55 protein-coding genes and 2 pseudogenes (1 of these 57 cut by a window edge) are annotated in these 54,751 nt (G+C 73.3%); 25 read left to right on the top strand and 32 right to left on the bottom strand.

The window, feature by feature from the left end:
- Positions 1-69 precede the first annotated feature (69 nt).
- On the top strand, positions 70-831 hold the full coding sequence (locus AB0J76_RS42220; protein ID WP_352328212.1) for a hypothetical protein: 762 nt from the start codon (positions 70-72) through the stop codon (positions 829-831).
- Here AB0J76_RS42220 and AB0J76_RS42225 read toward each other — a convergent pair.
- Positions 818-2,263 carry a multicopper oxidase family protein gene (locus AB0J76_RS42225; protein WP_352328213.1) on the bottom strand — a complete coding sequence of 482 codons (1,446 nt, stop codon included), beginning with the start codon at positions 2,261-2,263 and terminating at the stop codon, positions 818-820. The genes AB0J76_RS42220 and AB0J76_RS42225 overlap by 14 nt on opposite strands.
- 215 nt (positions 2,264-2,478) lie before the next feature.
- Between AB0J76_RS42225 and AB0J76_RS42230 the strand changes: the two genes are divergently transcribed.
- Positions 2,479-3,582 carry an ABC transporter substrate-binding protein gene (locus AB0J76_RS42230; RefSeq protein ID WP_364393063.1) on the top strand — a complete coding sequence of 368 codons (1,104 nt, stop codon included), beginning with the start codon at positions 2,479-2,481 and terminating at the stop codon, positions 3,580-3,582.
- A 17-nt stretch (positions 3,583-3,599) separates the two neighbouring features.
- Here AB0J76_RS42230 and AB0J76_RS42235 read toward each other — a convergent pair whose 3' ends face one another.
- A complete protein-coding gene (locus tag AB0J76_RS42235) occupies positions 3,600-4,469 on the bottom strand; it encodes a GNAT family N-acetyltransferase (RefSeq protein WP_352328795.1) in 870 nt (289 codons plus the stop codon).
- Positions 4,470-4,543: 74 nt separating this feature from the next.
- On the bottom strand, positions 4,544-6,811 hold the full coding sequence (locus tag AB0J76_RS42240; RefSeq protein WP_352328797.1) for a catalase: 2,268 nt from the start codon (positions 6,809-6,811) through the stop codon (positions 4,544-4,546).
- Positions 6,812-7,065: 254 nt separating this feature from the next.
- On the opposite strand from AB0J76_RS42240, the gene AB0J76_RS42245 reads away from it, so the two are divergent.
- Genes AB0J76_RS42245 through AB0J76_RS42255 form a run of 3 tightly spaced genes read left to right on the top strand, consistent with a single transcriptional unit; the run spans position 7,066 to position 8,779 of the window.
- Entirely contained in the window at positions 7,066-7,740 is a 675-nt protein-coding gene (locus AB0J76_RS42245) for a hypothetical protein (RefSeq protein WP_352328799.1), read from the top strand.
- Positions 7,737-8,129, top strand: a complete 393-nt coding sequence (locus AB0J76_RS42250; RefSeq protein WP_352328800.1) for a phage holin family protein — start codon at positions 7,737-7,739, stop codon at positions 8,127-8,129. Before AB0J76_RS42245 ends, AB0J76_RS42250 begins: the two co-directional genes overlap by 4 nt.
- Positions 8,105-8,779, top strand: coding sequence for a DUF3618 domain-containing protein (locus AB0J76_RS42255; protein WP_352328802.1), 675 nt, complete (start codon positions 8,105-8,107; stop codon positions 8,777-8,779). The genes AB0J76_RS42250 and AB0J76_RS42255 overlap by 25 nt, the downstream gene beginning before the upstream one ends.
- A 71-nt stretch (positions 8,780-8,850) precedes the next feature.
- Here AB0J76_RS42255 and AB0J76_RS42260 read toward each other — a convergent pair whose 3' ends face one another.
- From AB0J76_RS42260 to AB0J76_RS42285, 6 genes are all read right to left on the bottom strand, one after another.
- Positions 8,851-9,312 carry a nuclear transport factor 2 family protein gene (locus AB0J76_RS42260; RefSeq protein ID WP_352328803.1) on the bottom strand — a complete coding sequence of 154 codons (462 nt, stop codon included), beginning with the start codon at positions 9,310-9,312 and terminating at the stop codon, positions 8,851-8,853.
- A gap of 57 nt (positions 9,313-9,369) precedes the next feature.
- Positions 9,370-10,254 (bottom strand): LysR family transcriptional regulator, encoded by an 885-nt coding sequence (locus AB0J76_RS42265; protein WP_352328804.1) that lies wholly within the window; start codon positions 10,252-10,254, stop codon positions 9,370-9,372.
- A 60-nt stretch (positions 10,255-10,314) separates the two neighbouring features.
- Positions 10,315-10,671: a hypothetical protein gene (locus AB0J76_RS42270; RefSeq protein WP_352328806.1), complete on the bottom strand. Its 357-nt coding sequence runs from the start codon at positions 10,669-10,671 to the stop codon at positions 10,315-10,317.
- An 86-nt stretch (positions 10,672-10,757) separates the two neighbouring features.
- On the bottom strand, positions 10,758-12,017 hold the full coding sequence (locus AB0J76_RS42275; protein ID WP_364393070.1) for an alpha/beta hydrolase: 1,260 nt from the start codon (positions 12,015-12,017) through the stop codon (positions 10,758-10,760).
- Between the two features lie 78 nt (positions 12,018-12,095).
- On the bottom strand, positions 12,096-12,749 hold the full coding sequence (locus AB0J76_RS42280; RefSeq protein ID WP_352330750.1) for a response regulator transcription factor: 654 nt from the start codon (positions 12,747-12,749) through the stop codon (positions 12,096-12,098).
- Positions 12,746-14,647, bottom strand: coding sequence for a histidine kinase (locus AB0J76_RS42285; protein WP_364393073.1), 1,902 nt, complete (start codon positions 14,645-14,647; stop codon positions 12,746-12,748). The genes AB0J76_RS42280 and AB0J76_RS42285 overlap by 4 nt, the downstream gene beginning before the upstream one ends.
- 65 nt (positions 14,648-14,712) lie before the next feature.
- On the opposite strand from AB0J76_RS42285, the gene AB0J76_RS42290 reads away from it, so the two are divergent.
- Positions 14,713-14,898 (top strand): hypothetical protein, encoded by a 186-nt coding sequence (locus AB0J76_RS42290; protein WP_352331543.1) that lies wholly within the window; start codon positions 14,713-14,715, stop codon positions 14,896-14,898.
- On the opposite strand, the gene AB0J76_RS42295 is transcribed toward AB0J76_RS42290, so the two are convergent.
- Both AB0J76_RS42295 and AB0J76_RS42300 read right to left on the bottom strand, forming a co-directional pair.
- The gene (locus AB0J76_RS42295) at positions 14,895-15,518 is read right to left on the bottom strand and encodes a dihydrofolate reductase family protein (RefSeq protein WP_352331541.1); all 624 of its coding nucleotides are present in this window, start codon (positions 15,516-15,518) and stop codon (positions 14,895-14,897) included. The two genes, AB0J76_RS42290 and AB0J76_RS42295, sit on opposite strands and share 4 nt — an antisense overlap.
- Before the next feature lie 74 nt (positions 15,519-15,592).
- Entirely contained in the window at positions 15,593-16,435 is an 843-nt protein-coding gene (locus tag AB0J76_RS42300; RefSeq protein WP_364393077.1) for a helix-turn-helix domain-containing protein, read from the bottom strand.
- Positions 16,436-16,526: 91 nt separating this feature from the next.
- On the opposite strand from AB0J76_RS42300, the gene AB0J76_RS42305 reads away from it, so the two are divergent.
- The 7 genes from AB0J76_RS42305 to AB0J76_RS42335 all read left to right on the top strand — a co-directional run bounded on the left by AB0J76_RS42305 (position 16,527) and on the right by AB0J76_RS42335 (position 24,536).
- Positions 16,527-16,808 (top strand): hypothetical protein, encoded by a 282-nt coding sequence (locus AB0J76_RS42305; RefSeq protein ID WP_352331311.1) that lies wholly within the window; start codon positions 16,527-16,529, stop codon positions 16,806-16,808.
- A gap of 53 nt (positions 16,809-16,861) precedes the next feature.
- Positions 16,862-19,654, top strand: a complete 2,793-nt coding sequence (locus tag AB0J76_RS42310; RefSeq protein ID WP_364393081.1) for a LuxR C-terminal-related transcriptional regulator — start codon at positions 16,862-16,864, stop codon at positions 19,652-19,654.
- A gap of 3 nt (positions 19,655-19,657) precedes the next feature.
- Positions 19,658-20,545 carry an alpha/beta fold hydrolase gene (locus tag AB0J76_RS42315; RefSeq protein WP_352329236.1) on the top strand — a complete coding sequence of 296 codons (888 nt, stop codon included), beginning with the start codon at positions 19,658-19,660 and terminating at the stop codon, positions 20,543-20,545.
- A 152-nt stretch (positions 20,546-20,697) separates the two neighbouring features.
- The gene (locus AB0J76_RS42320) at positions 20,698-21,102 is read left to right on the top strand and encodes a YbaB/EbfC family nucleoid-associated protein (protein WP_352329238.1); all 405 of its coding nucleotides are present in this window, start codon (positions 20,698-20,700) and stop codon (positions 21,100-21,102) included.
- Complete coding sequence (locus AB0J76_RS42325) at positions 21,095-21,544, top strand: hypothetical protein (protein ID WP_352329240.1); 450 nt, start codon at positions 21,095-21,097, stop codon at positions 21,542-21,544. Before AB0J76_RS42320 ends, AB0J76_RS42325 begins: the two co-directional genes overlap by 8 nt.
- Before the next feature lie 6 nt (positions 21,545-21,550).
- Positions 21,551-24,148, top strand: a complete 2,598-nt coding sequence (locus AB0J76_RS42330) for an ADP-ribosyltransferase (RefSeq protein ID WP_352329242.1) — start codon at positions 21,551-21,553, stop codon at positions 24,146-24,148.
- Positions 24,149-24,164: 16 nt separating this feature from the next.
- Positions 24,165-24,536 carry a hypothetical protein gene (locus AB0J76_RS42335; protein WP_352329244.1) on the top strand — a complete coding sequence of 124 codons (372 nt, stop codon included), beginning with the start codon at positions 24,165-24,167 and terminating at the stop codon, positions 24,534-24,536.
- Positions 24,537-24,570: 34 nt separating this feature from the next.
- Here AB0J76_RS42335 and AB0J76_RS42340 read toward each other — a convergent pair whose 3' ends face one another.
- The 5 genes from AB0J76_RS42340 to AB0J76_RS42360 form a co-directional block, all read right to left on the bottom strand.
- Positions 24,571-25,752 (bottom strand): amidohydrolase, encoded by a 1,182-nt coding sequence (locus tag AB0J76_RS42340; protein WP_364393087.1) that lies wholly within the window; start codon positions 25,750-25,752, stop codon positions 24,571-24,573.
- A gap of 55 nt (positions 25,753-25,807) precedes the next feature.
- On the bottom strand, positions 25,808-27,619 hold the full coding sequence (locus AB0J76_RS42345) for a S9 family peptidase (RefSeq protein ID WP_364393090.1): 1,812 nt from the start codon (positions 27,617-27,619) through the stop codon (positions 25,808-25,810).
- Positions 27,619-29,406 (bottom strand): N-acetylglutaminylglutamine amidotransferase, encoded by a 1,788-nt coding sequence (locus tag AB0J76_RS42350; protein ID WP_364393093.1) that lies wholly within the window; start codon positions 29,404-29,406, stop codon positions 27,619-27,621. The genes AB0J76_RS42345 and AB0J76_RS42350 overlap by 1 nt, the downstream gene beginning before the upstream one ends.
- A 31-nt stretch (positions 29,407-29,437) precedes the next feature.
- Complete coding sequence (locus tag AB0J76_RS42355) at positions 29,438-30,604, bottom strand: glutamate--cysteine ligase (RefSeq protein WP_352330557.1); 1,167 nt, start codon at positions 30,602-30,604, stop codon at positions 29,438-29,440.
- A gap of 103 nt (positions 30,605-30,707) precedes the next feature.
- Positions 30,708-31,298, bottom strand: coding sequence for an XRE family transcriptional regulator (locus tag AB0J76_RS42360; protein ID WP_352330555.1), 591 nt, complete (start codon positions 31,296-31,298; stop codon positions 30,708-30,710).
- Between the two features lie 126 nt (positions 31,299-31,424).
- On the opposite strand from AB0J76_RS42360, the gene AB0J76_RS42365 reads away from it, so the two are divergent.
- A complete protein-coding gene (locus AB0J76_RS42365; RefSeq protein WP_364393098.1) occupies positions 31,425-32,456 on the top strand; it encodes an alpha/beta hydrolase in 1,032 nt (343 codons plus the stop codon).
- Here AB0J76_RS42365 and AB0J76_RS42370 read toward each other — a convergent pair.
- Entirely contained in the window at positions 32,340-33,239 is a 900-nt protein-coding gene (locus tag AB0J76_RS42370; RefSeq protein ID WP_352330814.1) for a MerR family transcriptional regulator, read from the bottom strand. The genes AB0J76_RS42365 and AB0J76_RS42370 overlap by 117 nt on opposite strands.
- Before the next feature lie 22 nt (positions 33,240-33,261).
- Positions 33,262-34,071: an alpha/beta hydrolase gene (locus tag AB0J76_RS42375; protein ID WP_352330816.1), complete on the bottom strand. Its 810-nt coding sequence runs from the start codon at positions 34,069-34,071 to the stop codon at positions 33,262-33,264.
- Positions 34,072-34,270: 199 nt separating this feature from the next.
- On the opposite strand from AB0J76_RS42375, the gene AB0J76_RS42380 reads away from it, so the two are divergent.
- A complete protein-coding gene (locus tag AB0J76_RS42380) occupies positions 34,271-34,588 on the top strand; it encodes a hypothetical protein (protein WP_352330818.1) in 318 nt (105 codons plus the stop codon).
- Between the two features lie 772 nt (positions 34,589-35,360).
- Positions 35,361-35,786 (top strand): nuclear transport factor 2 family protein, encoded by a 426-nt coding sequence (locus AB0J76_RS42385; protein ID WP_364393103.1) that lies wholly within the window; start codon positions 35,361-35,363, stop codon positions 35,784-35,786.
- Between the two features lie 48 nt (positions 35,787-35,834).
- Here AB0J76_RS42385 and AB0J76_RS42390 read toward each other — a convergent pair whose 3' ends face one another.
- Positions 35,835-36,890, bottom strand: coding sequence for a DUF2867 domain-containing protein (locus AB0J76_RS42390; RefSeq protein WP_352329397.1), 1,056 nt, complete (start codon positions 36,888-36,890; stop codon positions 35,835-35,837).
- Positions 36,891-36,972: 82 nt separating this feature from the next.
- Here AB0J76_RS42390 and AB0J76_RS42395 point away from each other — a divergent pair, with 82 nt between their 5' ends.
- From AB0J76_RS42395 to AB0J76_RS42405, 3 genes are all read left to right on the top strand, one after another.
- Positions 36,973-37,551 (top strand): TetR/AcrR family transcriptional regulator, encoded by a 579-nt coding sequence (locus AB0J76_RS42395; RefSeq protein ID WP_352329399.1) that lies wholly within the window; start codon positions 36,973-36,975, stop codon positions 37,549-37,551.
- A 57-nt stretch (positions 37,552-37,608) separates the two neighbouring features.
- The gene (locus AB0J76_RS42400; RefSeq protein ID WP_352329401.1) at positions 37,609-38,334 is read left to right on the top strand and encodes a class I SAM-dependent methyltransferase; all 726 of its coding nucleotides are present in this window, start codon (positions 37,609-37,611) and stop codon (positions 38,332-38,334) included.
- Between the two features lie 229 nt (positions 38,335-38,563).
- Entirely contained in the window at positions 38,564-39,790 is a 1,227-nt protein-coding gene (locus tag AB0J76_RS42405) for a cytochrome P450 (RefSeq protein ID WP_352329402.1), read from the top strand.
- Between the two features lie 75 nt (positions 39,791-39,865).
- Here AB0J76_RS42405 and AB0J76_RS42410 read toward each other — a convergent pair whose 3' ends face one another.
- Positions 39,866-40,333, bottom strand: a complete 468-nt coding sequence (locus AB0J76_RS42410; RefSeq protein WP_352329403.1) for a hypothetical protein — start codon at positions 40,331-40,333, stop codon at positions 39,866-39,868.
- A 184-nt stretch (positions 40,334-40,517) separates the two neighbouring features.
- Between AB0J76_RS42410 and AB0J76_RS42415 the strand changes: the two genes are divergently transcribed.
- A complete protein-coding gene (locus tag AB0J76_RS42415; protein ID WP_352329404.1) occupies positions 40,518-41,147 on the top strand; it encodes a hypothetical protein in 630 nt (209 codons plus the stop codon).
- 190 nt (positions 41,148-41,337) lie between these two features.
- Here the strand turns inward: AB0J76_RS42415 and AB0J76_RS42420 are convergent, their stop codons facing one another.
- Positions 41,338-41,916 (bottom strand): transposase, encoded by a 579-nt coding sequence (locus AB0J76_RS42420; protein ID WP_352329406.1) that lies wholly within the window; start codon positions 41,914-41,916, stop codon positions 41,338-41,340.
- Positions 41,917-42,140: 224 nt separating this feature from the next.
- Positions 42,141-42,305 (bottom strand): annotated as a pseudogene (locus AB0J76_RS42425) (IS256 family transposase); the annotation flags it as partial.
- Here AB0J76_RS42425 and AB0J76_RS42430 point away from each other — a divergent pair.
- The 3 genes from AB0J76_RS42430 (at position 42,300) to AB0J76_RS42440 (ending at position 43,509) form a co-directional block, all read left to right on the top strand.
- Positions 42,300-42,704 (top strand): zinc-binding dehydrogenase, encoded by a 405-nt coding sequence (locus AB0J76_RS42430; protein WP_364393110.1) that lies wholly within the window; start codon positions 42,300-42,302, stop codon positions 42,702-42,704. The pseudogene AB0J76_RS42425 and the gene AB0J76_RS42430 sit on opposite strands and share 6 nt — an antisense overlap.
- 10 nt (positions 42,705-42,714) lie before the next feature.
- The gene (locus tag AB0J76_RS42435; protein WP_352329506.1) at positions 42,715-43,179 is read left to right on the top strand and encodes a luciferase family protein; all 465 of its coding nucleotides are present in this window, start codon (positions 42,715-42,717) and stop codon (positions 43,177-43,179) included.
- A 105-nt stretch (positions 43,180-43,284) separates the two neighbouring features.
- A complete protein-coding gene (locus tag AB0J76_RS42440; RefSeq protein WP_352329508.1) occupies positions 43,285-43,509 on the top strand; it encodes a hypothetical protein in 225 nt (74 codons plus the stop codon).
- A gap of 935 nt (positions 43,510-44,444) precedes the next feature.
- Here AB0J76_RS42440 and AB0J76_RS42445 read toward each other — a convergent pair.
- The 7 genes from AB0J76_RS42445 to AB0J76_RS42475 all read right to left on the bottom strand — a co-directional run bounded on the left by AB0J76_RS42445 (position 44,445) and on the right by AB0J76_RS42475 (position 49,970).
- On the bottom strand, positions 44,445-44,795 hold the full coding sequence (locus AB0J76_RS42445; protein ID WP_352329510.1) for a hypothetical protein: 351 nt from the start codon (positions 44,793-44,795) through the stop codon (positions 44,445-44,447).
- 68 nt (positions 44,796-44,863) lie between these two features.
- Positions 44,864-45,064, bottom strand: coding sequence for a hypothetical protein (locus tag AB0J76_RS42450; RefSeq protein ID WP_352329512.1), 201 nt, complete (start codon positions 45,062-45,064; stop codon positions 44,864-44,866).
- Positions 45,065-46,609: 1,545 nt separating this feature from the next.
- Entirely contained in the window at positions 46,610-47,071 is a 462-nt protein-coding gene (locus AB0J76_RS42455; protein ID WP_352329518.1) for a DinB family protein, read from the bottom strand.
- Between the two features lie 112 nt (positions 47,072-47,183).
- Positions 47,184-47,435, bottom strand: coding sequence for a DUF2000 family protein (locus AB0J76_RS42460; RefSeq protein WP_352329520.1), 252 nt, complete (start codon positions 47,433-47,435; stop codon positions 47,184-47,186).
- A gap of 165 nt (positions 47,436-47,600) precedes the next feature.
- Complete coding sequence (locus tag AB0J76_RS42465; protein WP_352329514.1) at positions 47,601-48,017, bottom strand: hypothetical protein; 417 nt, start codon at positions 48,015-48,017, stop codon at positions 47,601-47,603.
- Positions 48,014-48,775: a class I SAM-dependent methyltransferase gene (locus tag AB0J76_RS42470; RefSeq protein WP_352329516.1), complete on the bottom strand. Its 762-nt coding sequence runs from the start codon at positions 48,773-48,775 to the stop codon at positions 48,014-48,016. The genes AB0J76_RS42465 and AB0J76_RS42470 overlap by 4 nt, the downstream gene beginning before the upstream one ends.
- Positions 48,759-49,970, bottom strand: a complete 1,212-nt coding sequence (locus AB0J76_RS42475) for an MFS transporter (protein ID WP_364393117.1) — start codon at positions 49,968-49,970, stop codon at positions 48,759-48,761. Before AB0J76_RS42475 ends, AB0J76_RS42470 begins: the two co-directional genes overlap by 17 nt.
- Positions 49,971-50,019: 49 nt before the next feature.
- Between AB0J76_RS42475 and AB0J76_RS42480 the strand changes: the two genes are divergently transcribed.
- Positions 50,020-50,403 (top strand): MerR family transcriptional regulator, encoded by a 384-nt coding sequence (locus tag AB0J76_RS42480; protein ID WP_352330929.1) that lies wholly within the window; start codon positions 50,020-50,022, stop codon positions 50,401-50,403.
- Positions 50,315-50,800: pseudogene (locus tag AB0J76_RS42485) on the top strand (50S ribosomal protein L11 methyltransferase); the annotation flags it as partial. The gene AB0J76_RS42480 and the pseudogene AB0J76_RS42485, both read left to right, overlap by 89 nt.
- 16 nt (positions 50,801-50,816) lie before the next feature.
- Here AB0J76_RS42485 and AB0J76_RS42490 read toward each other — a convergent pair.
- The 3 genes from AB0J76_RS42490 to AB0J76_RS42500 form a co-directional block, all read right to left on the bottom strand.
- Complete coding sequence (locus AB0J76_RS42490; RefSeq protein WP_352330930.1) at positions 50,817-51,074, bottom strand: recombinase family protein; 258 nt, start codon at positions 51,072-51,074, stop codon at positions 50,817-50,819.
- Positions 51,075-51,535: 461 nt separating this feature from the next.
- Positions 51,536-52,483: a prolyl aminopeptidase gene (gene pip, locus AB0J76_RS42495; RefSeq protein ID WP_364393122.1), complete on the bottom strand. Its 948-nt coding sequence runs from the start codon at positions 52,481-52,483 to the stop codon at positions 51,536-51,538.
- Positions 52,484-52,745: 262 nt separating this feature from the next.
- Positions 52,746-54,751, bottom strand: partial view of an MMPL family transporter gene (locus tag AB0J76_RS42500; RefSeq protein ID WP_352326118.1) — the 3' portion only. It continues 217 nt past the right edge of the window; the window shows 2,006 of its 2,223 coding nt (coding positions 218-2,223); its start codon lies beyond the right edge, outside the window; it ends in the stop codon at positions 52,746-52,748.

Consider the following 54,751-nt stretch of genomic DNA (forward strand, 5'->3'; position numbering starts at 1 on the left):
GCGCAGGGGAGGCGGTTCCCTCGCGGGAGGGAGATCCCGGGCGGGCCGCGCGGCCTACCGTGGGCGGCCATGAGATCACTCACACGGCCCGCGCTGCTGGCCGCAGGCTGGGCGGCGGCGGCCGTCCTCGTGCTGGTGGCGCCCGGGAACCTGGTCATGCGGCTGGCGTTCGGCAGGCTCGACGACCCCGCGCTGGCCCGGCAGGCGCTGCTCGCCGCGGCGGGGGTGCTGCTGGCGCTGGCGGCCGTCCGCTTCGGGACGCGTACCGCCGCGCGGCCGCGCCGGCGGCGGGCCGACGGGACGGTCCGGCCCGCCCGCTGGGCCAGGGCGGCGACCTGGACGGCGGCCGTCGTGCCGGTGCTCGGCTTCTCGGTCCCGCACCTGCTGTGGGGGCTGGGCCTGCCGCTGGGCGTGGCGGCGGGCTCCCGCGCGGGCCTGGCCGAGCTGGGCGGCTCTGCGGTGTTCTGGGTGCTGCTCGTCGCCGGGCCGGTGGCCGGGGGCCTGCTCACGCTGGGGCTGATCGCCCGATGGGGACAGCTCGTCCCGCGCTGGGTGCCCCTGGCGGGGGGACGGCGGGTGCCGCGCGCGCTCGCGGCGGTCCCGGCGGCAGCCGTGGGCATGCTGGTCGGCCAGTACGGCGCGATGATGACGGGCTGCCTCGCCTTCGGCGTCACCCGCAGGTGCGCGCCCGGCGGCGGGGTCGAGGTCCTGGACGGGAGCTGGGGCTTCGCCGGGACCTACCCGGTCTTCCTGCTCTGGGGGACCTCGCTGCTGGCCGCCGCGGCCGGTTACCTGCACACGACCGCGCGGAGGCCGGTCAGTGTCTCATGACGTGCCGGCGCTTCGGGGCCTTGCCGTAGCCGAGCAGTCCCATCATGCCCTGCTCCTGGTGGTAGAGGTTGTGGCAGTGGAACATCCACTCGCCGGGGTTGTCGGCGTGCACGTCGATGCTGATCCGCTTGTACGGCATGACGTTCACGGTGTCCTTCCGCGGCCCGCCGCGCTCGGTCGTCCGGACCTGGAAGGTGTGGCCGTGCAGGTGCATCGGGTGCCACATGTGCGTGTCGTTGTGCATGACGATCCGGATCGTCTCGCCCCGGTCGACCCGCAGGCGCAGCGGGTCGTCGCCGAGGTGCCCGTTCATGGGCCACTCGCTGCCGGAGGCGCCCTGACGCCAGCCGAGCGTGACGGTGACGGTCCTGGACGGCGGGCGCAGCTGGTCGCGGCGGCGCGCCTGGAGGTCCTGGTAGACGAGCTGCCGCCGCTGGAGCTCCGGCACGGCGCCGTCCGGTGACGGCGTGCGCGCGCCGGGCGTGGTGCGCACCACCGCGAACGCCCGCCCGGCCTTACCCTCCGCCATCGCCATCAGCGGGAACGCCCCCGCGTCGAGCGTGGCGACGAAGTCGTAGCGCTCCCCCATGCCGACCACGACCGTGTCCACGGTGACCGGCTTGCACGGGAAACCGTCGGTGTGGGTGATGGTCAGGCGGTGGCCGCCGAGCGCCACCCGGAAGGCGGTGTCGGCGGCCGCGTTGATCACCCGGAACCTGGCGCGCACGCGGGGACGGCTCATGAAGGTGGTGGGATCGTCGGCGGTGCGGCCGTTGACCAGGTAGTACGGGTAACGCGCGTGTCCGGACGTGCCGCCGAGGACGTGGCTGCTCAGCGTGTCGTCGTGCGGGGTGGTGTTCAGGGCGCGCAGCGTGTCGTCGGGCGTGCCGTTGACGCCGTCCTGCCAGTCGTCGAGGACGACCGTGAACTCCTGGTCGTACCCGAGCGGCTCGTACGGGTCCTCCACGATCAGCGGGCCGTACAGGCCGCGGTCGCTCTGCATGCCCACGTGGGAGTGGTAGAAGTAGGTGCCCGGGTCGGGGACGGTGAACACGTAGTCGAACGTCCCGCCGGGCCGGGTCGGGCGCTGCGAGAGGCCGGGCGCGCCGTCCATGTCGGCGGCGATCCTGATGCCGTGCCAGTGCACGGTGGTCGGCGCGGGCAGGTCGTTGACGAGCCTGACCCGTACCGTGCCGCCGGCCGTGGCCCGGATGGTAGGGCCGGGCAGCAGGCCGTCGTAGGCCCAGGTGGACACCGTCCGTCCGCCGAGGGACACGGTGGCGGGCGCGGCCCGCAGCACTCTCCCGCCGGCCGTCCCGGCGGCCGTCCCGGCGGCCCTTCCCGCCGACGGCCTGGCGGACGCGCCGGCGGCGGCCGCCGGAACGGCGCCCAGGGCGGCGAACATGCCGCTGACGAACAACCTGCGGGACACGGTCCCACGCGAATCAGTCACTACGGATCCCCCTCATCCATCTCGCAAAATAACGGAGAGTGACCGTGGAAGGACGACGCCACGCGCGGCGGGGCGGTTCAAGATCGCCGCACTCCGGCCGGGGACGGCCCGCACCCCGGCCCCGGCGCCGTCGCGACACCGCGATCCCGGCATACTGGGCCACCGGATCGTCACCTTCCAGGGAGATCATGCGCATGAGCACGCCATCGTCGCAGCCGGGGACGAGCGGGCCGTCCGTCCGGATCGGCGCGCTGGTCCCGCTCACCCCGCCCGGCTGGGTCGAGGCGGGCCGCCACCTGCTGGCCGGGCTGGAGCTGGCCGTCCGGGACGTCAACGACGCCGGCGGCATCGGCGGACGGCCGCTGGAGCTGGTGGTCCGCGACACCGCGGCCGACCCGCGGAAGGCGGCGGCGGCCGTGGACGAGCTGGCCCGGCTCGGGGTGGCCGCGCTGGCCGGCGAGTACCACAGCGTGGTCGCCCGCGCCGCCGCCGCCCGCGCCGAAGCCGTCGGCCTGCCGTTCCTCTGCTCCTCGGCGGTCCTCGACGCGCTCACCGAAGAGCCTGCGACGTGGGTCGCGCGCCTGGCCCCCGCGCAGTCGCGCGGCTGGCGGATCTTCGCGGACTTCCTCCTCGGCGCGGGCCACGAGCGCGTCGCGGCGGCGACGCAGCCGAGCCTCTACTGGGCGGCGGGGCTCGGCGTCCTGCGCGACCACCTCGCCGCCCGCGGCGGCACGGTCACCGAGCTCGACCTGACCGCGCTCACCCCCGCGGCCGTGTGCGACGAACTCGCCCGTGACGGCGCGACGGCGCTGCTTCTCCTGGCCGGCCATCCGGAGCCGGCGGTGCCGGTCGTCCGGGCCGTGCGCCGCGACCGGCGGCTGGCCGGGACGCTGATCGGCGCGCCGGCCGGGCAGCCGGAGTTCCCGGGATGGGCCGAGTCGCTGGGCGACGACGGTGCCGGGATCCCGTTCCTGCGCTACCTGCCCGAGAGCCTGAGCCCCCTCGGCGTCCGGGTGGCGGCGGCCCTGCGCGAGCGGCTGGCCGCGACACCGTCGTTCGTCGCCTTCGAGGGCTACGACACGGTCACCGTGGTGGCCGAGGCGCTGCGGTCGCACGGCGTGGACCGGGCGGCCGTCGCCGGGTCGTGGCCGCACGTCGCGGTCGAGGGCACCCGGGGGACGATCCGGTTCTCCCGCGCGCCGGGCGTCGGCGTCTGGCAGTGGGCCTGGCCCCCGATCCAGGTGGCCGACCGCGACCCGGCGACCCCGGCGCGCTTCCGCACCCTGCACACCGCCTGACCGCCGCGCGGGACGCCTCAGGAGGGGTGGCGGGACACGTCGTGCCGCTCCGTCAGCCGTTCGAGACCGGCCGCACGGTAGGTGGCGACGCCGCCGGTGTTGGAGCTCGGGCAGCACACGAGCACGCTGGACGAGCCGGCCTCCCGCAGCGCGCGCGCCGCGGCGACCGTGATCGCCCGGCCGTGCCCGCGGCCCCGGTGGTCCCGGTGCACCCCCATCGGCTCGATCAGCCCCGGCCTGCCCGCACCGGCCGACCACACCGCCACGGCCGCCACCGCCGCGCCCCGGTCGTCGCGGGCGAGCAGGCACCGCGCGCCGGCGTACGGGACGCCCGCCGCCATGGCGTGCCAGCGCTCCTCGGTGAAGGTCGAGCCGTCGAACGACGCCCGGACGACGGCGGCCCACTCGTGCGCCTGCTCCGGCCCGACCGCCTCGACGTGCACGCCGGGATCCGGGACAGGCGCGCCGAGGTCGCGCCCGAGCACCGTCCACGGGTCGTCGGCCACCCAGCCGTCCTTGAGCAACAGGTCCCGGACCAGCGCGCCCGGCGGCGACTCGACGTGCACGCGCCCCTCGGGCAGCACCCCGCGTCCGGGCTCCGACACCTCGCCGGCCACCCGGCGGGCCAGCTCCTCGTCCTGCGCCGCCCCCGGCGCGAACGCCAGCCGCAGCAGGTCGTCGCCGTCCAGCAGCCCGGCGGCGACGACCTGCCCGGCGCGGCTCCAGGTCAGGATGGCCGCCGCCGTGCGCCGAGCGCCGAACCGCCAGAACCATCCCACGTCACCCGGATGCAGTTGCACGGGCTCTCCGTCGCGCTGCCACTCCCCCAGCAGCCGCACCACGTCGCCCAGCCCGTCGATCCCCGGCCTGCCCGTCTCGATCGCCATCCCCCGATCACACACCACCCCGCCCGCCGCCCGCACCCGGATTTCCCGCGGGCCGGCCGGGCGGTTCTGCTGGCTCAGGCCACGTCGGGGTGCACGCGGAAGCGGTCCCAGACCCGGTGCAGGGGCAGCAGGGCCAGCACGTCGCGCAGCACGCCCTCGCCGTCCTGGCCGGTGACGACGCCCGGCGCCTGCGCGGGGATCCCCGCGGCCTGCAGCGCCTGCGCGGCCGTGCCCCAGCCGCCCACCGCCTTGGCGTGCCGGTACGCCTCGCCGACCAGGAGCAGCACGCGCGGGTCGACGGGGGTGCCGCCGTCGCCGGCCTTGGCGTCGCGGGCGCCGTACGCGTCGTCGCCCGGGGCCGGCGCCCCGGCCAGCAGCACCGCGTCGAACTCGACGGAGCGGGCCGTGGCGAAGGTGCGCTGGACGGCCAGCGTGCCGCCCAGCATGCCGCCCTTGGGCGCGATGACGAGCGGTGTCATCCCGCCGTCGAGCACGGCCTGGCGGACGGCGCCGACGACGCCGAGGTCGCTGGTCTCGTCCGCGACGATGCCGATGATCCGGCCGTCCAGCGGCCACTCCCGGCCGACCTGCGACAGCGCCGGGCTCGGCGCCGGGTCGGCGAGCGGCACGGTGGGCTCGGGCGCGGGCAGCCCGAGGCCGTCGGCGACCTCCCGGCACAGGACCGGGTCGATGTTGGCCAGCACCCGCAGCTGGCGTTCCTTGACCGCCTGCTCGTAACACTTGCCCAGCTCGAAGGTGTAGGCGCTGATGAGGTGCTCGCGCTCGACCGGGGACAGGCTCAGCCAGAACAGCCGCGGCTGGCTGTAGTGGTCGGAGAAGGTCGCCGGCGCCTCGCGCACCTTGCGTCCGGCGACCTCGCGCGGCACCTCGACGTAGGCGCCCTGCTCGGCCCCGGCCTGGAAGGGGCAGCCGCCGTCCAGGGAGTTCGGCCGGTACGGGGCCACCCCGCGGTGGACGGCCGTCTGGTGGAAGCCGTCGCGCAGCATGTCGTTGACCGGCGCGTGCGGCCGGTTGATGGGGATCTGCGCGAAGTTCGGGCCGCCCAGCCGGGTGATCTGCGTGTCGAGGTAGGAGAACAGCCGCGCCGCCAGCAGCGGGTCGTCGGTGATGTCGATGCCCGGCACGAGGTGCCCGACGTGGAAGGCGACCTGCTCGGTCTCGGCGAAGAAGTTCGACGGGTTGGCGTTGAGCGTCATCAGGCCGACCGGGTGCACGGGGGCCAGCTCCTCGGGCACGATCTTCGTCGGGTCCAGCAGGTCGATGCCCTCGAACATCTGCTCGGGCGTGTCCGGGAAGACCTGGATGCCCAGCTCCCACTGCGGGTGCGCGCCGGCCTCGATGGCGTCGGCGAGGTCGCGCCGGTGGAAGTCGGGGTCGACGCCGCCGGCGATCTGGGCCTCCTCCCAGGTCAGGGAGTGCACGCCGAGCTTGGGCTTCCAGTGCCACTTGGCCAGCGTCGTCTCCCCCGCGGCGTTGACCAGGCGGAAGGTGTGCACGCCGAAGCCTTCCATCATGCGGAACGAGCGCGGGATGCCGCGGTCGGACATGTTCCACATCGTGTGGAAGGTGGCCTCGGTGTGCAGGGAGACGAAGTCCCAGAACGTGTCGTGCGCGCTCTGGGCCTGCGGGATCTCCCGGTCGGGATGCGGCTTGCCGGCGTGGATGACGTCGGGGAACTTGATGCCGTCCTGGATGAAGAAGACCGGGATGTTGTTGCCGACCAGGTCGAACACGCCCTCGGCGGTGTAGAACTTGGTGGCGAAGCCGCGGGTGTCGCGGACGGTGTCGGCCGAGCCGCGCGAGCCCAGCACGGTGGAGAAGCGGACGAAGACCTGGGTCTTCGCGCCCTCGGCGAGGAAGGCCGCCTTGGTGATGTTCGAGGCGGTGCCGTACGCCTGGAACACGCCGTGGGCGGCGGCGCCGCGGGCGTGCACCACCCGCTCGGGGATGCGCTCGTGGTCGAAGTGCATGACCTTCTCGCGCAGGTGGTGGTCCTGCAGCAGCACCGGGCCGCGCGGGCCGGCCTTCAGCGAGTGGTCGGTGTCGCGCAGCCGCACCCCCTGGGCGGTGGTCAGGTACTCGCCGCCCTGCGCCATCTGGTCCTGCGAGGCGCCGGTGGGCTGCCCGGTGGGCGAGACGGTCTCGGGCCCGGTCTGGTCCGGCTTGGGCGGCAGCGGTTCCCGTGGTTCGGTCGGCTCCTCGAGCTGGGGCGGCAAACTGTTGGGCACGCCGGGGATCTCGGCCGGCTTCACCGCGTCGTGATCGGTGACGGCGCCGACGACCTTGTCCACGGCGGACTTGAGCGGGTGTGACTCGTTCATGCTTGGTTCCTTAGGAAGGGCCACAACGGATTGACCAGGTCTGGCGCCTCCCTACCCATGCTCAGCCGTATAACGCGAATCGTCGCACTTCAGGGCGGTTCGCGACCCCGCGCGACCAGGATCGGAGCCCTTCTGGAGCAGCGCGGGACACCGATCCCCTTTTCACGTTCTTTGCCCTGCGTTGGGGTGTTCTTGGTTTGGCGGGGGCCGTCCGGGTAGCCACAGGCGGCATCAATCCCACGAGGAGGGCACCCATGAGTGAATACCCGACGGGGACCGGCCAGGAGGGAACGCTCCATCAAGGCAAGGCCGCCGCGCAGGAGGTCGCCGGGACCGCCAGGGAGGCCGGCGTCCAGGTGGCCGGCGAGGCCAGGGCCCAGGCCAGGAACGCCGTCCACGAGCTGCGCGACCGGGTGCGCGCCCAGTCCGAGCAGCAGAGCCGGCGGGCCGCGCAGAGCCTGCGCGAGTGGTCGGAGGACCTGTCGGCCATGCACGAGCAGGCCAAGCCCGACTCGCCGGTGACCAGCGTCGTACGCCAGGCCGCCGACCAGGGCCGGCGCGCGGCCGACTACCTCGACAGGCACGGCCTGGCCGGGGTGGTCAGCGAGGTGCAGAGCTTCGCCCGCCGCCGCCCGGCCGCGTTCCTGGCCGGCGCCGTGGCCGCGGGCTTCCTGGTGGGCCGCATCATCAAGGCCTCCGGCGACAGCTCGGGGACGGCGTCCCAGCCGGCGACCCCGTCGCCGCCCGCCGACCCCACCCTGCCGAGCGTGGCGCAACCCGGCACGGCGCCGCCGCAGCCACTGCACCGGCCGCTCGGCGACCCGCTCGGGCAGGACGACACCCGCCCGGTGCCGCCGCTCACCACGCCGCCGGCCCCGCCGGCCGCCCCCGCGGCGCCCGCCTACGGCGCCGGGAGTGACCTGCCATGACCGCGCAACCCGAGGAACCGACGCTCGGCCAGCTGGTCGGCGAGATCGGCGAGGACATCTCCAAACTGTTCCGCCAGGAGGTGGAGCTGGCCAAGATCGAGCTCCGCCAGGAGGCGACCAAGGCGGGCAAGGCGGCCGGGATGCTCGGCGGCGCCGGCTTCGCCGGGTACATGATCGCGCTGCTGGTGACCCTGGCCGTCATGTTCGGCCTGGGCGAGGTGATGGGCCTGGGCTGGGCCGCGCTCGTTCTCGCGGTCGTCTGGGCGGTCATCGGCGGAGTGCTGTACGTCAACGGGCGCAACCGGCTGCGCGCGATCAACCCCAGACCCGAGCAGACCATCGAGACGCTCAAGGAGGACGCGCAATGGGCACGCGACCTGAGGAAGTGAGACACGAGATCGCCGTCACGAGGGCCGAACTCGCGGCCGATGTGGACCGGCTGGCCGACCGGACGAGCCCGGCGCGGATCGCGCGCCGCCGTACCGAACGGGTACGGGAGGCCGCTCGATCGTTGCGGGAACGCGTGATGGGAACCCCCTCCCATGGCGTGTCCCATGCCGCCGGCCGGGCGCGGCACGGCGTCGCCGCCACCGCCGGCTCGGTGGGCGAGGGGGCGCACCAGGCCGGCCAGGCGGTGCGGGAGGGCGCCCACCAGGCGGCCGACACCGTACGGCACGGCGCCCACGTCGCGGCCGAGACCGTCCGGGCCGCGCCGGAGCAGGCCAGGCGGGGCACCCAGGGGAACCCCCTGGCGGCCGGCCTGATCGCCTTCGGCGCCGGTCTGCTGGCCGCCACGCTCATCCCCGCCACCGAGGCGGAGGAGCAGGCCGTCGGCCAGCTCCGCGAGCAGGTCGGCGACGTGCTGGAGCCAGTCGTGGAGGCCGGCCGCGAGTCGGCGCAGCAGCTCGGCCAGGACGCCAAGGAGCTGGCCGGGCAGGCCGTCCAGCAGGTCAGGGACAGCGCGTCGGAGGCGGCCGCGGCCACCGCCGACCAGGCCCGCGAGCAGGCCCGCCAGGTGGGCGGTCACCGCTCCGGCTGACGCCCGCCCGGACGTGCTCAGGCCCTCACAGCCGGATCAGGCCGTGAGGGCCTGCGCCGTTGTCCGGCGAGTCACCCGGCGTCCTCCACGGGGGGCTCGAAGGACAGGGGCAGGCACATGCCGATCTGGGCGTAGATCTCCAGTTGGTCGTAGTAGAGGCGCTGGCTGGAGACGAGGCCGTCGCGCAGGTCCCAGAACCAGCAGGCCCGCACGGTGATCTGGCGGCCGGTCGCGGCCAGCACCTCGCCCCCGACCGTCAGGTAGGGGCCGGAGTGCGTCCCGGTCGCCGTCAGCTCGGTGGCGACCGTGTCGCCCAGCGCGACGGGCTCCCACAGCGTGAAGTGCAGGTCGGGAAAGCCCTCCCAGATCTGGGTGAAATAGGAGGCGATCTCCTCCCGACCGGCCGCCTCCATCTCGGGGCTCACCACGACCGCGTCCGGCGCGTAACACCGCGACACCGCCTCGACGTCGTGCGCGTTGGCCGCGCCGAGCAGCCGGTGCACGATGTCGTCCGGCGGCGGCACCTCTTCCATGCCAGGGACCGTACCCGGGCCAGGGCAGCGCACCGCCAAACGGTCGTCAGCAGCGGCTCATGGATGGGGGGCCGGGGCCGCGGGCGTCCGGAGGGTGCGCAGCTCGCCGAGCAGGTCGCGGATCAGCGCGGAACCGGCCAGTTCGCGGGTGGTGACGTAGCCCACCCGGCGGCGGGGGGCGCCCTCGCCGAGTCCGGCCGTGGCGACCCTGGCCGGGGCGTCCACCGTGGACAGGCGGGGCACGATCGCCGCGCCGAGCCCGTGCCCGACCATCGACATGACGACGCCGTCGTCCTCGACCGTGATGTCGCCGGGCGGGATCCACTCCTGCGCGGCCAGCCAGCGCCGGGTCTCGCCCGAGCAGTTCTCGTGCCAGTCGATCATGGGGAGCGACCGCGGGTCCGGATGTCCCAGCGGATGGGCCAGCACGTACGGCTCCTCGTACAGCTCCTTGCAGACCAGGCCGTCCACGTACGTCGGCAGGGTGAGGACGCCCACGTCGGCCCGGCCGTCGGCCACCTCGCCGGCGATGCCCCTGCCCAGGTCCGGCACGACGCGCACGTCCACGGTGACCTTGGGGTGCCGCCGGCCGAACCGGACCAGCACGCGCGGCAGCAGGTGGAAGGCGGCGCTGCGGAAGGCGGCCAGCCGGATGGTCCCGGTGGCCTCGCCGCGGGCGGCGGTGTGCGTGTCGGCCCGCATGACCTCCATGAGCCGCAGGATGTGCCGGGCGTGCCCGACCGCGGCCCGTCCCGCCGCCGTGGCCCGCGCGCCGGCGCGGCCGCGCTGGAACAGCACCGCGCCCATCTTCCGCTCGGCCGCGCGCAGGGCGTGGGAGACGGCCGACTGGGTCAGCCCCAGCCGCACGCCGGCCGCCGTGACGCTGCCCTCGCCGTCGACGGCGATCAGGACGCGCAGTTCCGCGGGGGTGAGATCGTCCACGGCGGCGGCAACGCATGAAGACCACTCATGCATTCCGCGCCGGCCGGCCGCCGGTCCGGATTACGCGATCAGCAGGCGCAGGCCGAGCTCGGCCTCGTCGAGATCGAGCAGGTCCCCGTTGCGCGCGGCCCATCGGCCGGAGGCGAGGTCGGCACGCAGGTCGCGCACCGCGCGCCGCTCGACGTCCGGCCCGAGCCTGGCCCAGACCGACATCCCGCGGCGGACGTCCTCCTCCAGGTACGCCTCCGGCCGGCGCCAGAAGGCCTCGAAGAGGCCGTCGGCGCAGTCCCACGGGATGGGCACGGGTTCCAGCCGGGCCCCGATCATCGCGGCGTCGAAGGACCGGTCGTCGAACGGCAGGCGCCCGGCGGACCCGGCCAGGCACGGCGCCGCCCCCGCCGGGCGCTGCGAGCGCATGAGCGCCGACGGCTCCACGGCCAGGACGTGACGATCCCTGAGTCACCCGCATCCTAAGATCGCGGGTCCCGGGGCGCGCGGGTGGTCTAGGACCGGGCGGGATCGGTGGCGCCGGTGTAGGCGGGGACGGGCAGCGGGCGGTCGAGGAGGAAGGCGCGGATCAGGTCGCGGTAGAGGCCGGGGCGGCCGTTGGCGATCGAGTGGCCGGCGCCCGGCACGTACACCAGGGTCGAGTCGGGCAGGGTGCGCCGGTAGTCGTAGGTGACCTCCCACTTCAGGTAGTCGCACTGCCCGCGCATGATGAGCACCGGCACCCGTACCGCGCGCAGCCTGGGCCGCGGGTCGGGCACGGCGGCGGCGTCCTCGGCGGTGACCTGGTTGCTGTAGAAGCCGGGCAGGTTGCCGTGCACGGGGGCGGGTCTCGCGTCCGCGCAGCCCGTGGCGTCCTTGGCCACCAGCAGCAGCGCGCGCATCCGGGCGTCGGCCTCGGCGTCGGGCACCAGCGCCCGCGCCGCGGCCGGGTTCACGCCCAGGAGCAGCGCCTGGACCAGCATGCGCGGGGAGCTCGTCAGCGCGTCGGCCTTGGCCTGGAGGGGGGCGGGCAGGCCGTCCCACGGGCTGCCGACGCCGCCGGGGAAGGCGGGCTCCCAGATCGCGCCCGGCGAGGTGAGCACGGCCTTGGCCACCCGGTCGGGGTGGGCGGCGAGGTAGGCGGCCGACAGCGTGCCGCCCCACGACCTGCCGACCAGGACGATCTTCGGTGCGCCGATGGCCTGGCGGACGGCCTCCAGGTCGGCGACGTGCCGGGCGACCGTGTACCCGGCCGGGTCGGCCAGCCGGGTCGAGCGGCCGGCGCCGACCTGGTCGTAGGCGTAGACGTCGAACCCGGCGGCGGCCAGCTCCTCGCTGCCCTCCGGCAGCCCCTCCCCGGGCGTGCCCGGCCCGCCGTGCAGGAAGATCACGGGCGGGCGGCCGGCCGCGCCGGATCCGGCGAGCTTGACGTAGGCGAGCCGGGAGCCCGTCGGGAGCTGCCAGTACGCGACCCCGGCGGGCGTCGCGGCCGGCGGCGGGACGGGGAAGGGCCGGAAGGCCGCCAGCCCGGCGAGGGCGGTGACCGCCACGGTGTTCACCACCACGTACGCCGGCACCAGCCGGGGCAGCCCGAGCAGCCGCAGCGCGGGACGTCCGAGCAGGAAGGTGACGGCGGCGACGGCCAGCACCCCCGCCCCGGCGAACAGCGGCACGGTGGCCGTCACGGCCGCCACGAGCAGGAAGACCAGGGCCCCGGCGGCGGCCGCGGCGATCTCGGCGCCCGCCAGCAGGAGCGCGCCTGACACACGTTTCATGTGCCACAACGTTAGGAACGCGCGCGCCGCGTCTCCTCCTGCCGGCGACCGAACCGCGCCCCCGCCGCGCGGCGGGGGTCAGCCGGCCCCGGGACGGATCAGGCCGGACTCGTAGGCGTGGATGGTCGCGTGCAGCCGGTCGCGCACGCCCAGCTTGGCCAGGATCGCCGCCACGTGATCCTTGACCGTGGCGGGGCTGAGCGCCAGGACGGCGGCGATCTCGGCGTTGGACAGGCCGCGCGCGACGTGCCCGAGCACCTCGCGCTCGCGGGCGGTGAGCCCGTCGTGCCGCGCGGGCGGGCCGGGGTCGGCGGCCGTGGCGAAGCGTTCGAGCAGCCGCCGGGTGATCACCGGGTCGAGCAGCGCGTCGCCGCGCGCGATCACCCGCACCGCGTCCACGACCCGCGCCGGCTCGGCGTCCTTGAGCAGGAACCCGGACGCGCCGGCGCGCAGCGCGCCGAACACGTACTCCTCCAGGCCGAACGTGGTCAGCACGACGATCCGGGTGCCCGGCGGGCCGGCGGTGATGCGGGCGGTGGCGGCGAGCCCGTCGAGGCCGGGCATCCGGACGTCCATGAGCACCACGTCCGGGCACAGCTCGGCGGCGAGCGCCACGGCGGACTCGCCGTCGGCGGCCTGCCCGACCACGTCGAGGTCGGGTTCGGCGGCCAGCACCGCGGCGATCCCGGCCCGGACCACCGCCTGGTCGTCGACGACGATCACCCTGATCATCTGGGCAACCATACCCGCACGTCGCCTGGGCCGCCGGTGTCGAGCGTCCCGCCGTAGCCGTCGGCCAGGGTGTGCAGCCGGCTGCGGGCGCGCCGGGCCGCCGTGCCCTCGACGAGCACGCCGTCGGGCAGGTAGGACACGGTGATGCGTTCCCCGGCCAGTTCCTCGACGGCCCGGAACACGCCCACCTCCAGCTCGGGGGTCAGGCCGTCCGGTGCGCCGACGTGGCGGACGCCCGACTGCCGCCGGGCGGCCAGCACCTCCAGCCCGGCGAGCGTCGGCGGCGGGCCGTCGGCTCCGGCGGGGCGGCGCAGCTCGTCCAGCAGCCGCCGGAGCGTGTCGATCGCGGCGCGGGCGGCGTCGCGCACCGCCGCCAGGTCGCCCTTCCCGGCCGCCGCGACGACCGCGTCCGCGTGCCGGGCCGCCGTGCCGCGCAGCCCCTCGACGATCCGCTCGCGTTCGCCGCGCGCCACGTCCGCCAGCCGGGCGGCCAGCAGGTCGCGTTCGGCCGTCGCGGCCGCCCGCCGCCGCGCCCGCGCCCGGGCCACCAGGACGCCCGCCGCCCACGCCGGGGCCGACAGGAGCGCCACGGCGGTCGCGAGCACGGCCCAGGCGGCCGTCCGGTCGCCGGCGATGCCCGGTCCGAGGGCCAGCGCCAGGCCGCCCACCAGGCCGACGGCCGCGATCGCGAGCACGCCCCGGCGTCTGGGGTGGTGGGCGCCGAAGGCGTAGAGCTGGGCCAGCTCCACCCACCACGCCCAGAGGAACAGGTCGCCCGCGGGGGTCGGGGTCAGGCCGGCCATCGCCACCGGATGGATCGACAACATCGCGGCCAGGCTCCACGCGGGCCGCCGCACCCGCCACCACAGGGGCACGGCGTGCAGGACGAAGAGGGGGCCGAGCACGAGGAACTCCCGCGGCGCCGGAGTGCCTCCCGGCAGCAGGCTCGCCCCCACCGTCAGCGCGAGGGCGAGCCCGGCCAGCGCCGCGTCCCACGCCCGCCGCCCGCGCCACCACGCCCGCCGGAACGGGGGCGGCCCGGCGGGGGCGGGGAAGGCGGCCCGGACGGTCCAGCCGCCGGCATCCGGGCCCGCCGTGAGCGTGCCGCCGGCGGCCGCCACGGTCGTGGCCAGCCCGGACAGGCCGTGGCCGGTGCCCAGGTCGTCGTGCTCCCGCGTGCCGCCGGTGTCGCGCACCTCGACGGTCAGCCGGCCGGGTTCGCCGAGGACGGCGACGTCCACCCGGGCTCCGCCCGCGTACCGCGCAGCGTTGGTGAGGCCCTCCCGGACCACCCGGTAGGCGGCCGCCGCGACCTCGGGCGGGGCGGTAACGGCCGTCCTGCGGTAGCCGACCCGGGCGGGGTCCGCGCCGGGCCGGCCGGCGACCAGGGCGTCGATCGCCGGCAGGTCGCGGACGGCGTCCTGCGCGCCCGCCAGTTCGGCGCGGGCCAGGCGGGCGGCGTCCCCGGCGTGGCGCAGGGCGGACTCCCGCATCGCCGGGTCGGCCACGTGCAGCGCGGACGCCGCGGCCACCGCGATGCCGGTGAGGCGGTGGGCGGCGGTGTCGTGCAGCTCGGCCGCCATCCTGAGGCGCACGGCGTCCGCCACGGCCGCGGCCGCCCGCGACCGCGCCGACCGGTGCGCGGCCAGGGCCGCCCGCCGCGTCCGGCCCCGCCGATGCGCCCGCCCGAACGCCCAGACGACCGCGCCCACGCCGCCCGCCACCAGCGCCACGCCCGCCAGCGCCCGCGGCGGCCATCCGCCGGCCGCCGCGACGGCCGTCGCCGCCGCCACCAGGGCCGCGGCGACCGCGATCGTGATGTCGGCCGTGCCGCGGACGGCCGCGCCGTACAGGAGGGCGACGCCGACGAGCGCGCACCACAGCAGAACGGAGCTCACGGCGTCAGGCTAGCTTCCGCGGATCGGCCGCGCCCATGGCCGCGATCATTGGCTACCGTCGGGACATGACCCTCTACTGCCTGGCCTGCCTGCAGCAGAAACGTTCCACCGAGGCGTACACGATCATGCGTGGTTACGCCCTCTGCTTCGACCACGTCGAGCAGATCCTGGCCGACCGGCGGATGAGCCACCCGTCCCTGGACGGGTCGGCTTTCCGCAGGGACCTCGCGCGGATCGTCGGCCGCGACTAGCGGCGCACCTTGTACCGCAGGTGCAGCACCCCCTCGCCCTGGACGACCACGTGGGGGTCCGCCAGGAGGTGCTGCCCTGCGACGCGGCCGAAGTAGGGCTTGCCCGAGCCGAACACCACCGGCACGACGTCCATCGCCACCTCGTCCACCAGACCGGCCGCGAGCAGCTGGCCGCCGACGTCGCCGGCGTTCACGCTGACGACCCGGTCCCCGGCGAGCTCCTGGGCGCGCGCGACGGCGGCCGTCACGTCGGCGGCGAAATGGTAGGACGCCTCGGGGTGCCAGCCCTCGGGCTTCGGCCGGTGGGACACCACGACCACGTGCTCCCCCGCGGGCGGCCGCCCTTCCCACCCGTTCACCAGGTCGAACAGGGTACGGCCCATGATGATCACGCCGACCGACTCCCAGACCGGCCGGACGTACTCCGCCGACACCTTGGACACCCTGAAGCGGCCGCCGGCGCCGGAGTGGTCGTAGTCCTGGTCGGCGTGCTGGTCGTCGCCCAGCGTGAGCGGGGTGTCGCCGTTCCAGTACCAGTCGTGCAGGGGGCCGACGTCGTCGTTGCCGTCGGCGATGAAGCCGTCCACCGACACCGAGCTGTTCATGATCACTGCGCCCACGGGGTCTCCTCGGTCCTCGTCAGAAGTACGCCTGCGATCCTGCCGCCCGGCGGGGCTGCCGGGCTTGTAGAAAATCAATCGGCGGGCATCGGGCCGCCGTCCGGCGGGAAGCCCGGCTCGGCGGGGAACCGGCGCCGCAGCGCGAGGTACTCGGTCGGGGTGTGGCCGGTGAAGTCCTTGAACTCCCTGCTGAAGTGGGCCTGGTCGAAGTAGCCCGCCGTGTGGGCGAGCGCCGGCCAGTCGACCGGGCGCAGCGCGTCCACCGACAGGATCAGCCGGGCGAAGCGGTAGATCCGGGCCACCCGCTTCGGGGTGACGCCGACGTGGGACTTGAACTGCGCGGCCAGGTGGTTGCCGCTCACCCCGGCGGCGTCTGCCAGCGCGCCGACCGGGACCGCGCCGTCCGTCGCCGCCAGGCGGCCGCCCGCGTGCCGGACCAGGTCGAGGTGGCGCGACGCCGTCCCCGCGAACCGCGCCCGCAGCTCCTCCTCCACCACCCGCAGGACCCCGGCGGCCGAGGTGAGGTCGCCGGCCCGGTCGCGGATCCGGTCCAGGGACCGTTGCCAGAGGGCGTCGGCCGGCACCCACCGGTCGCGCAGCTCGCCCGCCGGCACGCCGACGAACGGCGACATCCCCCACGGCTTGAAGTGCACCCCGACCAGCCGCACCCGCTCGGGGTACTCGTAGCGGAAGCGCCTGGTCCACATCCCCATGAACCAGCCGTCGGCGAACACCGCCGGCGGCACGGAAGGGTCGGAGTCCCACAGGCGGGCGGGGTCGCCCAGGTTGACGAACAGGTGTCCCGACGGCATCGGCGGGACGTTCATCAGCCGGTGCCGCGGCACCCCGGTCAGGCAGTAGATGTCGTCGATGAACCGGTCGAGCGGCGGCGCGGGCACCCGTCCGACGTATTGCATGGGACCAGTGTGGCCGAGGTGATCGTGTCCCTGCACCGGATCTTCACCTCGGGTGCGCATCGGCCGCACACCGGTCTGCTTCGATGTCGGCGTGACCGATCGGAGCAGGCCGCCGGCCGGGGACGTCCGCTGGGCCTTCGGCTGCGCGTTCCCGGCCGTGTCGGCCGGGTCGGCGCTGCTGTCCTTGCCCGTCCAGTTGCTCGCGCGGTTGCCGTGGGCGGCCGGGCGGCGGTGGCCGCAGCTTCTCTCGGCGGTGCTCGCCCTCGCCGTCACGGTCGCCGGGCCGGTCGCGCTGACCCTGTACGACCTGGCCGTCCAGGGCACCCCTGGCGACTGCGTCCTGCCCTGGTGGCCTGCGCGGCTGCCCTCGTAGGGACGCTCGCCGGGGGCTCGGCGGGCCGGGCCGCGCGCCTACAGTAGGGGCTTGTGCTCTACGGCAGATCTGCGGAAATCAGCGTTCTCGACGAGGTGATCACGCGCGCCCGCGACGGCGCCGGCGGCGCGGTGGTGTTGCGCGGCGAGGCGGGGGCGGGCAAGACGGCCCTGCTCGACGCGGCGGCCGCGCGCGGCGGCGCGATGCGGGTGTTGCGGCTCACCGGTGTCGAGTCGGAGTCCGACCTGGCGTTCGCGGCGCTGCACCAGCTTCTGTGGCCGGTGGCCGGCTCGCCCGGCGCGCTCGACGCGCTGCCCGAGCCGCAGCGCCTCGCCGTCCGGGCGGCCCTGGGGCTGGCGGCCGGAGGCGCCGGTGACCGGTTCCTGGTGGCCGCCGGGGTGCTCTCGCTGCTGGTGGAGGCCGCTGCGCCGGACGGGCTGGTCTGCGTGGTGGACGACTTCCAGTGGGTCGACCGGGCCTCGGCCGACGCGCTGCTGTTCGCCGCCAGGCGGCTCGCGACCGAACGCGTCGCGATGCTGCTCGCGGTGCGCGGGGACGCTCCGGTCAAGGGCGTGCCGCTGACGGTGGAGGTGCGCGGCCTGGCCGAGGCCGCCGCGGACGAGCTGCTGGCGTCCCGCCACGGCGCGCTGCCCGTCCAGGTGCGGCGGGAGCTCGTCACGCTGACCGGCGCGAACCCGCTGGCCCTGCGCGAGATCGCCGCCCGTCTGACGCCCGCCCAGCTCGCCGGACGCGAACCGCTGCCCGACCCGCTGCCCGGCGGCGCCCGGCTGTTCGGCGACCAGGTGGCCGCGCTGTCCGCCGCCGCCCGGCTGGCCGCCCTGGTCGCCGCCGTGGAGGGCGACCTCGACGTGGCCCTGCGCGCCACCGGCCGCCTGCTGCTCGCCGAACGCGCGGACCGCCCCGGCACCCGGGCCGCCCGCCCGGCCCCGCCCTCCACGGAGGCTGAAGCGGGGCGGACGGCATCGGCCTCCACGGAGGCGACGTCAGAGCCGGAGGTCGAGGTCGGGCGGGCGGCGTTGGGCGAGTTGGAGGAGGGCGGGCTGGCGGAAGTGTCGGGCGCCGGCGTGCGCTTCCGTCACCCGCTGATCCGTTCGGCGGTGCGCGAGGCGGCCACCGCGGCCGAGGTGCGCCGGGTGCACGCCGTCCTGGCGGAGCTGACCGCCGACGACCGCCGCGCCTGGCACCTGGCCGGAGCCGCCCTGGGCCAGGACGAGGAGGTCGCCGCCGCGCTGGTGGCCGCCGCCGGGCGGGCCCGCGACCGCGGCGGGTACGGCGCCGCCGCCACCGCCCTGGCCAGAGCCGCCGAGCTGACCCCCGACCCGCGCGAGCGGGCCGTCCGGCTGAAGGACGCCGCCGTCGCGGCCTGGCTCGGCGGCCGTCCCGGCCAGGCGGAGTCGCTGCTGGCCGAGGCGCGCGAACGGGCCGGCGGCGACGTCGCCGTGACCATGGAGATCGCCCAGCTCCGGGGCCGGTTCGAGCTGAACTCCGGCAACGCCGCCGAAGCCGTGCGCATCCTGGCGGCGGGCGACAGCCTGGACATGCTGGCCGACGCCTCCGAGGCGGCCGCGTACGTCGGCGACACCGCGATGATCGTCGAGCTCGGCCGGCGGGCCGCCGCGCACCCGGAGGGCTTCCTGCGGGACACGGTGGCCGGCATCGGCCTGACCCTGGGCGGCGACCCCGCCGGGCCCGGCCTGCTGCGCCGGGCGCTGGCGCGGGCCGGTGAGCTGGCGGACCCGGCGGGCCACCTGTGGGCGGCGGCCGCGGCCAGCCAGCTCGGCGAGACGGACCTGGCCGCCGAGCTGAGCGACCGGGCCGGGCAGGTGGCCAGGGTGTCGGGGATGGCGGGGCAGTTGCCCGTCGTGCTGGAGTTCGTGGCGACCGCCGAACGCCTGGCCGGACGGCTGGCGCGCAGCCAGGCGCTCTCGGAGGAGGGCCTGGAGCTGGCCCGCGAGGCCGGTTACGAGAACACGGTGGCCGCGCACCTGGCCAACCTGGCGGTGGTGGCGGCGCTGCGCGGCGAGGAGGAGGACTGCGAGCGGCAGGCCCGCGCGGCGCTGGCCATCGCCGTCCCCCATCGGGTGGGGCTGCGCGCGGGGGTGGCGGCGTACGCGCGGGCGATGCTCGACCTGTGCCTGGGCCGGCACGCGGCGGCGCGCGACCGGTTCGCGGCCATCGCCGCGGCCGGGCCGGGCACGGGTCATCCGGCGGTCGCCTGGCGGACGACCCCCGACCGCGTCGAGGCCGCCGTCGGAGCGGGCGACGAGGCCGGCGCGCGGACGGCGCTGGAGGCGTACGAACGGGGGTCGCGGCACGCGGCGACGCCGGAGTCACGCGCGTTGCTGGCGCGCTGCCGCGGCCTGGCCGAGTCGCGCGAGGACGCCTTCGACGAGGCGCTGCGGCTGCACACCAACCCCTTCGAGGCGGCCAGGACGGCTCTGCTGCTGGGCGAGCGGTTGCGCCGCGGGCAACGTCCGGGCGAGGCGCGGGCGCATCTGCGGATGGCGTGGGAGACGTTCGAACGGGCGGGCGCGCGGCCGTGGGCGCGGCGCGCGCAGGAGGAGCTGCGGGCGGCGGGCGAGAGCGGGCAGGCGCCGGCCACGGCCGTGCTCGACGCGCTGACCCCGCAGGAGTTGCGCATCGCGGGCCTGGTCGCCGACGGGTTGTCGAGCAAGCAGATCGCCGCCCAGCTCTTCCTGAGCCCGCGGACGGTCGAGTACCACCTGTACAAGATCTATCCGAAGCTGGGCATCGGCTCCCGTACTGATCTGGCGCGGCTAGTAGTTCTACAGAAGGCGCCCGTAGCGGGGCCGGGCAAGCTGTGAGGCATGCAAAACGTGAACATCTGGAGTGAAGAGTTCGGCGCCGCCACCGACGAGCCGATCCTGCTGATCATGGGTTCGATGTCGCAGGGCGTCCTGTGGCCGGACGAGTTCGTCGGGCTGCTGACCGCGGGCGGCCGCCGGGTGATCCGGTACGACCATCGTGACACCGGCATGTCGGACACGGTCGACTTCGCGGCCCACCCGTACACGTGGGACGACATCAAGGACGACGTCTACCGGGTGATGGACGCGCACGGCATGGACAGCGCGCATCTGGTCGGTCACTCGGCGGGCGGGCTGCTGGCGCAGTACGTCGCGGTGGAGCGGCCGGAGCGGGTGCGGTCGCTGACGGTCATCGGCTCCTCGCCGCTGGGCGGTTGCGAGGGTCAGGTCATCATGCGGGCGCTGCTGGGGCAGCCGCAGCCGGAAGGCAGCCTGCCGGCGCCGACGCCGGAGTTCGTGGCCTTCTACCAGGCCCTGATCGCCTCGCCGCCGCCGCAGGACCGGCGGGCGGCGATCGAGGGCATGATCGCCGAGCAGCGCCTGCTGCACGGGACCGGGCTGCCGTTCGACGAGGACGCGGCGCGCCGGTTGCAGGAGCGCATCTACGACCGGGCGCGCGACCTGTCGGCGACGGTCAACCATCGGCTGGCGGCGGGCGCCAACCCCGACTTCGAGCCGGTGGGCGTGCTGCACCAGGTCAAGGCGCCGACGCTGGTGATCGAGGGCACGCACGAGCCGGCCAAGCCGGGTCATGGCGCGCTCATCGCCGAGCAGGTGCCGGGGGCGCGGTTGATGATGATGGAGGGCCTGGGGCACACGCTGCCACCGCAGGTGCACGAGGAGCTGGCCGCCGCCGTCCTCGCGCACACGGCCCATCGCGATCAGTGACTCCGGGGTCCCGCCGGGTCGGCTCGCCGGCCCGGCGGACGGGTTTCGGATGGCCTGAACTGCTCGTTTTCCGTCCGTAAAGAGATTTAGTACGGTAGGCGTCCACGTTACAGCTGCGGCAGAAGTCGCCCCTGGTACGAGAGGTACGCCGTTTGAGCGACGAGTTCGGGCTGACGGTCGAAGCGTTGGCCAAGGAGTACAACCGGCAGGCCCGCGAGCTGCGGACCGCGTACGGCAAGCTGTCGGAGCTGGCGGCGACCGCGGAGAGCCGCGACGGCCTGGTGAGCGTCACGGTGGGGTCGCGCGGTCAGGTGCAGGACATCACGCTGGACCCCCGGGTGTACCGCAAGCTCGCGCCCTCGCAGCTGGCCCGCTCGATCATGGAGCAGATCGGCGCCGCCACCGCGCAGGTGGCCGACCGGACGAAGGAACTGATGACGCCGTTCATGCCGAAGGGGCTGCCTCTGGAGGAGGTGCTGGGCGAGGGGGCGGGCATCGAGTCGTTCCTTCCGCAGCCCGTGCGGCTTCCGCCGGCGGACGGCGAGAGGCATGAGTGACACCCGCGGCCAGGGATACCAGGCCGTCTTCAGCGGTCTTCGGCAGCGTTCCGCGCAGGCCGGCTCCAGCGTCAACGCCCTGTGGGACATCCGCGACGTGTTAAGCGCCGCCTTGTACCGCGAGGGCAACCCGCTGGGCGACGACCAGTACGGCGTGGAGCTGGAGAAGAACCGGTACAAGATCGAGGACCGCATCTTCGCCGCCTTCGACGGCTACATCCGCGGGCTGGAGGCCGTGCAGGACGGGCTCTGGGGCAACGCGCGGAACTACGAGGACGCCGAGGGCTACGGCGACCCCGGCGGCGAGGACCCGGGCTACCCCTCCCCCGGCGACCAGGGCCTGCCGGATCCGTCCCTCGACGACTGGCTCCCGCCCCCCGCGGACGCGTCACCGGAGGGCATGCCTCCCCAGGGCGACGGCCCGTTGTTGCCGGGGATGTGAGCTTCCTTGGGATTCGACGGTTTTCTCGTCCCTGACTGGGCGAAGCCCTACATCGGCTACGCCGTCGGCATGGACTGGCCCGAAGGGGACGAGGACGGCTGTTTCCGGATCGCCGACGCGTGCGCGGCCGCCGCGCGGGACGTCCTGGAGGAGCGGGGCGTGGCGGTCTACAGCCGGCTGGGCGACGACTGGGACGGCGACGCGCTGCGGGAGTTCGTCAAGTACGTCCAAGAGGGACCCGATCAGCTGCTGGCCGAGCTCATCAAGGAGCTGGTCTCGGCCGCGCTCCACTACAACGATCTCGGCGTCCAGGTGCAGTACACCAAACGGATGATCGAGGTCTCGGTCTGGTTCCTGATCCTGCAGCTCATCTGGCTGCTGGCGGCGGCGGCAGGCCCCTGGGGACCGGCCGCCGTGGCCGTGGCCGGCTCCCGGATCCAGCTGACCCGGCTGGCCATCGCCCAGCTCGGCAGGCGGCTGCTGATCAACATCGGGCTGTTCGGCGGCCTGATGGGCGGCATGGACCTCGGGGTGCAGGCCACGCAGTCCCGGCGCGATCACATCGACTGGGACCAGGTCATGACGTCGGCCGGCACGGGCGCCCTCCTGGGCGCCTTCCTGACGGGCTTCACCGGGATCCTGCCCGCCCGGTCGATGGTCGGGCTGATGGGCCGTTCGGGCCTGGCCAGCATGGCCACGGACCTGACCACGCAGCTCGCGAGCGGGCAGCCGCTCGACCCCGACAGGCTGATCAAGAGCTTCACCTCCGGCGTGGTGGGCGGCGCGGACGCGCACTGGGCGAGCTGGAGCCCGGGAGCGCACGTCAAGCCCGACGCGGGCCCGCCGGCGAGCTCCACGGGGGGCTCCGGCCCGAAGTCCGGCCCGCACTCCGGCTCGGCCGCCACGCTTCCTTCCGACTGGACGAGCGGCGGCCTGCACCAGTCCTACGCCTACGATTCGCCGCCGTCGTCCTACTCGTCGTCGTACACGTCCTCGCATTCGTCGTCGTACTCCTCGTCGCATTCGTCCTCTTCGTACAACTCCTCGCACGCCTCCTCGGCCCTGGACGACGTCTCCTCGTCGTCGTACTACGGGGACGGGCACTTCCCCGACACCACCGCGCTGGCCGGCGCGGGCGCCAAGCAGGACGTGTCGTTCGGGAGCGGGCACAACTTCGACGCCCTCCTCAACGACGTGCGGGCCGGGGACGGGCCGGCCGCCTCCCACGCGGGCGAGGGCGTCCTGCCCGGCACCGCCAAGCCGCAGGGGCCGTTCCGGATCCTGGAGAACCCCGGCAAGTCGGGCGACGGTTACGTGAGCGGGGGCCAGTGGGGCAAGTACGGCGCGGCGGGCGTGCTGATCCGGGGCATCGACCAGCACGGCGAGCCGCGCTACCTGCTCATGCAGCAGAGCCAGTACGTCTCCAACGCCGGCAAGTGGCAGCTGCCCGGCGGCGCGCTCGACAGCCTGGAGAGCCCCGTGCACGGCGCGGCCCGGGAGATCAGCGAGGAACTGGGCGTCAACCAGAACTACCTGAACCAGCTGCAGCTCAAGGGCGAGCACGCCGTGCACGTCGGGGACGGCGGCTGGACGTACACCAACCTGGCCGCCGAGGGGCCGATGTTCGCGCCGAAGCTCGACGCGTTCGAGGCCAGCGGCGCCAAGTGGTTCACGCTGAAAGAGCTCACCTCGATGGCCAACGACGGCCAGCTGCACCCCGCCCTGGCCAAGGCCCTGCCGGACATCCTGGGCCTCTACCACCAGGACGCCAGCCCGGCCGCCGCCCCGCCGAAGGACCACTACACCGCGCCGGACACGGCCGGCCGGATCAAGCCCCCGGTGGACTTCGGCGCGCACTCCGGCGACCTGCCCTCCTCCGCCCTGGCCCACGGCAAGGGCAGCGCGCCGCCCGCGTACTCGGGGCTGGTCGGCGACGGGTCGAACCCGTCGCTGGCGCAGACGATCCGGCGTACCGAGTCGGGGCTGTACTACACCGCGGCCGCGCCGCACGTCCCCTTGGACGCGCCCTTCGGCTCCCGTCTGGTCTCGCCCACGTTCGGTCAGGCCGTCTGGTCGGACGTCTCGGCCGGGCTGTCCGAGACGGAGCGCGCGGCGGGCGAGTACTACTCCGGCAGCGGCTACATCGGGATGAACGATTTCCTGCGCAACGGCGACTCCGCCGTCGAAGGCCTGACGGCCAAGGAGGTCGCCAAGAACAAGGCACAGCTCATCGAGCAGATCGAGGCGCTGCAGGGGGTCATGGAACGCCGGCCGGTCCCCGAGACGATCGACGTGTTCCGGTCGCTGCGGCTGACCAAGAATCTGTTCACCGTGCCCGTCCACGAGCTGCCGGGAACCGTGCAACGCGACCCCGCCTTCTTCTCGACGAACCTCGGCGACAAGAACGTCTTCTCCGGGGACGTACGGCTGCACCTGCGCGTCCCCGAAGGCACCCCCGCCTTCTACCTGGACCTGATCAGCCACCACCGCGAGAACGAGCTGCTCCTGGGCACCGGCGTATCGTGGTTCGCCGAGGACGTGCAGTACAAGGACGGCCGGTGGCACGTCTACGGCTGGGTGCTGCCGCCGGGCGCCGACGGCTGACGGGAAGGACGAAGAGGTGTCGCTGAAGGACCCGCCCGAGTTCCGGACCGTCTACGCCCCGGACGCCTACCCCCGCACGACGGCGTCCGCCGTCCGCTACGTCCCGGTGCTCAAGGACGGCGCCGTGATCGGCTATCTGTGGGCCGCCGCCACGGACGACGCGGCCCAGTACGTGCCGCGCGAGCAGGCCGGTGACGCCGCCTTCGACGCCGCCGTGGCCTGGACCCGGCGGCTGCGCTGGGCCAAGGCCAACGGCGTCACCCCGCTGGAGGCGCTGCGGCACTGGGCGGGCGAGGCCGAGGACGCGCGTGCCGGCCAGGTCCCGGTGCGGCAGCCGTTCGAGCTGCCGTCCCTGAGCGCGCTGGAGGAGCTGGCCGCGGCCGCGTGACGTCCCGCCGCCCGGCCCGCCCGCGGGCCGGGCCTCACCGGACGGGCGCCGCCGCGGGAGCTCCGGCGGCCAGGACGCGGCGCGCCAGCGTCACGTAGAAGTCCGTCCCCGTCCGCAGGACGGCGTCGTTGAAGTCGTACTCCCGGCTGTGCAGCGGGTCGCCGCCCCGGCCGGGTTCGGTGCCGTTGCCGAGGAGGGCGAAGCAGGCCGGTACGGCCCCGGCCAGGACGCCGAAGTCCTCGCTCGGCATGACGGGCGCGCAGTCGGGGTCGACGCCGTCCTCGCCGGCGACCGCGACGGCCGCCTCGACCGCCGCGGCGACGCAGGCGGGGTCGTTGACGGTGGGCGCGAACTCGTGGGTGTAGGTGACGGCGCACGTGGCGCCGTGGGCGGCGCTGATGCCCTCGCAGAGCCGCCGGACGCGCTCCTCCAGGAGCGCGGCGACGGCGGGGTCGAAGCTGCGCGTGTCGCCTCTGATGACGACCTCGCCGGGGATGGCGTTGCGCGCGCCGTCGGTGCTGATGTCGGTGCAGGACACCACGGCGGGCTGCGCGGGGTCGACGTTGCGGGCGACGACCGTCTGCAGGGCCAGGACGATCTCCGCGCCCACCACGATGGGGTCGACGACCATGTGCGGGCGGGCGGCGTGCCCGCCGCGGCCCCGGATGCGGATCTCGAAGTTGTCCTCGCCGGCCATGATGCTCCCGGCGCGGGTCAGGAAGTGACCGGCGGGGGCGCCGGGCCAGTTGTGCAGTCCGTACATGGCCTGGACGGGGAAGCGGGCGAGCAGGCCGTCGTCGAGCATGGCCCGCGCGCCGCGGCCCGGCTCCTCGGCGGGCTGGAAGACGAACCGGACGGTTCCGTCGAAGCCGCCCTCGGCGGCCAGGACGGCGGCGGCGCCGAGCAGCATCGCCATGTGCCCGTCGTGGCCGCAGGCGTGCATGAAGCCGGGGTTGCGGGAGACGTGGGCGTGCGTGCCTGGCTCGTCGATCGGCAGGCAGTCCATGTCGGCCCGCAGCCCGACGGCCCGGCCGGTGCCGCCCCTGGTCAGGGAGGCGACGACGCCGGTGCCGCCGACGCCGGTGACGACGTCGAGGCCCGCCGCCTCCAGCGCCTCGGCCAGGTAGGCGCTCGTGGCGTGCTCGGCGAAGGCGGGCTCGGGCCGCCGGTGCAGGTCGTGCCGCCAGGCGCGCAGCCGGGAGTCGAGGTCGGTCACGAGCGGGTCCTTCCGTGCCGGTGGGGCACCATGATGGACGCGTCCGGCCGCCCGATCAATGCGGGGAGGGCCGCAGGTGCTCGTCGAGCCAGTTCAGGACCTTGGAGACGAGGCTGATGCGGTTGGCGCGGTTGCGGAACTCGTGGCCCTCGTCCTCGAAGAGCAGCAGGTCGCAGGGCACGCCGCGGGCGCGGGCCGCCCCGAACGCCTGCCGGGCCTCGTGCACCGGCACGTTGGTGTCCTGCGCCCCGTGCACGACCAGGAGCGGGGCGGCCAGCCGGTCGAAGGCGCGCAGCGGGGACAGGGCGTGCAGCAGGTCGCGGTCCGCCTCCGGGTGCCCGTACTCGGAGACCGCCGCGGCGGCGATCCACGGTTCGGTACGGGCGTAGAAGGTCTCGAAGTCGGCGATGCCGCTCATGTTCACGCCGGCGCGGAAGAGGCGGGGATGGGTGACGAGGGCGGCCAGGGTCAGGTAGCCGCCGTACGACCAGCCCATGCAGGCCAGCCTGGACGGGTCCGCCGCGCCCGTCCGCACCAGCGCGGCGGCGCAGTCGGCGACGTCCTCGACCGCGCGGAAGCGCAGCGCCAGGTCGTCGGCCCGGCGGAAGGCCCGCCCGTACCCGCCCGAACCGCGCACGTTGGGCGCCAGCACCCCGATCCCGGCGGCCAGGAGGTTCTGGTAGAGCGGGTTGAAGGTGGGGCGTTCCTGGTCCTCCGGCCCTCCGTGCAGCGACACCACGAACGGCGCCGGCCCATGGACGTGCGCGGGACGGTAGAGCCAGGCGGCCAGCTCCAGCCCGTCGCGGGCCGGGAAGCGCAGCAGCTCGGCGCCGGCCGCGACCGGGAGCCGCCCGGCCCCGGCGGCGTACCGGTACGTCCCGGAGGTCAGGTCGCACAGCAGCACGTGCGAGGGCTCCTCGGGGCTCTCGGCGGCGAGCACCGCCGTGCGGCCGTCCCAGGCGACGCGGACCGAGGTGACCACGTCGGCGGGCGGCCGCGGCAGCGGCCGGACGTGCGCGGCGGGCAGCTCCACGACGTCCAGCGCCGAGCGGCCGTGCTCGTTCCACACCAGGACGCCGCGGCGGCCGTCGACGCTGAGCGCGAAACGGTCCAGCTCGGCGTCCGGCCGCTCGGCCAGCACGACAGGGTAGGCGTTGCGCCGCACCGCCAGCAGCGCGGCCCGGTCGCGGCCCGCGTCCGACACCAGGTAGGCGACCTCGCCGTCGGGTGACAGGACCCCCTGGTCGGTCGAGCCGGGCAGGCCGGGCAGCAGGTCGCGCTCGCCGCCCGGCGGATGGCCCGGGACGGCGTCGGCCGCGTACATCCGGCGCAGGCCGCGCGGCCCGCGCCGGAGCAGCATGCGCGCATGGTCGCGGCTGACCGCGGCCGGCCACAGCAGCTCCCCCACGGCGATGACCTGACGGGCGCCGGTGACGGCGTCGGCCAGCTCGGCCCGCGTCAGGCCGGCGGCGGAGGTCTCGGCCACCAGGACCGACTCGCCCCGGCCGGTCCAGCGGACCAGCGCGGCGGACCCGTGCGGCGGGACGGCGAGCGGCCGCAGCTCGCCGCCGTGCGGGCGCACGGTCCACACCTGCGTGTGCTCGCCGCCCCCCGGCGCCACCAGGACCGCCAGATGCTCCCCCGTGGGCCCCCAGCTCACGTCCACGACCGGGTGGTGGCCGGTGTCGACCGGCCACGCGTCGAGGTCCGCGCCGAGCGGCTGGACCCACACCCGGGGCACGCCGTCCTGGTCGCTGACGAAGGCCACGGCGCTGTTGTCGGGCGCCAGCGCGGGCCGGCGGCAGCTCCAGGCGTGCAGTGCGGCGGCCGACGGCAGGTGCGACAGGTCGCCGATGATGTCCGGCATCACATCTGGTGGGCCTGGAGCCACAGTTCGAGCAGGCCGATCTGCCAGAGCGTGTTGACGCCGGTCGTCGCCCGGTCGGACTCGGGGTCGGCCAGCAGCCGCCGCACGAACTCCGGCCGGAACAGGCCCCGCGCGCGGGCGGCATGGCTGGTGAGGGCGTCCCGGACGAGGTCGAGCAGGGCCCCTTCGACGTGCCGGACGGCGGGCACCGGGAAGTAGCCCTTCGGCCGGTCGATGATCTGCGCGGGCAGCAGCCGGCGGGCGGCGTCCTTGAGCACGCCCTTGCCGCCGTGGGCCAGTTTGAGCCCGTCGGGGCAGGCGGCGGCCAGCTCGACCAGGTCGTGGTCGAGGAACGGCGTGCGGGCCTCCAGTCCGTGGGCCATGGTCATGTTGTCGACGCGTTTGACCGGGTCGTCGATCAGCATGGCCGTGGTCTCCAGGCGCAGCACGGCGTCGAGCGCGGTGTCGGCTCCCGGCCGCGCCACGTGCTGCCGGACGAAGTCGCCGCTGACGTCCCGCTCCAGCAGGTGACCGGGGGCCAGGACGCCGGACAGCTCCTGGTGCGGGCGGTCGGCGAACTCCCTGCAGTAGACCTCGGCCGCCTGCTCGCGCGGCACGCCCGCCAGCGGCGGGAACCAGCTGTAACCGGCGAACACCTCGTCGGCGCCCTGGCCCGACTGCACGACCTTGACGTGCCGGGCGACCTCCTGCGACAGCAGGTAGAAGGCGACGCAGTCGTGGCTGGCCATCGGCTCGCTCATGGCGCCCACGGCCCGTTCCAGCCCGTCCAGCAGGCGGTCGTCGGGGATCCTGATGCGGTGGTGGTCGGTGCCGAACCGGTCGGCGACCAGGTCGGAGTAGGCGAACTCGTCCCCCTTCTCGCCGCCGGCCGGCTCGAAGCCGATGCTGAACGTGGTCAGGCCGCTCTGCCCCTCCTCGGCCAGCAGCGCCACGATGAGGCTGGAGTCCAGGCCGCCGGAGAGCAGCACGCCGACCGGCACGTCGGCGACCATCCGGCGGCGCACCGCCGTGCGCAGGGCGTCCAGGGTGGCCCGGCGCCAGTCCTCCTCGCTCAGCCCCGCGTGCTCGGGCAGGGCGGAGCGGGTGTAGGACGGGTCCCAGTAGCGGTGGTCGGTGTGCGTGCCGTCCGGCTCGACGACCCGGACGGTGGCCGCCGGCAGCTTGCGCACGCCCGCCAGGATCGTGCGCTCGCCGGGCACGAGCGAGTGGAAGGTCATGTAGTGGTGCAGCGCCACCCGGTCGATGCCGGTGTCCAGGCCGCCGCCCGCGACCAGCGCGGGCAGGGTCGAGGCGAAGCGCAGGCGGCGGGCGTCGTGGCTGAGGTACATCGGCTTGATGCCGAGCCGGTCGCGGCCGAGCACGAGCCGGCCGCTGTCCCGCTCGTGGATCGCGAAGGCGAACATGCCCTTGAAATGGCCGACGCAGCCGGCACCCCACCGGTGGTACGCCTTGAGCAGCACCTCGGTGTCGGAGGTGGAGTAGAACCGGTAGCCCGCGCCGCGCAGCTCCTCGCGCAGCTCGCGATAGTTGTACAGGCAGCCGTTGAACACCACCGCCAGGCCGAGCCCGGCGTCCACCATCGGCTGGGCCGCCTTCTCCGACAGGTCGATGATCTTGAGTCGCCGGTGACCCATCGCGACGGGCCCCTGCGCCCACAGGCCGGAGCCGTCCGGCCCGCGGTCGTGCATCGCGTCGGTCATCCGGCCCACCGCGCCGATGTCGGCCTCCGCGCCGTCGAACCGCAACTCGCCGCTCAGCCCGCACATGCCACCACCTCCGTCCCGCAGCCGCCGGCCATCAGGCCGCCGGCCGGTACGAAGGGAGGTCGTGGTCCCCCGTCGGCCGGTCCCACTCGCACGTGCGGGTCTCGCTGAGCACCAGGTCGGCCACGTCCGCCAGGCTGCCGCGCTCGGCGTACGCCGCCCGCTGGCGGGCCGCCGACGTGCCCGTCTGCAGAACCTGCCGGGTCAGCCTGGTCACCAGCTCCCAGTCGCCGGCCGCCTCAAGTTGCGGGCGCAGGCCCGTCACCAGGTTCTCGACCACCTCCTTGGCCGGGCGCGGCACGCCCTCCACCGGATCGACCAGGTCGCCCTCCAGCCCCCACCGGGCCGCCTGCCAGGTCGCCGCGCGCGCCGCCTCCACCTGCACGTCCGGCCCCGGGCCGCGGCGCGCCGCCGCCACCTCCCTGGCCACCAGCGCCCGGAACAGCCCGGCGATCAGCACGACGTCCTCCACCCGGGGGCAGGCGTCGCAGATGCGCAGCTCCACCGTCGGCACATGTTGCGAGGGCCGGACGTCGAAATAGAGCATCCCCGCGTCGCTGATCACCCCGGACCTGATCAATCCCTGCACCATCTCCTGGTACTCGGCCGCCGAGCCGAACTTGCCGATCGGGCCCGTGGTCGGCCACCGCTGCCACACCAGCGTGCGATAGCTGGCGTAGCCGGTGTCGGCGCCGTCCCAGAACGGCGAGCTGGCGCTGAGTGCCAGCAGCGGCGCCAGCCAGGGCGTCAGCCGGTGCGCCACCGCGACCGCCAGGTCGGGGTCGGGCACCTCCGCGTGCACGTGCGTGCCGCAGATGAGCTGCTCGCGGGTCAGCACCTGGAAGTCGCTGAGCATCTTCTCGTATCGTTGGTCGGGGAAGACCTTCACCTCGTCGAGGTCGGCCAGCTGCGGCGTGCCGACCGCCGCGATCCCCAGGCCCAGCTCGTCGGCGGCGGCGATCAGCTTGCGCCGCAGGCGGCACACGTCGCGGGCCAGGTCGTCCAGGGCCAGGAACGGCGCGCTGTTGGCCTCGACCATCGACCGCTGCAGCTCGTGCGTGAAGCTCTCCTCTGGCAGCGCGCTCAGCAGCGCCCCCGCCCGCGCGGTCACCCGGCGTGTGGTCGCGTCGACGATGTGGTACTCCTCCTCCACACCGACCCGGATCGCTCCCCCGGACCCCTCCACGGTCACCACTCCCATCACTAGGCACTCGAAGCCACCCCCTTCTCCCCCGAAAACGGGCTTCAGCACCTCTTGACCTCCACAAATGAAGGTCAGGCCGCAAAAACGGCCCGTCGGATGCTCAGTGAGAGTGCCGGTGGGGGTCGGCGTGGATGTGGGTGCGCATGCCCTGGGGGTCGAACAGGATGAGCAGCTCGACCGTGCCGCCGTCGGCGCTGCCCAGCCAGTGGGGCATGGACGTGTCGAACTCGGCCGCCTCGCCGACCGGCAGGGTCAGGTCGCGGTCGCCGAGGACGAGCCGCAGGCGCCCGGTGAGGACGTAGAGCCATTCGAAGCCGTCGTGGGTCTGCGGGGCCGGTTCGAGCGGTTCCGGCCGCGCGGGAATGATCATTTTGAACGCGTGGACCCCGCCCGGCCGCCGGGACAGCGGCACGAACGTCATCCCGAACCGGTTGATCGGCTTGAGGTGGATCCGGGGGTCGCCGGTGCGCGGGGCGCCGACCAGGTCGTCGAGCGGGACGTCGTAGACGCGGGCCAGCGGCAGCAGCAGCTCCAGCGTGGCCCGGCGCTGCCCGCTCTCCAGCCGCGACAGCGTGCTCTCCGAGACGCCGGTCGTGGTGGCGAGCTCGGCGAGGGTGATGCCGCGGTGACGACGCAGGGCTCGAAGACGCGGCCCGACCGCGCTCAGCACCTCGTCCATGTCGTCGTCCACGCGCGCCATCTTGCCATAACCGCAACTTTTCGTGCCAGAACGGCGGGCTGGTGATCGGATCGAACCCGCACTGCTCGACGGCGGCACCGGCCGTCGCCCCCACCCCTCTTCTCAGGACAGGACCGCATGACCACCGCTCCACGGCCGTCGCCGGGCCGCCTCGCCCGATCCGCGCGCACGGCGGCGACCCTCGCGCTCGCCCTCCTGCTCGCGCTCGGCGCCACGGCCTGTTCGACGCCGGCCGCCGCTCCCCTGCCCGCCTCCCACACCACCGCCACCCGGGACGACCCGCGCTTCGGCAGGACGTTCCGGCACGAGTTCGCCGACGTGGACGGCGTGCGCATGCACTACGTGAAGGGCGGGACCGGCACGCCGGTGGTGCTGATCCACGGCTGGCCCCAGACCTGGTACGGCTGGTGGCCGATCATGCCGGACCTGGCCCGGCACCACACCGTCTACGCCGTGGACCTGCCGGGGCTGGGCGACAGCGAAGGCTCGCCCACCGGCTACGACAAGGCCACGCTGGCGGGGTACGTGCACAAGCTGATCGCCGGACGGCTCGGCGTCCGGGACGCCGCCGTCGTCGGGCACGACTTCGGCGCCGCGGTGGCGTTCCAGTACGCGAGCCGGTTCCCCGCCGACACCGCCCGCCTGGGCTACCTGGACCTGCCGCTGCCCGGCCCGGCGGTCGACGCGGCCACGTACCGGTCGCTGAGCTGGCACATCGCCTTCCACTCCCAGCGCCGGGTGCCCGAGGCGGTGGTGGGCGACGACGTCCGCGAGTACCTGGCGCTGTTCTACCCCCAGGTCTCCTACGGCGGGCCGGCGTTCGGCGGCACCTCGGAGCGGTCCCCGTTCACCGACGCCGAGATCACCGAGTACGCCCGGACCTACCGCCGTCCGCAGGCCCTGTCGGGCGGCTTCGAGCTCTACCGCGCCCTGGACCAGGACGTGCGCGACACGACGGCGGCGGCGCCGGTCCGCGTCCCGGCGCTGCTCATGACCGCCCAGGGGCAGCTCGACGCGATCCGGGCCACGGTGTCACCGCGCCTGACCAGGATCGTGCGCGCGGTGGACGTCCCGCGCGCCGGGCACTGGCTCGTCGAGGAGAACCCCGGGTTCGTCACCGCGGAGCTGGAGCGGTTCCTCGACGGCTGACCCGGCCCAGGACGGCGGGTCCACGCGCTCCAGCTTGCTCCAGCCGCTCCAGCCCCGCCGGCGCAGCAGCTCGATCAGCCGGCGGGCGGGCGGGACGGCGTCGAAGGCCAGGGCGTCCATCAACCGGACGAACTGCGGCTCCACATCGAGGTCGTCGACGTAGCCCGCGGCCCGCTCACCGGTCAGCCGGGTCAGGCAGGCGGCCAGCTCACCGGCCAGCTCCGCCAGCCGGGGGTCGTCGGCGGACCGCGTGAGGGCCTGGCCCAGGATGCGGAAGAAGCCGACGAAGTCCGGGTCGTCGAGCTGCGCCCGCTTGCGGGCCATCCACTCCGGCACGCGTCCGGGCGAGTGGGCGGCCAGCAGGATCCAGCCGTCGCGTTCGGCCTGGACGATCCGCTCGTCCACGCCGAGTGCCCGCAGCCGGTCGAGGTAGCCGACCACCTCCGGCGGCAGCGCCAGGCCGTCCCCGGCGGCCAGCCGGGCGATCCGCTCCCGGTGGCGCTGCCGCCGCCGGATCTCCTCGCGCAGCCGCCGGTCGACGTCGGCGAGCGCGGCGGCGAACTCCTCCGCGCCGGCCCGCAGCAGCTCCCGCACCCGCGCGAGCGGCACCCCGGCCTCGGCGAGGGTCCGGATCCTGATCAGCTCGACCGCTGCGGCGGCGTCGTACCTGCGGTAGCCGTGGCGGTCGCGCTCGGGCTCGGGCAGCAGGCCCTTGGCGTGGTAGTGCCGCACCGCCCGCACGGTCACCCCCGCGTACGAGGCCAGTTCGCCGATGGTCAGCATGGGGCCACCCTTCCAGAGGTTGTCAAGAAGCCGCCTTCCGGATGATCCGGGCGATCTCGGCGGCGTGCGTGAAGACCAGCCCGTGGTCGGCGTCGAGCCACGTCGTGGCGATGCGCGGCTGTCGCCGGACGAGCCGGTCGATCCCGGCCCGCCAGTTCCGGTTGAACCGCTCGGCGGGCCCGCCGCCCGCTCCCGCCATCGAGGTCGACATGATCATGCTGATCGGCCGGTCGATCAGCGGGTATCGGGACAGGATCCCGGAGCGGACCACGTCGATCTCGACGTTCAGGTCGAGGATCTGCCGGGCGGTGAGCAGCACCTGGCGCGGGGTGCCGCGCCGGCTCCGCTGCTGCGCGGCCAGTTCCTCCCACATCGCGCGGAACTGCGGCAGGACGTCCTCGGTGAGGAACGGCTCGGGCACCGGGTTCGCCCCGTCGATCAGGACGAGCCCCGCGACGCTCCCGGGATGCCGGGCGGCGTGGTGCACGGCCAGGTCGGCCCCCAGCGAGTACCCCACGAGCACGGGGGCCCGGCCGAGGCCGAGCCGGCCCACCCGGGCCATCACGGCGTCCAGGTCGCCGAGGAACGCCTCGAACGAGTACCGGTCGGCGGCCGGGGTGCGGCCGTGGCCGCGCAGGTCGAAGGTCACCACGTCGTGGTCGCGCCGCAGCAGCTCGATCAGCTCGCCGAGGTCGGCCTGGGTCGCGTTCAGCCCGGGGCACAGCACCAGCGGGCGGCCCCGTCCGCCGCGGGACAGCGGGATGGCGAGGCCGTCGTGGTGGGCCGTCAGGTCACCGGACGGCGGGCGGTTCGTACTGGTCGTAGCGGTCATGCCACCATGCTTCGGCATTGACCCTGCGTCAGGGGAAGAGCGCCGGACGCGGCCCGGGGACGTGCGTTCTCCCGGTTCGGCATGATCCTGCTAGCCTGATCGCCGTTTCTGCCGGAGGGCGGGAGCCGAGACGATCGCGTGCCCCGGCGGCCCCGAGCCGCTCGGCCCGCGCCGCCACGACGTCTGGGGCCGAGTGACGATGAGCGCGGAAGAGGATTTCCTGCAGGTCGGCGCCGAGCTGGCCGACCTGGGGGTGCGGATCTCCAGGATGATGGGCCGCCCGGCGCTCAAGGATCAGGCGGGCAAGGTGTTCGCCAGCCTGCAGCGTGACGGCGCGATGGTGTTCCGGCTGGTCAGGGACACCCCTGAGCACGCGGCCGCGCTGGAGCTGGCCGGGGCGCGCCTGTTCGATCCCTCGGGGGAGGGCAGGGTGGTCAAGGACTGGGTGGTCGTCCCGCACTCCTCGGCCGGGCAGTGGACGGATCTCGCCGAGGCCGCCCTCAGCCGCCCCCGCTGACCGCCGGGCGGGGGCCGGCTGCCCCCTACGACGGCCGCCGTGAACCGCGCGACGGAAGTGATCACGATCAACGGGATCACCAAGTCCGGTCGTCCCGCTCGACGTCGGCCCTGGCAGCGCAGGACGGTCACGCCGTCGAAGGCGAGCACCACGACGCCGATCCCGGAGAGGAACCCGGCAGCGCTCCCGGCGACCGCGACAGTCGTACCGGTGATCGGCGTCAGGAACCGGGCGCCCCGGCCGCGCAGCAAGGTGGCTCCGCCGGCAGGACGGCGGTCAGCGTCGCCGGGTGGGCGCCGCGGCGGAACGGCGAGAGGCCCTCGACAGCCTCATAGAGGGTCACGCCGAGGGAGAACAGGTCACTGGCCGGGAGCCCGAGGGTTCCGCGCAGCCGTTCGGCGGCCATGTACTCGGGTGAGCCGCCGCCCCCCGCGTATCGAGGCGCTCCTTCAGGAACCGGCCGCCGGCCAGCGCCATCACGATCCAGGGCAGGCCGCCGGGGACGACGTCGTGGACCGCGACGACGTTCTCATGCGCCCGCAGCCGGACGGCGTTGCGCGCCTCGCGTGGTCGCGCTCCAGCCGCCGGTCCTGCTCGGCCTGCGGCAGACCGACCGGCAGCCGCAGTTCCTTGCTCGCCACATCGACGTCCAGCAGCTGCTCGTGAGCGCGCCCGCCCTGCCCGAACCCGCCGTCGCCCAGCACGGCGTCCCGTGGCGCGCGACGCTTCCCGTATGCTGTACGGTACGTTGTACGCCTTGAGAAGGAGCAGCATGTACCAGCCGAGCGCCGAGGAACTGAAGAACATCGACGATTGGTTCGCCGCCTACGACGCGCTGGCCGAGGAGGGCGCGATCGAGCAGCTCGCCGACCTGGCGGTCTTCCCGATGAACGTGGCCACCGACGTGCCCGGCGGCCACGCGAGCGTGCGCCAGTGGACGCGGGCCGAGTACGTCGAGGCCATGAAGCAGTCCATGGGCGGCGGCACCGCCGGGCTCGACCTGCGCTCGACGCGCGCCCCGCGCTTCGTCAGCCCGAACCTGGTGGTCGTGGAGACCGAGGCGACGATGACGATCGAGGGCGAGGAGCACCGCATGCACTACGCCGACCTGCTGGTGCGCACCGAGGACGGGTGGGCGTTCCAGACCATGGTCCAGGGCGGCTGGGGGCACGGCTGGCCGGCCGCCAGGCGCGGCTGACCCCGGCGTCGCAGGTCAGGGCGCGGCGCCGGCAGCCCTGCCCTGGCGCTACCGGGCGCCGCCGCGGGCCATCCTCGCGGCGGCGTCCCGGAGCAGCCCGGGAGCCAGCCGGCGATGGATCGCCGACAGCGGCGGCCACACGACGCGCCCGAGCCCTCGGTCATAGCGCAGGAGGGTGGTCAGCGACACCCGTCCGTCCGCCACACGTACGACGAGGTTGGCGGTCAGGAACCAGGACGCGGTCTCCAGCCGGATCCAGCCGTCGCCACGTGCGGTGATCCGCCATCCGGCCACGGTGGCGGGCGATCGGCCGCGGGCCAGCCGGAGCCCCAGGAGACCTCGCCAGATCAGCCGTTCCGCCGCGCTGGGCACGTCACCGAACATCGCCCGCGCCCACTCCTCCGCCGTCCCCCCGTCGCGGTCGTTCGTGGTGAGGGCGAAGTGGTCGGCGTAGTCGATGACGGGCAAGGAGCTCAGCGCGCGGACGGACGGCGGGATGCCGTCCGTCCCGACGGCCGACTCCAGGGCGCCCGCCTCGCGCTCCAGCCAGGCGCGCTCCAGCCGCCGGACGAAGCCCGGCAGGACGAGGGTCCGGCGGAACGGCGTGATGGCGGCCATGTAGCAACGTCCCAGCAGGCCGTCGGGGCGTACGAGGACGGCCATGCGGAGCTCGTGCCCGCCGCCGGCGGCCGGCGCCCACGCCAGGTGCATCACCGCGTGGACGGTGCGGTTCGCCAGCTCCAGCGCGCATTCGTCGTCCAGCGCGTAGATCGGGGAGAAGGGCGCCAGGCCGGCGTCGGAGCCGCGCGGGGCGCGGCGCAGGTCGGCGGGCAGGCGGTCGCACAACGACGGGACGCGCCTTCCGACGCCCGCCGACGCCCTGTCCCAGCCGAACAGGGCGCCCAGCTTCCAGCGCGCCGCGAGCAGCAGCCGCAGCGGCAGGGGGCCGCCGCTGGAGTCGCGCATCGCGGCGAGCGCGGCAGGGAAGTCCTGCGGTCCGGCGCCGGGGGTGCGGATCGCCCAGACGTCCTCCAGCTCGAAACCTTCGGCGATGTCGTGGATGCGCCAGGGGCGGCCGGTATGGGCGGCGTTCGCCAGCCTCATGATCCCTCCCTATCTATACGCTGCCGTATATACTGAGGTTAACCACGGTTATACGGTGGCGTATACATATCGTCGGAGTGAGGTGGCACACACTGTGGGCGCGGTCCGTACGACCCGGGAGGGATGGATCGAGGAGGGGTTGCGGGCGCTGGCGGCCGGCGGCCCGGACGCGGTGCGCGTGGAAGCGCTGGCCAAGCGGCTCGGCGTCACCAAGGGCGGCTTCTACGGCTACTTCGCCGACCGGGAGGCGCTGCTGGAGGCGATGCTGGACACCTGGGAGCGGGAGAGCACCGACGAGGTGATCGAGCGCGTCGAGCGCGAGGGCGGCGACCCGCGGACCAAGATCAGGCGCGCCGGCGTGCTCACCTTCTCCGGTGACCGCCTGCTGCCCATCGACCTCGCCGTCCGCGACTGGGCCAGGCGCGACGAGGCGGTCGCCGAACGCCTGCGGCGGGTGGACAACCGGCGCATGGCGCTGCTGCGCGAGATGATCGGCAGCTTCTGCGCCGACCCCGAGGAGGTCGAGGCCCGCAGCCTCCTCGCCTTCTGCGTGGCGATCGGCGAACACTTCCTGGCCGCCGACCACGGCGGCCGCACCCGGGCGCAGGTGCTCACCCGGGCGGCCGCCCTGCTGATCGACCTCGACAAGGCGGAGGACTGACCGGGCCTTGGCGCGCGCCCGGCCGCACCTCGTGACGCGGGGGCCAGAATGACCCCTATGACGACGATGCCCGGGAGCAACGCCTACGACGCGATCGCCGAAGGTTACGCGGCCGAGAACGAGACCAGCCTCATGAACGCGTACTACGAGCGGCCCGCGATGCTGGAGCTCGCCGGTGACGTGACCGGCCGGCGCGTCCTCGACGCCGGCTGCGGATCGGGCCCGCTGTTCGCCGAGCTGCGCGCTCGGGGCGCCGTCGTGACCGGGGTCGACGCGAGCGCCGGGATGCTGGAGGTGGCCCGGCGGAGGCTGGGCGCCGACGCCGACCTGCGGGTCGCCGACCTGGCCTGCCCGCTGCCCTTCCCCGACGACACCTTCGACGACGTCATCGCGTCGCTGGCGCTGCACTACCTGGAGGACTGGGGGCCGGCGCTGGCCGAGCTGCGACGCGTGCTGCGGCCCGGCGGCCGACTGCTCGTCTCGGTCGAGCACCCCTTGGCCATCACCCTCATGCAGCACAAGGCCGGGGAGAGCCCCGCCTACTTCGGGACGCGCAACCGGGTCGAGGAGTGGACCATGGGCGGGCAGACCAGCCGGCTCAGTTTCTGGGACCGGCCGCTGCACGCGATGACCGAAGCCTTCACCACGGCGGGCTTCCGCATCGGCGTCGTCAGCGAACCGCCGTACGCGCCGGAGGCCCGCGAGCTGTTCCCCGAGGAGCTCCGCGAGATCTCCGGGCCGAGGTTCCTGGGCCTCCTGTTCTTCGTCCTGGAAGCCGGCTGAAGCGCCGGACGTCGGGACGTCACGCGGACGGCGACCAGGTGGGTGGCGCGCGCCGGCTCCACGACCGAGTCGGCGGCGCAGGTCCTGCGGTCCCTCGGGGCCGTCAAAGCAGGCGCTTGACTTAATGGGGTGCGCGGCGGTTACTGGACATGACAAAGGAGCGTGCTGGTGCGTCAGGCGGGGAGTCGATGAGCGCCGTCCGGGGCCGACGAGCGGAAGGAAGACCGACATGACGGCGATCCCAGATCAGGACAAGTCCGGCACGTTGCCCGAGTTTCCCGGCGTCAGAGCGGCGGCGTGCCCGTTCGACCCGCCGCCGGCCCTGCAGGCGCTCCGGCAGGACGCGCCGCTCACCCGGGCACGGCTGCGCGACGGCGGCACCGTATGGCTGGTCACCGGCTACGCCGAGCAGAAGGCGGTGCTGAGCCATCCGCAGGTCAGCTCCGACGTCACCCGGCCCGGCTACCCGCTGCCGATCCTGGCGCCCAACCGGCCCGACAGCGCGATCAGCTTCATCCTCATGGACGACCCCGAGCACCACCGGCTGCGCCGCATGGTGCAAGGGGCGTTCACCGTCAAGCGGGTCGAGACCATGCGCCCGGCCGTCCAGCGCATCGTCGACCGCCTCATCGACGACCTGCTGGCCGGGCCGAGGCCGGTGGACCTGGTGGAGGCGTTCGCGCTGCCGGTGCCGTCGCTGGTGATCTGCGAGCTGCTCGGCGTCCCGTACGCCGACCACGGCTTCTTCCAGGAGAACAGCCAGATCATCGTCAAGCGGGACGTGTCGGTCGAGGACCGGACGGCGGCGGGCGGGCGTCTGCGGCAGTACCTGGACGAGCTCGTCGGCGACAAGCTCGTCCACCCCGGCGACGACCTGCTGTCCCAGGTGGCCGCCCGGGTCACGGCGGGTGAGCTGACCAGGCAGGAGGCCGCTCAGATGGGCGTGCTGCTGCTCGTGGCCGGCCACGAGACCACCGCCAACATGATCGCCCTCGGCACCCTCGCGCTGCTGCGCCATCCCGGCCAGCTCGCCCTGCTGCGCGAGAGCGACGACCCCGCGCTGATCGCGGGCGCGGTGGAGGAGCTGCTGCGCTACCTGAACATCACCCACGGCGGACGCCGCCGGGTGGCCAAGGAGGACATCGAGATCGGCGGCCAGGTCATCCGCGCGGGCGAGGGCATCATCGTGGCCAACGACATCGGCAACCGCGACCCCGAGATCTTCCCCGCCCCGGACGAACTGGACGTGCGCCGCGACGCCCGCCGGCACGTGGCCTTCGGCTTCGGCGTCCACCAGTGCCTGGGCCAGCCCCTGGCCCGGCTGGAGCTGCAGGTCGCCTACGGCACCCTCTACAGGCGCGTCCCCACCCTGGCCCTGGCCACCGAGTTCGAGAAGATCCCCTTCAAGCACGACGGCCAGGTGTACGGGGTGTACGAACTCCCCGTGACCTGGTGACCGCACCGGCCGCTGCACGCCCGCGGCCGCCGGAGGGCCGATGAGGGCGAAGGTCGCGATCAGTTCGGCTGGTCCTCATCGAGTCGGTGTTCGGCTGGTGACGGCCTCCTCGAGCCGCTCCACCGCGGTGATGGCGCCGAAGCCGAGCAGGTGCACCAGATCGGTGGCGGAGGTCGTGGTGCGCCATGCGGTGACGTCCGTTTCGGTGACGTCGTGTGGGCTGAGGGCGGCCAGCAGCGCGAGTCCGACGGCGGGCCGATCGGCTTCGGGAAGCCGGGTCAGCCGTTGCCACGCGCCCTGCGGGAAAGGGCTGGATTCGGCGACCGCGGCCCGGAGAACGTTCCGGCTCGGCTCGCTCAGGAGCGAGGCCAGCACTGCACGACGTGCGGCTACCACCGGGATGAAGCCCCCTTGGACGCGCCGCCCACCGACCACGCCGCCGACGCCCACGAGCGCCAGGCCGACGAAGCAGGGTGCCCTGATGGCCGTTCCTGACGCCCCGGCCGATGCCCTTGAAGTGGCGCGGGCCTGGCTGGAGAACATGGCCGAGCGGCACGCCACCGGCGGAGCCGCCGACCTGGCGCCGCCCCGCGTCCGTGCACTGGGTGAGTATCCGGGGTTGGGGCCCCGGCCAGACACCCCCTAACCGCACACTGCCCCAGCGACGGACCGGTCGCGGCGGACATTCTCCCGATTGCGAATTCTCCGATCACGCTACGATGACCCCATGGCATTGCTCTACCAGGCAACGCTTTCGCCTACGAAGCTTGAGCTGCTGAGCGACTGGTTGCCGGGACGCCCCTGGTACACCGGGCCGGTCGGCGAGATGCGGCAGATGGCCTCCTTCCGGTTCGACGACCCGGCCGGCGCGGTCGGGATGGAGACGATACTGGTCCGGGTCGGCGACGGCCCGGTTCATCAGATGCCGCTCACCTACCGCGAGGCGCCATTGCCCGGTGGCGAAGCGTGGCTGCTGGGCACTGCCGAGCACTCGGTGCTGGGTATGCGCTGGGTTTATGACGCGGTCGGCGATCCTGTCTACGCCGCGGCACTGGCGGCTGCGATCATCGGCGGCACGGGCCAGGCCGAGAAACTGGTGCAGGTCAATGGCCGTTTGGTGCGTCGCGAGCCTGATATGAGCATCGTCGGCGGTGCAGATGAGGCAGTGGTGCTGCCAGCGGTGGGAGGCATCGAGCGCGTCACCGAGGACGACCCGACGGTGATCGTGACAGACACGATCGAGCTGGTCGTCGCCCGCCGACTCGACGTCGGCGTCGAGCTTGCGGACGTGGTGCTACGCGGTGCCTGGCCAGGTCAAGAGACGCTGGTGCCACTGGCGTCCGCGAGACTTCGCTGACGCCTACGAGACCGCGGCTCGGGGCGCGATGGGAGCTCCGCTGAGCGGCAGGACGTTGAGAAGCTGATTCGGAATGCTGCAACGGGGACACCGCCCCTGGCGAGCCGGACACGACGCCTACCATGACCGAATACGCCACGCCTTCGACGAGCCCCATGCGCTCGTTCATGCCTTTACCGGCACGTCGTCATTACAGGAAGCGGCCCCGGTCAGCCTGGCTGCCCCTAACGGTCTGCTGACAAAGGCGTGAGTGTTGGCGGGCATGGGGCTGTAGAGGGCTGATCGATTTTTCCAGGCACGGCAGGGATGAGTGGACAAGAGCTGCAGGACCTTGCCACGCCGGTCGAAGCCTGACAAGACCGGCAGTAGCGGGAGCGCTCCTGCACCCAGGGGCGGCGAGCCGGGCAACGCGCGTCAGGCGGCGGGTCATCTGGTGCACTGCGGCCCACCAGGTCACAGCTTCATGATGTTCGGGTAGGTGCGCACCAGGCGGGGACAGCGGATCCGCCCAGGTGGCCAGCCGTCCGGCGTAGCCGCCGTCGGCCCGGACCAGGCCGATGGTGGAGAGCTTCTCGCGCAGCAGCGCCAGGAGCGGGTGCGCGTCATCGCGGTCCTGCACCGACGCGGCGTTGACGATCGCGCGCAGCGGCAGCCCGAGGGTGTCCACCACGAAGTGCCGCTTCTGCGCCTTGAGCTTCTTGCCCGCGTCGTTCCCGCAGGCCGCCGCGCCAACGGGCTCGGCCGCCCGGGCCGTCTGGGAGTCGTGCACCCCGCCGCCGGCAACTCCGCCCGGCCGACCGGCAGGCGCAACCGACCACGCAGCCTCCCCGCCGGCCGTTCGGGCGGACCACACCACTATCCACATCATCCAAGCCGACGCCGCCGTAAATCGGGTAGTTGCTTGGACGTCACCCGGGCAGGTGAAGGCGTGCTGCCACGGTCTCCAAGAGAAACGGGTGTGTCCAGTCAGTGGTGTATCTCGATCTTGCGTGATTAACGGGTGGTCGGGGTGAGACGGCCTTCGAAGGTGATGGCGAAGGCGTTCAGGGCGGCCTTCCAGCGGGTGATCCAGCGTTTGCGGCCCTTGCCGGTCGGGTCCAGACTCATGATCGCCATGTAGACGCACTTGAGCGCGGCCTGCTCGTTCGGGAAGTGGCCGACACGGCCTACATCCGCGCGCTCGGTGCGCACGAGACCATCGACCACACCGCCGTCGACACTCTGAGTGCGGCCCGGCGGCTGCACCCCGGCGGGCTGGACGTGGTCGTCGACCTGATCAACGCCGGTCCCGCGCTCGCGTCCCCCGCCGGGCTCGTACGGCCCGGCGGCCGGCTCGTCTCCACCCTGTGCGGCCCGGCGGAGGTGGACGGGGTCGCGCCCGTCTACGTCCGGATGGAGGCATCGACCGGCGACCTGCACCGGCAGGCCGAACGGGTCGCGGCGGGCCGGATGAGCATCGAGGTGGCCGCGACCTACCCGTTCGACGAAGCCCCGCAGGCCATGCGCGACCTGGCCGAAGGCCAGTACACGCGCGGCAAGATCGTCATCACTTTCTGAGGAGTCCGTCATGCTGTCCCTTCCCACCCGCGCCGGGGACCGTCCCCGTACCGGCCCGTCCGTTCCGCACGTCCAGCTCAGCCAGAACAGCCCCGGCGAGATCCGCGAACAGCTCGCGCAGTGGATGAGCACCCGGCTTCCCGGCACCGAGATCAGGCCGAGCGAGATCTCCGAGCCGGGCTCGCTCGCCTTCTTCCTGCACCAGGACGCGGTGCCGCCGCAGGGAGCGGTGCTCCTGCCGCCCCGACTGGTCGCCGAGTTCGCCCATGTCCACGCCGACGGCAGCCTGCACATGGCCCTGTCACAGGAGGACCAGCAAGAGCTCATCGCCAAGGGCTGGGGCGAGCGCCATCCCCTGTACTCACCCACGATCAACGTGGTGATGCTCTACGGTCCCCGCAGCCCACAAGAGCTGGAGACTGCCAGAAGCGTCGTCGCGGCCTCCTACCGATACGCCACCGGCAGGACCCTGTAGCCGCCCGGCCCCGCAGTCAACCCCTGGCCGCGTCGCCCGCCCGCAGCGGCCGGCCAGGCACCGGGTGTGCTCCTGCCGCGAACGGCGGACGGCTAGCGCAGCGAGATGTGCAGAGCCTCGCCCACGCGCCGGTCCGACGCCCGCCAGGCCGCCGACGCAGAAGATCGCGCGCGGGTTGATGAGGTCACCCGGCAACGGCAACACGGCGAGGCCGACGAGCCTGACGAGTTCATCTGCGCCGAGCGACAGGGCCTGGCCGCCCAGGCCCGTGCCGCCGCCGACGGCGCCCAGGCTGACGTGTCCATGGACGCCTTCAACGCCATGGCCTAGATCCGCAGGGCGGCCTCGCTGGCGCTGCTGGCCAGGCAGCAGATCGCCTTCACCTCTGACCAGGGGATCTTTTCGATTCGACCCTAGATAGACCCGACAGTCGCTTCGGCTCGCTGTCGTCGGCAGGGGTTCGCGGTCGCCTCGACGAACGCTTGCGCCGCGGGTTCGAGTACCGGTTTGCCCATGGTGGATGCTCATTTCCTGTGTGGTTGACGTTGCCTCGTGCGGCGATCCCGCGGATGCGGGGCGACGTCGGCAGGGCTGATCAGCGGCAGCACCGCCGCGCTCAACACCTCGGGCCGGTACGCCGACATGCCGTCGACGAGCCGGGCTTGACCGGCCACCGGGAGGCTTGCTGGGTCAATCACACCGTGCGCGGCCGCTGCCGAACAGGCGGAACCACATGCAGAAACACTCCCGCCGGTGTTCAGCCGGTCGGCGGGGCACGCTCGTGCCGCGTCCGTTCAGCCTGCCGGGTGCCGTCGATCGTCCCGCGTCCGGTCGGGAGCCTGGCAGCCGCGGTTGCGAGAGTTCCGGGGAAGGAGCCCGCCGGAGCGCCCGGCGTTGCGGTTCGGGTTGCGTCCAAGGCGGGCTCGGAGTGTCCAGCGTCCCTCATCGGCGTCGGCTGCCCGTTCGAGGATGAGTTCGCTCTTGGTCAGGCCGGAGGCGCGTCGGCGGGCGCTCGACGATGACGTTCGGGATCCGCCTTTGCCAGCCGGCGTAGAGGGGCCAGATACCGGTCGTCGTCTCCCACAGGTGGGTCGGTTCGGCGCCGACCTGCACGGTCACGTCGGGTTGGGTGAGCAGGTTTCGGAGCCGCCGGCTCCTGGAGGCCGCAGGGGCGAGGCGCACGACGGGTCGTGCCTGCTCAACAGCCCTCCCGGCGGGCCTGCCATCCTCCGTCCTCCCGAGAACCGCACGATTCGAAGTGACAGTCAGACATCCAAGGCCGGACGGGGCCCCGGGCCCACCGTCAACCCGAGGTCCGGCCAGCCCAGCCAGTCCAGCCGGACCGACGCGGCCAGCGCCCGCTCCTCCAGCTTCAATCGCACCTTGTACACGCTCAGCAGGAGCGCCTGCAGGGAGTCCACACCGAAAGCCGCCCCGACTTCCTGGTCGCCCAGACCCAGGATCTGGTGGGGACAGCACCAGTCGCCGTTCACGCTCAACTGGTCGAGGCGCGGCGTGCCGAATCTGATCGTCACCGGCCTGCGCGTACCGTCCCCAGCGAGAGCCTCCAGCTGCCGCTCGACGGCGATTTCGCCCAACTCGTACGTAATCTCCATACTCCTAGTCTGCGGGAGCGCCAGACTGGTATCACTTCACATGCTCTCGGTTGCCAACAGGGCGATCTTCACCTGATGTCGACACCCTGTTCCGCCCTCTCGACGAGTACCTTGCCGAGGCGCCCGTCCTGCCGCCCGTCCTGCCGCCCGTCCTGCCGCCCGTCCTGCCGCCCGTCCTGCCGCCCGTCCTGCCGCTCGTTCCATGGGTGTCGCCGGCGGGGCGTGGTGTACGGGGAGGCGCGGGTGGCCGCCCCGACTCCCTGTCGCACAGCCGGGCCTCCGCCGCGTACGAGCGGGGCCGTCATGGATTCCGCCACCGAATGGGCGATCCTGTCTTCGCCTCCAACGCCTACGCCTGGGCGCCGTCCACCAACACGGCGCGTACGGTCGCTGCCCCCTTCGCCGAGATCGGCCTCCTCGTGGTCGACCCCGACGACATCGCCGCCGTGACGCTGACGCAGACCGGCCACGCGAAGGCGACGTACGAACTGACCGGGCCCACCCCGACCACCCCGCCTCAACGCGCGGCGGCAACCGCGGCCGCCATCGACGAGCGGCGGCGCGGGCCGCGGCCCGGAGTGTGGCGAGGATGCTGGAGATGTGGTTGGCGACCTGGCGCGAGATGGAAGTGCTCCATGAGGTCAGGCGGCTGGTCAGGCCGGTTGTCCACGGGTACTGGGCGCCCTCGGGCTTGCGGCCCGGGACGGTCTCGGCGTTCGCGGTGATGCTTCGGGAGACGGCGGTCACTCCGTGCCGTTCGATCGACCTGGGTGACCAACGCCTCCAGCTATGTGTTCGCGCCGAAGGCGTGAAGGAGGATGCTTCGCCCGGTTTCAGGTCGGCGATGAGCAGGACGACGTCGTCGGGATGGCGCAGCGCGCGCAGGCCCTCTGACGTTGGACGAGGTGGGGCGGACGCCCGGTGGAACGGCGTGCCGCGGCCACCTCACAGTCCGGGGGCTACGATCACCGCGCTGATCGCTGAGCTCAGCAGCAGAGTCGCGCCCAAGATGGGTCCAGCTGATCGGCTGCTCGGTGTGGTCGCATCCTGCCGGCGTGGCGCCACCACACCGAGCGCGACCAACTGGACGACGCCGACGATGGCCACACCGAGGTCGTTCAGCAGCAGTGCCAGGGGCAGGATTTCCTGTGGACCCGCGTGCTCCCCGCGGAGTTGATCGCAGTGCGCGGCCCATTCCTGGATCGCCCGCGCGCATCGGCCGTACTCAGTAGTTCTGTCGTGTTGAGATGGGGTACGCGCAGCATGAACGGCGTTCCACGGAGTCGGTTCACCCGAGCGGCCACGAGGTGTGCGCGCCTGCCGATCCCCAGCAGACCGCCCACCAGCAGGAAAGCCTGCGCCAACACGATCGCCACTCCGGCAGGCTCCGGCGGCTCCAGTGCCACCTCGGCCGCCACCGCTGCCACGAGCCCCCCGCCATGGTCAGCGCCAGCCGTCGCTTGGGCTTCCTGATCCAGGCATGCGCCGCCTCCCACGCCTCACGCGAGGCGAGCGTCTCCCGAGTGCGCAGCCCGGCCACTCCGTTGCGCGTGTCGGTCGCACCGGTCTCGTCATGGAACGGGATCAGCACCAAGGCCAGAGCCGGGAGAGCGAGAATCGCGGTGATCAGAAGGGCACTTCCGAGGTTGACGCCATCTCGGAAGTACACTCCTACGGCGGGTGACCTGCACATCGAGCAACAGGCTACAGAACTGGGCGAGCCGATCGAGGTCGACGGCGTCGATGACCATGCCGCCCAGGCGAAGGCCCGGCCCTGCCTGGCTTATGCGCTCCCTCGCTCGTGTGCTTCTCGCTCATACGCCCCTCGCCCCGTCGATGCGTTCGCGCAGCAGGTCGGCGTGGCCGTTGTGGCGAGCGTACTCCTCGATCATGTGGATGAGCACCCAGCGCAGCGAGAGCCGCCCACGCCAGGCGTCGTGGCCCTCGACGTTGAGGTGGGGCGCTTCGGCGACGTAGGCGTCGGCGAAGGCCACCTCCTCCCGCCAGGCCCGCCATGCTCCGTCGATAACCTCGGGGTCCGGCACGGCGCCGTCGAAGTCGCCGTCGGGGTCCTCGGCGGAGGAGAAGCGGGGCGGCGCGTCCTGACCGGCCAGCACTGCCCTGAACCAGCGGCGCTCGACGTCGGCGAGGTGCCGGACCAGCCCGAGCAGCGACAGCGTGGAGGGCTCCACGGACCGCAGGGCCAGCACGGTGTCCAGGCCCGCGCACTTCAACTTCAGCGTCGCTCGCTGAGCGGCGAGGACGTCGACGAGCATCGTTCGCTCGTCTCCGAAGGCGGGGAAGGTGAACCGGCTGTCGTCCTCGCCACCGAGGATCTCACTTCTTCTCCGGCGGCTCGTGTTGGTCATGTTCTTCAGCCTTTCTGAGTCACGCGAGCAGGGGAAGCCGTTTGGTCAGGGCAGTCACGCGATTACGCCGCCCGAACACGGCGACGGCTACGAGGCTGACGTGTTGCGACGGGGTGGTCTTCAACGCGGCGAGGTGGTCGTCGTAGTCTCGGGCGCGCTGGGCCACCTCGTTGAAGCCCACGGTGATCAGGTCATCCTGGGCCAGGGCGCGGTGGTGCAGCTCTCGTAGTTCGGCGGGAGCGATCAGGACGGCGACCGGGTGTAGGTTCAGGCCCGCCTGCCATCCTCAGCCGGCGTCCACACCGTCGCCGCCCAGCGGGTCGCTCAGGCGGGCGCCCAGGCTGAGCCCGATCGCCGCGGCCGCGTTCACCGCCGGCGGCGGCTTGAGGTCGTCACGAGTTTCGTGGCCATGGGCGTGGTCGATCTTCCTTTCCCGTCACAGAGAAGCGGAGGCCGAGGGAATGGTGTCGAGGCGGCGCCGGGCCAGCCGCGATGCCGCCTGGGCGGGTGTCACCTGCTGACAGTCCGCCGCGTGGAGGAGGTCGGCGACGGTGTTCTCGATGGTCTCGACGCGCTTGCGCGCCTCCAGGGCGGTGCCGTGGTGCAGTTCCATGCTGATCGCGTTGACGACGCCGCCCGCGTTGACGACGTAGTCCGGCACCCACACGATGCCGCGTCGGTGCAGGAGGTCGGCGACGTCCGGGGTGGCGAGCTGGTTGTTGGCGGGTCCGGCGATGGTGGCACAGCGCAGCTCGGGCACGATCTGCTCGGTGAGGACTCCGCCGAGCACGGCGGGGACGAGCAGATCGCCGGCTCTGGCCCGGTCGAGCGGGCCGGCGAAGTGGACGGTCACCTCTCCGCTCCGGCCTTCACCGCGATCAGCAGACGCATGCCGCGCGGACCGGTCTCGTCGCGCCGCACCGCAAGTCCGGCCGCCGCGCATTGGGCGGCGAGCCAGTCGGCGCCGAGGCGGAGCTTGGGGTAGCTGCTGGCCTGCTGGTTCCAGGTGTCCCCGGTACGGGTGTACAGCACGTCGTGGACGAGGACGGTGTCGCCGCCATAGTCCAGGAAGCAGGTGAGCAGTCGATCGGCGGTGCCGCGGACGAGGATGAACCGGTCGGTGCCGGTCAGGGGCAGGGTGAGGTCGCGGTAGGTGATCACCAGCCTCCCTCCCTCGGCGAGGGCTACGGCGATGTCGCCGAGCAGGGCGATCACGTCGTCCTTGCTTGTCAGATGGGTCAGCGTGTCGCCCATGCAGACGATGACGTCCACGTCGCCGGGCTGGGTGATCAGAGGAAGCGCGGTGCGGATGTCGGCCTGGACGGGGCGGATCGCGGGGTCTCCATCTGCTGCGGCGGCCAGCTCGTCGAGCAATGCCTTGCTCGTGTCGACGGCCAGCACGGGAGAGAAGCCCAGCCGGGCCAGGGCCAGGCTCTGGTTGCCCGGACCGCAGCCGAGGTCGACGGCGGTGGCGCCGGAGGCTGTCGGAGCGACGCCGAGGCTGCGCAGGAGGTCGGCTTGCTCGGCGGCCAGGGCGGCCAGGTCGCCGCCGAGCATCCAGGTGTAGTGCCGGGCGAGCAGCCGGTCGTAGTGGTCAGCGGCCAAGGTCATGGGTCTTCCTCACTGTTGTGGATGCGACCGGGCGCTCCGGTGGCCTCGTGGCGGAGGCGCGCCCGGGCACGGCCAGGTAGGACAGCAGCAACCCGGCAGCGCTGAGCACGGCTCCGGCCAGGCCCGTCCAGCGCAGTCCGGCGGCGGTCACGACGCCGGCGCCGATCATCGAGCCCACCGCGTGGGCGAGCATGAACGCGGCCACGTTGATCGTGACCGCCAGGGTCGGGGCAGCGCCCGCGCGTTGCACGATCAGGGTCTGCAACGGAGCGACGGTGGCGGTGGCCAGCAGCCCGAGCCCGAGCACCGCGGCGGCCGCCATGGGTTTGTGCACGACGGCCAGCGGCAGCACGGCGAGCAGCGCGGTCAGGGAGGCGAAGATGCCGCGCAGCGTCGCCCCCACGGACCGGTCGGCGAGCCGTCCGGCGACGAGGTTGCCCAGCAGGCTTCCCACTCCGTAGGCCAGCAGCAGCCAGGAGACCACGGACGGGGTGAACCCGCTCACCTGGACCAGTATCGGCGCCATGTACGTGAACACCGCGCCGACCCCGGCGAAGCCGACGGCCGTGGTGGCGATGGCCACCAGCACCGGCCGCCGGGCCAGCACCGAGAGCTCTGCGGCGACGCTCGTGAGCTGCGCCGGGACGCGCGGCAGCGTGAACGCGAGCAGTGCCAGGCATGCCAGTGCCAGCGCGGCCAGCACGGCGAAGGGGAAGCGCCAGCCCAGGTTCTGGCCGAGCGCCGAACCGAGCGGTACCCCGAGCAGGTTGGCCACGGTCAGTCCGGAGGTCACGGCGGCGATCGCGGAGCCGGCCCGTCCGGGACCGGCCACGCTGGTGGCCGCGATCAGCGTCAACGCGAAGAACGTGGCATGGCCGATCGACGAGACGACCCGCCCGGCCAGCAACACCGGATAGTTCGGCGCCAAGGCGCTCACCACGCTGCCCACGACGAAGACCGCCATCAGGGCGAGCATGAGCCCTTTGCGCGGCAGTCGCATGGTGGCGATCGCCACCAGCGGCCCGGCGACCACGGTGCCGAGCGCGTAGGCGGTCACCACCTGCCCAGCCACGGCGACCGAGACCCCCAGATCGGACCCGATCTGCGGCAGCAGGCCGGCGGCCAGGAACTCAGCGGTGCCGACGACGAAGACGCTCACGCACAGAGCGGCAAGCACCGGAAACGTTCGCCTCATGCGGGGAGGTTAGACTCTGACATCCATGTCAGAGTCAAATGGAGGCGTCGTGCGTATCGGGGAGCTGTCGTGTCGTACCGGGGTTCATGAGCGGCTGCTGCGTTACTACGAGAAGCAGGGCCTCCTGTGGCCGGAACGAGCGGCCAGCGGTTACCGCTACTATCAGGAATCGGATGTCGACACCGTCCTGCGCATTCGCCGTCTGCTGTCGGCCGGGCTCAACACCGAGACCATCGGGCAGGTGCTGCCTTGCATACGGGTCAAGGCCGGGAACCTGGTGCCCGTCTGCCCGGAGATCATCGACGAGCTGCAACACCAGCGTGAACGCATCACCCGCGCCATCGATGAGTTGCAAGCCTCGCGTGACCTACTCGACGCCGTCATCGCCGCCGCGCCCCTCACCGTCTCCTCGTCGGCCGGCCCCGCCTCCTGACGATCCACCAGGCCCCGTCGAGGCCGGCCGTCCGGCGAGCGTCCGGTTGAGGACCTCGGCGAACTGCTCGGCATGGGGCAGCGTGGGGCGCAAGCTGGAAGCCAGCCCGGGGGTGCACCGGCCGTCGACTTTCTCCGCCTTTCTCGCCTCCACCTTGGACGACACCCGAGACCAGGTCGTATTGGACGCGGGGTGCGGAGCTGGCCTGATCACTCTGGCCGCCTTGACCGCTGGAGCCCGGCACGTGATCGCTCAGGACTATGACGGGGCCGCGCTTGCCGACACCGCCCGCAACGTCATCCCGTTCCTCGGTCACGAGGCTCGCAAGCGACTCACCCTTTGGGAGGCCGACTGGCGTCTCCTTGCCCCGATGAGCGCAGATCTTCTCGCCGTCAATCCGCCGCAACGTCCCACTACGGGTCCGCACCACCGCGGCAGCCGTCCTCGATCCAACCGCATTGCGAGACCCGAACTGGACCGAACCCCAGCTCATTGGCACCCACACCCGCCGCGCCCGCTAGGACGACGGCCTTGTCGAGTTCGGGCCGGGCAGTGGCGCGGGTGGAGATCTTCTCGAAGAAGACGCGGGTGACGCTGGCGGCCTTGAGGGAGTCGAGTTGGGTGTCCAGGGACTGGCGAACGGTGGAGGCGCGGGCGTAGCCGATCCGCACGTGCCCGGCCGGCTCGGTGCCGGCCGTGGCCGGGCGGGCAGTTCGATCCAGGCCGTGCCCGGCTTGCGGACCGGTGGGGTGGCCACGGTGAGGGCCTTGGCGAGTGCGGGCACGAGCCGGAAGCGGGCGGTGTGGTACTGGACGGCCACCTTGCCCTTGCCGGTCCGGCAGGGCGAGCCGGCCGGGGCGGCACAGGAGGTCATCGGGCAGGCGTGGGCCTCCACGCGGAGGTAGTCGTCTTCGCTCACCTCGGAGGTGTGTCATGGGAGCGTTTCAGAGGGCCTAGGTGTTTGCACCGACCTATGAAACAGCGTTTCCTCTGGACACGCCCAGTCGCACGCGACGTTTCATAGGCGGTCGCCTATGAAACATCGAGACGACTACCCGCCATGGTGATTCTCAGGGGTAACTGCTGTCCGCCGGTTCCTCAACCTGTTGCTGACCAGCGATCCAGGCCTGACTCAGCGCGCGAAGCCATCCAAGGCGGCGGGAACGGCCTTGGCCATGGTGCTGCTGCCGGTATGCCCCGAGTCGTCCACCACGACGAGCCGGGCGTCGGGCCAGGCCTGGGCCAGTTGCCAGGCGTTCTCCAGCGGGCAACCCAGGTCGAAGCGTCCGTGGATGAGCACGCCGGGGATGCCGGCCAGCTTGTGTGCATTGCGCAGCAAGATGCCTTCCTCCAGCCAGGCGGCGTTGGAGAAATAGTGGGCGCAGATGCGGGTGAAGGCCAGCAGATCGGGCTCTGGCTGGTCGCTGTAGGCGTTAGGTTTGCCGTTGACCTCCAGGGAGATCACCGCGTCCTCCCAGGCAGTCCAGTCGTGAGTGGCCTTGGCGCGTACGGCGGGGTCGGGGTCGGACATCAGCCGCGCGTAGGCGGCCAGCAGATCACCGTCGCGTTCTGCCTCGGGGACGCCCTCGCGGAAGCGCTGCCACGGCTCGGGAAAGAAGCGGCCCACACCGCGGTAGAGCCAGTCGATCTCAGAGCGGCGGGTCATAGTGACGCCGCAGATGACCATCTCCGACACCCGCGCCGGGTGGGCTTGGGCGTAGGCAAGCATCAGCGTGGATCCCCACGACCCGCCATAAAGCAGCCATCGGTCGACACCGAGGTGCTCGCGCAGCCGTTCCATGTCCGCGACCAGGTGCTGGGTGGTGTTCGTGCTCAGATCGACGGCCGGGTCGCTGGCGTGCGGCAGGCTCCGGCCGCAGTTGCGCTGATCGAACAAGATGATGCGGTAACGCTCGGGATCGAAGCCGCGGCGTTGATTGGGCGTGCAGCCCCCGCCGGGGCCGCCATGGACGACGAGCGCGGGCTTGCCCTCGGGGTTGCCGCAGACCTCCCAGTAGACGAGGTGGCCGTCGCCGGTGTCGAGGTGCCCGTGGTCGTAGGGTTCGATCGGGGGATACATCGCCCCAAGATACAAGCGCCGGCGCCCGAGTCAGCGGCTCCACTTGCACGCGCTTGCGCTGCCACTGCAATCAAGATCCTTCTCAGCGCCAACGGCTGTCCGCCGGTTCCTCAACCCCGGAACAGTCTCGGCGGGAGACCCCTGCCCGCATCACCTCCGAGCACGACGACACGGCTGCTGACACCAGGCGAGATACCTGCACCAAGCGGTGTGCTTCTGGCGTACTCCGGCCGTACCCCTTCCATGCCATCAGGGGCGGCGGCTATGGCGAGCCCCAAGAGGCTGGGGCCCGGTCGGGTGCCAGGGCGGGTTCGGGCGCACGGTCCTGCGGGTTCGTGGTAGGTCGAGGGCGGACCGGCCACCAGACGGCCCGACCGAGCAGTGCGGCGAGTGCGGGGACCAGCACCAGCGACACCACAAGCGCGGAAACCATAATGCCCAGCGTCATCGCGAAGGCGATCTGTTCGTTGCCCGAGGATGTGGCAAGGCTGGCGAAAGAAGCGGCTAGCACCACGCCGGCCGTCGTGATGGCCGGTGTCGTGTGCCGTACGGCACGGGCCACGGCGGCGCGGGCCGGACCTGGTCGCCGCATCTTCTCCCGGATCCGGTCGGTGATCAGGATGTTGTAGTCGGTGCCCAGGGCGACGACGAACAGGAACAACACGAGCGGGAGGGTGAAGCTGACGCCCGGCTTGCCGAGTATGTGCTGGAACAACAGGGTGGCGGCGCCGAGGGTGGCGGCGAAGCCGAGCCCGACGGAGAGCATCAGGATCACCGGCGCGAGCAGGCTGCGCAGGAGCAGCAGGAGGATCAGCGCGATCAGCGCGGCCGCGGCCGGGAACACGATCGTGAGGTCGTGCTCGACGGCCGTCGAGATGTCGGCGATGATCGCCGGGGTCCCGCCCACGTGTGCCGTCGTCCCGGCGGGCGTGTGCTGGGCGACCGCGGCCCTGATCGGTCCGGAGGCCAGGTCGCGGGCCTGCCGGCTCTGCGGGTCCGCGGTCGGATAGAGGTCGATCCTGGCGGCGCGGTGGTCCTTGTTCAGGACGGTCTTCGCGACCTGGCCCACACCCTTGACCTGGGTGAGCGCTCGCGACAGACCGTCCAGCCGGTCTGCGGTGAGGGCGGCGTCGTCCTTGGAGGTGACAAAGACGCTCGTCGGGTCCGACACGCCGGCCGGGAGCGTACGGGAGATCTCGGCCGCGGTGGCTGCGGCGGGGGTCCGGGTGCCGGGGCTGCCCTGGCCGTAGTCCATGCGGATGCCGATCAGCCCGGTGGCCAGGGCGGCGAGTAGGGCGACAGAGGCGGTCAGCATCATCAGCGGGCGTCGCGTGACCAGCTCACCCAGGCGGGCGGCACGGCCCTCGCGCGTCCCGCGCTGCAAGGCCGTCCTGGAGGGCCAGAACATCTTGCGGCCGGTGGCCGCGAGCAGCGCCGGCAGCAGGGTGAGGCTGCCGAGCAGCATCACCAGGATCGCGACGGCGATCGCCGGGCCCATCGAGCGGAACTGCCCGAAGGTCGCCAGTCCCAGCGTGGCGAAGGCGGCCACGATGGTCAGCGCCGCCGAGGTGATCGCGGTGCCCACCCGGCCGGAGACCTGCCCGGCCACCTCGCGCGCTGACTGCTCGGGCCTGGCCCGCAGTGCCTCGCGGAAGCGGAACAGCAGGAACAACAGGTAGTCGATGCCGATGCCGAACAGGACCACGTTGATCAGTCCGGGGGTGCTCGCGTCGAGCTTGAGCCCGGTGATCATCGCGGCGCCCGCGACGGCGCCCGCGGCCACGAAGCCGATCAGGGCGACCGCGAGCAGCGGCAGCAGGGCCGCCAGGACGCTACGGAACACCAGCACGTTGAGGAGGATGATGAGCCCCATGATGAGCCCGCCGCCGACCGTCGTGGCGGTCTTGCGGGAATCGACGGTGTCGACGGCGTCGGCGAGAGGTCCGGTGAAACCGGTACGCATGCCCGCTTCTGAGAACTGCGTCCGGGCGGCGTCCCTGAACGTCCGGTAGACACCCTGGACGCCCTTGTCCGCACGATTGCCGATCAGCTCGACGGAGAGCAGCTCGAAACCGCGGTCGGGCGCCGTCATCGCCGGGGCGATCGTGGGGGTCTGGGAGCGGTCGGGGACCAGGTACTGCTGCGGACCGTCGTCCTCCCTTGGCATGATCACCCGGCGCTTGGCCAGCTTCGCCGCCTCGGCCTCGATCCGCTTCTGGTCGGCGGCGCTGAGGGCCTTGCCGTCGGAGCGGGCGACCAGCACCGTCA

The organism is Nonomuraea sp. NPDC049624, from assembly GCF_040675255.1.
Classification (GTDB): domain Bacteria; phylum Actinomycetota; class Actinomycetes; order Streptosporangiales; family Streptosporangiaceae; genus Nonomuraea.

Bases quoted from the DNA above. Each gene is read 5' to 3' on its own strand.
- AB0J76_RS42440 (WP_352329508.1), top strand. From the start codon at position 43,285: ATGTGCAGAGCCTCGCCCACGCGCCGGTCCGACGCCCGCCAGGCCGCC.
- AB0J76_RS42375 (WP_352330816.1), bottom strand. From the start codon at position 34,071: ATGACCGCTACGACCAGTACGAACCGCCCGCCGTCCGGTGACCTGACG.
- AB0J76_RS42415 (WP_352329404.1), top strand. From the start codon at position 40,518: ATGGCATTGCTCTACCAGGCAACGCTTTCGCCTACGAAGCTTGAGCTG.
- AB0J76_RS42315 (WP_352329236.1), top strand. From the start codon at position 19,658: ATGCAAAACGTGAACATCTGGAGTGAAGAGTTCGGCGCCGCCACCGAC.
- AB0J76_RS42245 (WP_352328799.1), top strand. From the start codon at position 7,066: ATGAGTGAATACCCGACGGGGACCGGCCAGGAGGGAACGCTCCATCAA.
- AB0J76_RS42325 (WP_352329240.1), top strand. From the start codon at position 21,095: ATGAGTGACACCCGCGGCCAGGGATACCAGGCCGTCTTCAGCGGTCTT.
- AB0J76_RS42270 (WP_352328806.1), bottom strand. From the start codon at position 10,671: ATGCGCTCGCAGCGCCCGGCGGGGGCGGCGCCGTGCCTGGCCGGGTCC.
- AB0J76_RS42290 (WP_352331543.1), top strand. From the start codon at position 14,713: ATGACCCTCTACTGCCTGGCCTGCCTGCAGCAGAAACGTTCCACCGAG.
- AB0J76_RS42220 (WP_352328212.1), top strand. From the start codon at position 70: ATGAGATCACTCACACGGCCCGCGCTGCTGGCCGCAGGCTGGGCGGCG.
- AB0J76_RS42230 (WP_364393063.1), top strand. From the start codon at position 2,479: ATGAGCACGCCATCGTCGCAGCCGGGGACGAGCGGGCCGTCCGTCCGG.
- AB0J76_RS42410 (WP_352329403.1), bottom strand. From the start codon at position 40,333: ATGTTCTCCAGCCAGGCCCGCGCCACTTCAAGGGCATCGGCCGGGGCG.
- AB0J76_RS42475 (WP_364393117.1), bottom strand. From the start codon at position 49,970: ATGAGGCGAACGTTTCCGGTGCTTGCCGCTCTGTGCGTGAGCGTCTTC.
- AB0J76_RS42345 (WP_364393090.1), bottom strand. From the start codon at position 27,619: ATGCCGGACATCATCGGCGACCTGTCGCACCTGCCGTCGGCCGCCGCA.
- AB0J76_RS42470 (WP_352329516.1), bottom strand. From the start codon at position 48,775: ATGACCTTGGCCGCTGACCACTACGACCGGCTGCTCGCCCGGCACTAC.
- AB0J76_RS42260 (WP_352328803.1), bottom strand. From the start codon at position 9,312: ATGGAAGAGGTGCCGCCGCCGGACGACATCGTGCACCGGCTGCTCGGC.
- AB0J76_RS42300 (WP_364393077.1), bottom strand. From the start codon at position 16,435: ATGCAATACGTCGGACGGGTGCCCGCGCCGCCGCTCGACCGGTTCATC.
- AB0J76_RS42385 (WP_364393103.1), top strand. From the start codon at position 35,361: ATGTACCAGCCGAGCGCCGAGGAACTGAAGAACATCGACGATTGGTTC.
- AB0J76_RS42370 (WP_352330814.1), bottom strand. From the start codon at position 33,239: ATGCTGACCATCGGCGAACTGGCCTCGTACGCGGGGGTGACCGTGCGG.
- AB0J76_RS42405 (WP_352329402.1), top strand. From the start codon at position 38,564: ATGACGGCGATCCCAGATCAGGACAAGTCCGGCACGTTGCCCGAGTTT.
- AB0J76_RS42390 (WP_352329397.1), bottom strand. From the start codon at position 36,890: ATGAGGCTGGCGAACGCCGCCCATACCGGCCGCCCCTGGCGCATCCAC.
- AB0J76_RS42445 (WP_352329510.1), bottom strand. From the start codon at position 44,795: ATGGAGATTACGTACGAGTTGGGCGAAATCGCCGTCGAGCGGCAGCTG.
- AB0J76_RS42455 (WP_352329518.1), bottom strand. From the start codon at position 47,071: ATGCTCGTCGACGTCCTCGCCGCTCAGCGAGCGACGCTGAAGTTGAAG.
- AB0J76_RS42255 (WP_352328802.1), top strand. From the start codon at position 8,105: ATGGGCACGCGACCTGAGGAAGTGAGACACGAGATCGCCGTCACGAGG.
- pip (WP_364393122.1), bottom strand. From the start codon at position 52,483: ATGTATCCCCCGATCGAACCCTACGACCACGGGCACCTCGACACCGGC.
- AB0J76_RS42275 (WP_364393070.1), bottom strand. From the start codon at position 12,017: ATGAAACGTGTGTCAGGCGCGCTCCTGCTGGCGGGCGCCGAGATCGCC.
- AB0J76_RS42435 (WP_352329506.1), top strand. From the start codon at position 42,715: ATGCTGTCCCTTCCCACCCGCGCCGGGGACCGTCCCCGTACCGGCCCG.
- AB0J76_RS42235 (WP_352328795.1), bottom strand. From the start codon at position 4,469: ATGGCGATCGAGACGGGCAGGCCGGGGATCGACGGGCTGGGCGACGTG.
- AB0J76_RS42365 (WP_364393098.1), top strand. From the start codon at position 31,425: ATGACCACCGCTCCACGGCCGTCGCCGGGCCGCCTCGCCCGATCCGCG.
- AB0J76_RS42240 (WP_352328797.1), bottom strand. From the start codon at position 6,811: ATGAACGAGTCACACCCGCTCAAGTCCGCCGTGGACAAGGTCGTCGGC.
- AB0J76_RS42350 (WP_364393093.1), bottom strand. From the start codon at position 29,406: ATGTGCGGGCTGAGCGGCGAGTTGCGGTTCGACGGCGCGGAGGCCGAC.
- AB0J76_RS42355 (WP_352330557.1), bottom strand. From the start codon at position 30,604: ATGGGAGTGGTGACCGTGGAGGGGTCCGGGGGAGCGATCCGGGTCGGT.
- AB0J76_RS42380 (WP_352330818.1), top strand. From the start codon at position 34,271: ATGAGCGCGGAAGAGGATTTCCTGCAGGTCGGCGCCGAGCTGGCCGAC.
- AB0J76_RS42400 (WP_352329401.1), top strand. From the start codon at position 37,609: ATGACGACGATGCCCGGGAGCAACGCCTACGACGCGATCGCCGAAGGT.
- AB0J76_RS42280 (WP_352330750.1), bottom strand. From the start codon at position 12,749: ATGATCAGGGTGATCGTCGTCGACGACCAGGCGGTGGTCCGGGCCGGG.
- AB0J76_RS42250 (WP_352328800.1), top strand. From the start codon at position 7,737: ATGACCGCGCAACCCGAGGAACCGACGCTCGGCCAGCTGGTCGGCGAG.